Here is a 57,671-nt window from a genome sequence, read left to right as displayed (position 1 = left end):
TTAAAAGGAAAAATTAAAATTAATCCTATAAGATAAATAATCTTCATAAAAAACGAAATTAAAAAGTTAGATTTTCTATAAATAGGAACAAGTCCTAAAAACTTCTCCATGAATTTTACATAAAAAATTCCCACGTTCAAGAAAAAATTAAATAAAATTTTCTTTAAAAATGATTCTGATACTTTTTTAATAATCCCAGCCCTTATTCCTTCCCATATTCTTGGTACAGAAATAATTGCATGAGGATTTAAGGCTGCAAAATCTTTAAGCAAAATAGGCCCTACAGGCTTAGAATAGGCAATTGATAGACCATTAAGAGCAACTATATATTCGCAAGTTCTCTCAAATGAATGCCAAAGAGGAAGTATAGATATCATTATTTGACCTGGTTCAAGTGATGGCAAATAATCATTAATTCTATCTAACTGAAAAATAAAAGATTCATGACGAAGCACAACACCTTTTGGAAAGCCTGTTGTTCCTGAAGTATATATTATAGTAGCAACATCTTTTCCAGAAACTTTCTCAAGTTCAAGATCAAACATTTTAGGATAATCTTTTAAATAATCATGCCCCAAACTTAATAATTGCCTATAAGAAATTATTGTAATATTCCCCAACTTATCCTCATAAAGCTTATCATCATCAATAACCACAACATATTTAACGAATTTAAGATCGTGTTTTTTAGAAATGATTTTTTGTAACTGTTTTGCATTCTCTACAAAGATAAAACTTGATTCAGAATGATTAATAATATAAGTCAATTCATCCTCAGACGAATCATTACCTCTTGGAACATCAATACAACCCAAGCTCATAACAGCTATATCAATGATTATCCATTCTCTTCTTGAATCAGAAATAAGAGCCACTTTATCTCCTTTTCTCATTCCATAATGCAAAAGACCAGATCCAACACTCTTAACTTCTTTCCAAAAATCAGAATATATTTGTCTCTTAAAATCTCGAGAATCATTCTCTTTATAAATAAAAATATCAAGATCTCCATAAAGCCCTATAATTTCATTGAAACGCTTAGGAACAGTATCTAGCATAAAACCTCCTTATAAAAGCTCCTTTGAGTAATTTGACAAAAAAAGTAAAAAACTAACAAAGACATTATAAAAACTATGAACAAAAATTGAATAATATACATTTTTATATCTCAAATACATACCAGCAAAAATTATCCCAAAGATCAAAGACATAAAAAACCCAACAAATCCATAATAAGAATGCCCATAAGCAAAAACAACACTACTAATCAAACTCGAAATGAATAAAGAAATTCCCATTTGTTTAAGTTTAGTAATAAAAAAAGATCTAAAAAACAACTCTTCAACTCCTCCTGTAAAAAGAGAAGTAACAACCATTAAAAGAAGTGATTGAGTACTCTTGATTTCCCAAATAAAACCAGAACTACCCATTTCCATCCAAGGTATCACGGACTCTGATGTAAAAAATAAAAAACACAGACATAAAATAATTAATACAAAAAAAATACAAACAAGCAACTTAACAAAAATTGCAAATGCTTGCCAAACGAAAACAAACTTAAATTTTGGAATACAAAATTCCTCCCTAAAATCATAAGAACTTGTTAACCTGGCAAAATGCACAATAAAAAAAATTTTAAAAAAACTATACAACCAATAAGAATAATGATTTTTATTAAAGTTCCAAAGGTCAACATTAACATTTTGAAAAGGGGAAATACGAGTCACTATAAAATAAGATAATAAGATTTCCAAAAAAGCATACTTTACAGGGTATTTATTCAACAATGTCATGATAAATTATAGATATATAAATACACGATTGTCAAACTTTATAATACTTAATACAAAAATGATCTCACATATTAATGATCTGATATATTTAAAACATACTTTCAAAAAGAGATTTCTAGTGATTTTTTTATTTATAATCAGTGCATTAAGTTTATCAATAAGATATTATCTAAAATTAAATTTAATATACTTAAATATAATTCTAATATTAATCTTTATAATCAAAAAAAATGCTCATCTCTCATTAACATTCATAATCAACACAAGTTTACTTATAATTTTTGAAATTAGTTTAATTTTTAATATACTTGAAAACAATTATTACCAAATAACAAACATCACTATCTATATCTCTAAGTATAAAAATGTCAAAATTGAAGCAATAGATGGATTTGGACAAAATTACAAATTTATATTTAAAAATATTGAAAATGAATACAATATAGGAGATATCGTCAAAATTCAAAATAATAAAATTCAATGCATCAAAAAACCACTACTGGTAAAACTTAGAAAAAAATATAACAAACTCATCAATAAATTTTTAAATTCGATTAGTATCAAATATTCTCATTTTTTAAAAGCAATTCTTACAAATAATAAATCAGAAATAACAACATATGAAAAACATTTATTTCAAAAAGCAGGATTATCACACATACTAGTGATATCTGGTCTACATTTTTATTTGATTTACATTATTTTAAATTACTTACTAAGCATAATTATAAATTACAAACTAAAATATACAATCATAATCATAATATTACTCAATTATTTAATCTTAACAGGCTTATCACCATCTGCATTAAGGGCATTTATAATATTAAAAACTTTTATAATTTATAAATTAATATACGGAAAAATCAACTTATTTAGCACATTATCAATTAGTTTTATAATAAACGCCATCATTTTCCCATACACATTAAGTTCAATAAGTTTTCAGTTATCTTATCTCTCAGTAATTGGGATATGCATTTCTATTGCACTTAATAAAAGATACAACTTAAATAAAATTATATACCCAATGCTTACAACCTTTTTAATTCAAATACTAACAGCTCCTATTCTTTATATAAATGATCTCAATATTCAACCAATATCAATACTATCAAATATAATAGTTACTCCTCTAATTTTAATATTTTTTATAATAACAATATTTAGTCTATTAACTTATGCAACTAGCACAAATCTATTTCTATTTTTTGATCTAATTAATAGTTATATATTCAAAACAATAAAAAACACAATCACTATTTTTAGCAAAGTTGAGGTAATTAACAATTCAAACATAGGCATATTTTTAATATTAAGCACTATGATACTATCTTACCTAATCTACAAGCTAGAACAAGAAAAATACTATAGAGAAAACATAAAAAACTCATGATAGATAATAGCTATATGATATTATTTTATTATCTATGAATATAAATTATAACAGCATAAACAGCATAAAGAATGTGTTAAAAAACAAAAATATAGCACCAAGAAAGATATGGGGACAAAATTATTTGATTAATGAAAATATAAGAGCAAAAATAATAGATGCACTTGACATTAAAAAAAATGAAAAAATTTGGGAAATTGGTCCAGGACTTGGAGCAATGACAGCGACCTTATTAAATAAAGCAAATTTTTTAACGGCATTCGAAATTGACCCTAAATATTCAGAAATCCTAAATGAAAAATTTGGTCAACTGAAAAATTTTAAACTAATTGAAGGTGACTTCTTAAAAACATATAAGCAAGAAAAAAAAAGCATCAATAAAATAGTTTCAAATTTACCTTATAACATTGCATCAAAGGTAATATCAACTCTAATTGAAGATGAAATATTAATACACATGGTATTTACAGTACAAAAAGAACTAGCAGACAGAATGATTGCCAGAGAAGGAAACAAAAATTACTCATCATTTACAATATTAGTACAATCACATTTTAATGTAATTAAAATAATGGATATTGATAAAAAAAATTTTTATCCAATTCCTAAAGTTAAATCAACAACCATAAAATTAATTCCTTGTAAAGAAAACATTAAAAATTTTCAAATATTCAATAAATTAATCAGAACAGTCTTTACAAGTCGTAGAAAAAAACTTAAAAATACAATCATCAACTTTATTAAAAATGAAAACATTCTTAAAAAAGACTTTCTGAAAAACTTTTTAGATAAAAGACCTGAAGAAATCTCCGTTAAGGAATTCATTACAATTGCAAATAAATTAACTACATATCATTAAGGCACTTGTTAATACAATATCATTTACAGAACAACCTCTTGAGAGATCACTAACAGGATTCTTTAGTCCTTGCAAAAAAGGACCGTATGCTCTAGCAAAAGCTAATCTCTCAACAAGTTTATATCCAATATTACCAGACTCTAAATTAGGAAAAATAAGAATATTTGCAATACCGGCAACCAGAGAATCACTACACTTCTTTTCTGCAATACTTTTAACTAAAGCTGCATCAACCTGAAGTTCTCCATCAATCAATAAATCTGAACATTTGCTTCTAACAATATCTAAAGCATCTCTTACTTTTCTAACCTCTAAAGAATCAGCAGATCCTTTTGTAGAAAAGCTTAAAAGAGCCACCTTTGGCTCTTGATCAAAAATATTTCTAAATGAATTTGCACTATGCATTGCAATTTCTGCAAGTTGTATAGAATCAGGATTAATTATTACAGCACAATCAGCAAACATTAAAATCCCTTCATACCCAAAACAAGTTTCAGATTGAGCAAAAACATTCCGAGTATCCACAATCATAAAAGAAGACACAAATTTAGTTTCTCTAAATCTAGGAAGTATCTTAAAAACGCTTTTTAAAACTTTAGCAGAAGAAGCTAAAGCACCACAAACACAAGTCTTAACATCACCAAGCCTAACCATCATCATAGAAAATACAATATCATCTAAAAGCTCTTCCTTAGCTTTACTAACATCTAATTTTTTATCATGGAACAAACTTAAGTATTCATCCAAATACCTATTAAAGTCTTTAAAAGAACTAGGATTTATAATTTTTATCATATCCAAAATATCATCTCCAAACCCCATAAGTTCTCTTAATTTCCCTAAAATAGTATCTCTAACTCCAATAAGTACTACAAATCCTGCAAGACCTTCTCTTAAAATATTAATAGTAGCTTTTAAAATTCTAATATCAGTGCTTTCAGGAAAAACAATACTAGCCTTATCCCCATGATCTATTACATTTTTTCTTGCTCTAGCATAAACATAATCCTTAAAATTAAAAAAACCCATATATTCCACCAACCCCTCAAGCATAATTTATTAACAAAAGCATAAATTAATAAAAAACTAAACGAAATGATATGTTAATATTAAAATTATGGATATTATGAATATAATGTATCAAAAAAGGAAAAAATAAATCAAGTGCAAAAAAAGAACTTAATTACAGCAGCATTACCATATGTCAATAACATACCTCACCTTGGAAATTTAGTCCAAGTCTTATCTGCAGACGCTTTTGCAAGATATTCAAGAATGATGGGAATAGAAACACTTTATGTTTGTGGAACAGATGAATATGGCACAGCCACAGAAACTAAAGCCTTAATTGAAAAAACCACACCTGAAGAATTGTGCAACAAATATCATGCAATACACAAATCAATTTATGAATGGTTCAATATAAAATTTGATATTTTTGGACGCACAACTAATAAATATCATAAAGAAACAGTACAAGATTTATTCTTAAAGTTAGACAAAAATGGATATATTACAGAAAAAGAAAATGAACAATTTTTTTGTCAACAAGATCAAATGTTTTTAGCAGATCGATACGTAACAGGAGAATGTCCAAATTGTGGAAATAACACAAAAGGAGATCAGTGTGAAAATTGCTCTAATTTACTAGTTACAAATGAACTACTAAACCCAAGATGCATAATTTGTAAAAATATTCCTATTATAAAAAAAACTAAGCATTTATACATTGATCTACCAAAGATAAAAAATGAATTGGAACATTGGATACAACAAATTGACCAAAACACAAATTGGAACATCAATGCCATTAAAATAACAAATGCATTTTTAAGAGATGGACTTAAGGAACGAACAATAACAAGAGATTTAAAATGGGGAATACCTGTCCCTAAAAAAGAATATGAAAATAAAGTATTTTATGTATGGTTTGATGCCCCAATTGGATATATATCAATTACAAAAGAAATAATCAAAGATTGGGAATCTTGGTGGAAAAATAATGAAGATACAAATTTAATACAATTTATTGGAAAAGACAATATCTTATTTCATACTATTATGTTTCCTTCTATAGAACTTGGAAGTCAAGAAAATTGGACAATGTTAAATAAACTAGCTTCAAGCGAATATCTAAATTATGAAAACTTAAAATTTTCAAAATCTGCAGGAACTGGAATATTTGGAAACGATGTTATTACCACTGAAATACCTTCTGATGTTTGGAGATTTTATATATATTACAACAGACCTGAAAAAGCCGATTTTCAATTTATGTGGGATGACTTTATGGAAAGAATCAATAGCGAACTCATAGGAAATTTTTCAAATCTTATTAATAGAGTATTAACATTTTATAAAAAATTCTTTGGAGATAAAATTGACAAAATAGAACTAAATGAAAATTTTTGGCAAATAGTAAATATTAAATATGAGAGAACAATAAATTTTTTCAAACAAATAGAATTAAAAGCAGCTTTAAAAGAAATTCTTGATATCTCAAGAATAGGTAACAAAATATTTCAAGACAAAGAACCATGGAAAACAAAAAATAGTACGCCCCAAACAACAAAAGAATTACTCTTAAATCTAATATACTTAATAAGAGATCTCTCCATATTAATCTCACCATTCATGCCACATACAAGCGATAGAATAAGAAGTTTTTTTGGTAAAAGTTATGAAATATCCAATAAATTTTTAGGAACAAATTTAGGATTAACAACAATACAATCTACAGAAGTATTATTTACAAAACTAGAAAAACAACTAATTGATAGTTTAAAATTAAAATATTCGGGGAGAACAAACATGCAAGATGAAAAAAATAAAAATTCAATAAATTTATTTAGCGAACAAATATGCTTAAAAACAGTAAAAATCAAAACAATAGACAGAAATCCAGATGCAGAAAAATTATTCATCTTAAAACTTGACGATGGAACTCCTGAAGGAAAACAAATTGTAAGTAGCATTGCAGATCACTACACAGAAGAAGAACTAATTGGAAAACACATAATAATAGTTGACAATTTAAAACCTGCAAAATTTAGAGGAATCAGATCTGAGGGAATGTTAATTGCAACTAAAGATGAAAATAAAAATTTTAAAATAATAATTGTAGAAGATTTTAAAGATAATCCCATCCCTGGAGAAAGAGTGATACTTGAAAGCGACACTGGAAAAGAATTAAAATCACCAACAAAAATTAGCATAGATAAATTTCTCCAAGCCCAAATTGTGGCAGAAAATGGAGAACTTAAAATAAATGGCATTAACTTAATATTAGAACATTCTAAAGAAAAAGTACTCTCAAAAGAAATTCCCAATGGTAAGATATATTAAAACCCTAACTAAATAAAAACAATGGATACACAAAAAATAGAAATAGAAAACTTAAATGAAAATTATCTTCAAAGCAAGTTATGGGCAGTTGTAAAACAAAATTTCAGCAAACAAAGTGCATGGAAAGCCATAGCATTAAACAATAATCAATTTAACAAAATCCTTGTAATGCAAAGAAGGCTTTTTGGAAATTTTTATTTAAGTTATGTTGCTCATCCAGAATTTTCAAATAAAAGAATTGAAGATATTAATATAGATAAAATTAACAATCAAATAAAAAAATTTAGTGAAAATATAAGACAATACTTACATAAAAACACCATATTCGTACGATATGATTTAATGTTCTATACTTCAAGAAGTAGTAAAGACAAATATATTCCACTAAAAATTAAATTTAAAAATCTCAAAAAATCATTTGATGATATACAACCATCAAATACAACAATACTAAATTTAAACGATTCAATAGATAATATTAAAGCTAAAATGAAAAAGAAAACAAGATACAATATAAATCTTAGCAACAAAAAAAATATTAAAGTGATAATAGATGATGATTTTAAATATTTTGATGAATTTTATGAACTTTATAAAGAAACAGCTCAAAGAGACAAATTTGCCATTCATTCAAAAGATTACATAAAACACCTAATAAAAGCATTTAAAGAAGATAAACATTCAACAATAAAACTTATAATTGCATTACACAACGAAAAATTAATATCCGGCATTATTGTTGGTATATATAAAGACAAAGCCACATACCTCTATGGTGCATCAAGTAATACAAATAGACATTTAATGCCAAATTATGCGGTACAATTCGAAACAATACAAATGCTTAAAAAACTCTCAATAACAGAATATGATTTTTTAGGCATTCCTCCAACTGCTGATACAAAACACCCTTTATTTGGACTATTTCAATTTAAAACCGGATTTGGAGGAACAATTATTCATAGAATTGGATGTTATGATTTTGTATACAAAAAATTTTTATATAATATTTATAATATTGTTGAAATATTAAGATATATTTACTATAAAGTCATAAAAAAAAGAATTTAGGTCATACTATTCACTAAATTTTTAAAACAAATTCCTCGATCAAACTCATTATGAAAAAGTTCAAAAGAGGCACTAGCTGGGGAAAATAAAACTATATCATTTGTCATAGCTACTTCTTTAGCATAACAAACACATTCTTTTAAAGATGAAAAAATAAAATAATTAACATTTCTTGATTTTAAAAATTCAATAATTTTTAAAGTAGCACTTCCCTGTAGCAAAATCCAAGTTTTTACAAAACTTAAAATATCATCAAAAATTTTAAAATTCAATTCTTTATCAGTTCCGCCAGTAATCAAATGAATTGATTCTCCATGGACCTTTAAACTCTTAATAGAAAAAACTGTAGAATCAGGAATTGTTGATGCCGTATCATTATAATACTTAACGCCATTAAATTCTTTTACAAATTCTAACCTATGTTCAATACCATCAAAAATAGACACAATCTCAGAAGAAATATTCAAATTTAAATGCAAATAATTTGCAACAAAAACAGTAATCATTTTAGAAATTAACAACACAATTTTCGATTCATTAAGAACACCTATCTCTCCATCATTCAAATATACTTTTCCATCTTTAAAATAAAAGATATCTTCTTTAAAATCTACGGGCATAATTTCTGAAAATAAAACAATCTTAAGATTATGTTTAAACCTAGAAAAGTAATTATAATAAGCTTGATCTTGCACAATTAAAATTCCAGAATTTTGATTTATAAAGATTTTTGCCTTATCTTCTATATAATCATCAAAATTTGAATAATAATTTTGATGATCACAATAAACATTTGTAATAATGCTAATCATAGGAGATAAACTCTTAATATCATGCAATTGCCAAGAAGATAGTTCCAAAATAATTGGCGATATTCCATCAAGTTCGTCCAAAAAATTTAAAGGAGATATTCCAATATTACCTCCAAGCTTAACATTAGGATAACTAGCAACTAAAACTCTATACAAAAGAGATGCTAGGGTTGATTTTCCCTTAGTTCCAGTAATAGCAATAATTGGATTTCGATTAAACATTAAAAACAAACTAATCTCACTCTCAATTCTTTTTGCAAGCTTTAAATACTGATTATCAAAGCTTACACCAGGATTTTTAATTACAACATCTGCTCTCTTAAAATCATCCTCATTATGATATCCTAAAACGTATCGAATTTTATTTTTAAACTGTTTTAAATAATTAATACTTGGACTTAACTCAATTTCATTTCTTAAATCCGTAATTACTAAATTACCACCATGTTTTAACAAAAACTTTGCAACAGCTAGACCTCCTCCATGAAGCCCTAAACCCATAATTAAAAAATTTTTACCTTTAATCTCATTTAGACACACAATACAAATATTATAACAAAATAATTAACCTGTTCTAATAGACTTAATCCATTTAGTACTATAAAAATAAGGTAAAGAAATGCCAAATTTAATGACATCTTCAAGAGTTGGAATAAATACAACAAGTTCAAAAGGAGTTTGAGTATAATTTGCTAAAAAATATGCAATGGGAATTGTATAAATTAAAGTTACAGCACCCTCCATAACAGCCCCAAAATTTGGAGATGCACCTGCACGGAAAAACCCAAATAAATATTGAAATGCAAGTGATGTAAAAAAAACTGAAATGGAATAATATCTTAACATAACCCCCGTAAGGCTAGCATACTCTAATTTATAAAAAACATAAGGAGCTATAAATGATAAAGTAAACATTATAATAGAAGTTAAGGCGGCCAAAGCAAGACCTATTTTACCCAAATATATTGCAACAGACATTATTTCATCCTTATCATTATTCATTTCATGTCCCATCACAATATTAACAGCAAAACAAAAAGCATGAACTATATTAAATCCAATAAAATAAGTAGAAAAAGTTATGCTATAAGCTGCATATTTAGCAGTATCAATTCTTGAAAAGATCGCACTTAAAACAAAATATCCTATATACCAAATAAAATCATTTAAAAAAATTGGAACAAAAACTTTAATTAACTCAGAAAATATTACAGGATTGATTTTTAAGTTTTCAAACTTAAGATAAAAATGTGAATTTACATTAAAAACAGTATAAAAAAGATAAAAAATAAGCTCAAGTAAACGAACCAATGTAGTTGCAATAGCAGCACCAATTACTCCCATATTCAAAACAAAAATAAACATATAATTAAAAACTATATTTACAATAACTGAAATAATAGAAGTAACAATCTGAATTTTAGTGACCTTAACAACTTTTAGAGAATTAGCAATAATTCCCTTAACAACGGCAAATATAAAAGAATAAACAGCAATATTCAGATAAGATACGCCATAAGATACGGCTATTAAATCATCAGATAACAATCCAAGTAAAAAATATGAATAAAATAATGAAACTAATATAAATAAAAAAGGAAAAAATAAAAGTATTGCAATACTAATAAAAAATGTATTTTTAAAACTATCAATATCACCTTGCGAATATTGCCTTGTAGCCAATATATTATAAGCTCCCATTATAGCAAATGCAATAGTACTAAATAACTCAAACAATTTATTTGCAAGAGAAACACCAACAACAGGATAATCACCAAGGTAAAACACCATAATATTATCTGTAAATGCAACAATATTAAACAAAAAGAATTCAATGACTGTTGGAATTGCAATATTAAAAACATCTCGATAAACACTGCTTTTCTTGGATTTGATTAATGAATGCATAACCTCCTCCTAAATATAAAAAAAGCAAATTTTCAAATTGTTAGGAAAAACAAACAAAACCAACTTAAAAAATATACTATAAAAAAATAACAAAAATACCTTTATTAAATAAGATCAACATGAATTTTAAATTCATATTACTCATATAATATCCTTAATTGCTATTATAATATATTTTTAAAATTAAAGCTGCTTCTTATAATGAATTCCCTTTAGCCAATTATCTTTTAAATACCCTAAAACAACAACTAACAAAAATGTTTCTGGCATTTTAACATATCTTTGTATCATTTACAGTAAATTTAACAATAATTATATTAATTACAATTTTTATACAATAACACCAAATCTTACTTAATTTAGCATTTATAAAAACAAAATTAAAAACTAAAACTAATACGTTATTCATCAATAACAAAAGCTCAACATAATATAACTATATGTTAAACTGGATAATGCAATATAATTATATATTAATGATATCTTTTAATATTTTTTCACTAATTTTTTTAGTTAGTAATTTAATTAATAACCCTTCTTTAGAAGCAAATACAATATCAAAACAAGATTTTCAAACTTTACTTAATATCATAAAAACTCTAGATCAAGTTCATCAAAAACAAATAAAAGAACAACCTATCTCATTTATTCAAGAACTAAAACCATTACTTGAAGCGGAAGAAAACAATTTACTAATACTTGTAAATAAAAAAATCCCTATTCCTAAAGGATATAACCCAACTGACTTGGTTTATTTAAAAAATTTCAAAGAACTTAAAAACATTGGCAAAGAAAACCTCAAATTAAGAAAAATATTAATAAATGACTTAATTGATCTTATAAATGCAGGGAAAAAAAATGGTTTACAAATAAAAATAATATCAGCATATAGAACAAAAGAATACCAAAATTTTTTATTCAAATATAATGTAAAAACATATGGCATAAAGTCAGCACAGATACAATCAGCAATTTCTAATCACTCACAACACCAATTAGGAACAACAATAGATTTTATCAATACAGATGATAACCTATTAAATACAAAAGAAGGAAAATGGCTTTACGAAAACTCATCAAAATATGGATTCTCATTATCATATCCAAAAAAACATGAAAAAGAAACTGGTTATAAAGCAGAACCTTGGCATTACATGTACATTGGAAAACAAGCATGTGCCCTACAAAAAAAATATTTTAATAATTTACAATATAAATTTCTTGAATTTTGGAATAATAACAAAAAAGAACTCTTAAAGTTAATTCAAAAATATAAAATTAATATTAACTACCCTTAGAAACTGAACTTAAATATGATACTAAAAGGCTATCTAGCAACTTAACATCTGATTTATCATAAAAATCTCTATTTGAACAAAATATATCAAGTTCTGCTCTCATTAAACCTATAATTTCTTTATGCTCAACAAAATCAGATATCCTAAGATTGAAATAGCCACTCTGTTCAAGACCAAATAAATTCCCAGGCCCTCTTAATTTAAGATCCTCTTCTGCTATTTTAAATCCATCTGTATTTTCTTTTATAGTTTTAAGTCTAAATTTACCTGCTTCCGTTAAAGGTTCCTTATAAAGCAAAAAGAAAAAAGACTTTAAATTACTCCTACCAACACGTCCTCTAATTTGATGTAATGTAGAGAGTCCAAAACGTTCTGCATGTTCTACCACCATACAAGTTGCATTGGGACAATCAATACCAACTTCAATAACACTCGTTGCAACCAGGATATCAATTTTCTTTAAATAAAAATTATGCATAATTTCTTCCTTCACATAAGATTCAAGCTTAGAATGAATCATAGCAACAGAATATTCAACAAAAATATTTTGAAGATTTAAACACATACTAGTAGCATCCTTTAGATTAAACTTTTCTGAAGATGATATTAAAGGATATACAAAATAAACCTGATGTCCTTTTCCAAGTTCATTTTTTAAAAATTCATATACCTTTTCCTCATTGCCATGTTTTGCCAAATATGTAGTAACAGGTAGTCTACCCTCAGGACCCCTTTTAATTAAAGACACTTCAAGATCTCCAAAAAGGGTTAAAGCTAAGCTTCTAGGAATAGGCGTTGCTGACATTAAAAGAACATCAACTTCTTCACCTTTATTTCTAAGCTCTTCTCTTTGTTCAACTCCAAACTTATGCTGTTCATCAATAATGACATAAGCCAAATTTTTAAATTTTGTCCCTTGAGAAAAAATAGCATGAGTCCCAATTACCAAACTACAAATTCCACTTTGAATCTTTTCTAAAACCTCATCTCTATCTTTTTTTTTTAAACTTCCAGTCAAAAGAACCACAGAAATATCAAAATCTTTTAATATATTTGTCAAACTATTATAATGTTGACGTGCTAATAGATCAGTAGGCACCATAAATGCAACTTGATATCCAGCTTCAATTAAAGGAATACTAGAGAGAAAAGCAACAAGAGTTTTACCACTTCCAACATCACCCTGTAAGAGTCTATTCATTGGTTTGTTATTTTTAAGATCATTAATTATTTCAGTAATTGCAATTTTTTGATCCCTTGTAAGTTCAAATGAAAGTTTTGAAATAATTTGTTTTAACAAATCATTAGATAAATTTTTTTCTGCTCTTAAGAAAACCCTATAACTCTTACCCCTTGAAAAAAATTGAAGTAAAAAAATCTCTCTATAAACTAAAGTTTTTTTTGCTCTCCTAAGCATTTCAAGAGAACTTGGAAAATGAATCTCATTTAAAGCTTCATGCAAAGACAATAATGAATATTTATTTATCAAAAATTTAGGAATATCTGATTGTCCAAATTTTACAAAATACGCAAGAGCACCTTTCACATAAGAAGATATTTTTTTAGAACTAAGTCCCTCACTAAGAGAATAAACAGGCATAATTTTTTTAAATTTTACAGGATTATAACTAAATATCTCACTATCAAAATTAGAACAACTCCACATCTTAGTATAATCGTTATAACTAAACCTAGCATAAATATAAAACTTTTGACCTATCTTAAAAATTCTCTCTAAAAAACTTCTATTAAACAAAAGAATTTCAAATAACTCACTATTTTCACTCCTACCTATAATCTTTAAATTTCTCTTAAAAGTATTTCCAAAATCTCTATGTTCTATAACAGTAAAAATCGTCATAAGTTCACAAATTCTAACTTGTAATGGATCTGGAAATGCTGCCATATTTTTACGATCTTCATATTTTTTTGGATAATATTCTATTAGCTCTTTAACATTTGTAATTCTAATATTATTTAATCTATCAATTCCCCTACTGCCAAGACCATTAATGCCTTGTAAGCCATACTGAAATTCATGCAAAAACACAAAAAATCCCTAAAAAGGCAAATAAAAGCTTAAAATATTAATAGCCATTATAGCTTGCTCAAAAATAATTATAAATGCTAACAATAATGATGCTGCTACAATTAAACTAACGGCATAAGACATATGCTTATCTGTAACTATATTTTTTATCTTAAAAGATAACAGCACTAACAAAGAATCAACATTTTTCATAAAATCAGTACCATTAAATAAATGTAAAAACAGAAATACCACTCTTAAAACAAAGAAAAAAATAAGAGCAAAAAAAATACTTCTAAGTATTCCCCAAGCTTCCATAATAAATAATACTATAAACGTAGAAAGCTTATAATTACCATAAGATAACATTCTCTCGGTTATCGTAATAGTAATTAAAGCCGCAATTGGTGAGAAATCATAAATACCAAATCTAAAAAATCTAATGCTTCTAAAAACAGATAAAAATGGCTCTGTTACATTATATATAAATTTAAAAAATGCATTAGAACTAATTCCTGAGGATACCAACCAACTAAGAAGAATTCTAATTAAAATTAAAATTCTATAAATGTTCAAAAATACAATTAAAGTCTCTGTTATCACAACTAATCCTCCTAATCAAACCAAATATCCTCCACTATTTTATGGTCTTTTAATTCATTAATTTTAAACTCATCAGGTTTAAAATTTAGAATTAAATCCATTTTAAGTTTTAAGTCTCTACCATTATTTTTTAAATAAAGATAAACATATGAAAATCCCGTATCATCCTCAAGATCGAAGATTTTATTTTTTAAAGAAGTCAGAAGATTAGAATCATTTAATCCCTTATTAGTAAATTTAATATGAAGATTATTAATTTTATTAATCGAAATTTCTTTTATAGTTAGAATTTTTTCAACTATTATGGAAAATTTATCTCTACTAAATGTAAGCTTCCCTATAACACCAATTACATCATCTTCAATTAACAAATGTTTATATCGATCATAACTCTCAGGAAAAACCACAATTTCGATTGAACCTTCAAAATTTTCAACAATTCCAAAAGCCATCCTAGCATTATTTTTCTTCAGATGAACAACTCTTATGAAGTTTAAACTACCTGCAAATTTAACAACAGTATTTCTTCTAGATGCAAGATCTTTTACAACATTAAAGTTTGTAAAAAATTCCAATTCTGATTTATAAGGATCAAGAGGATGTCCAGACACATAAAACCCTAAAAGCTCCTTTTCAAACCCTAAAAGCTCAAGATAAGAATATTCCTCAAATAAATTATAATTAAAAGTCTCTTCCAGAATATTTTGAGAAGCAAATAAACTATTTTGTCCCTGTTTTTTTGCATTCTTATTTTCTAATACAAAAGCTATTAATTTATCAAGATTTTCAATAAGTGTTCTTCTATTTTGTCCAAGACTATCAAAAAGACCAGACTTTATTGAAGCCTCAAGAAATTTTTTATTTATAACTTTTTTATCTACCCTTTTAATAAAATCTTCAAAAGATTTATATTCTCCATTCTCTTGCCTTTCATTCAGTATAAGATCAACCATTAGTTCACCAATATTTTTAATTCCATTAAGACCATAAGAAATATCAGAACCAACGACACGAAAATCTTTAAAAGATTGATTTATATCAGGTCTTAAAACATTAATTCCCATCGATTTTGTTTCTTCAATATAGTAAGACAACTTTTCAGTATTATTAATTTCATTTGTCAAGTTAGCAGCCATAAAACTTGCAGGATAATTAGCTTTAAGATATGCTGTTTGATAAGCTATTAAAGAATAAGCAGCTGCATGTGATTTATTAAAACCATAACCAGCAAAAGGCTTCAAAAGTTCAAATATATCACTTGCAAGAGTTTCATCATAACCTTTCTCAAGAGCACCTTTTATAAAGTCAACTTTCATCCTATTCATTTCATCTTCTTTCTTTTTACCCATTGCCCGTCTTAAAATATCTGCTTTTCCAAGAGAAAATCCACCAATAATTTTTGCAACTTCCATAACTTGTTCTTGATAAACAATAACACCATAAGTTGGTTTTAAAACCTCTGTTAAATCTGGATGAGGATATTTAATGCGCTTAGCCCCCGTCTTAGCAGCAACAAATTGTGGTATAAATTGCATAGGGCCTGGACGATAAAGTGCATTTAAAGCAATTAAATCTTCAATATTATCGGGTTTTGAATCTTTCAAAATTTGTTGCATACCTTCAGATTCAAACTGAAAAACAGAAGTACTACGCCCTTCAGAAAGCATTTTAAACGTCTTAGCATCACTATCAGAAATAGTAGCAATACTAAAATCAGGATCAGTAATTTTAATAAGTTTCTCTGCATTTTTTATTAAAGTTAATGTCTTAAGTCCAAGAAAATCCATCTTTACAAGACCACAATCCTCTAATAAATCCATAGTATACTGTGTAGAGACTGTATCTTGCTTATAATCCTTATAAAGAGGAACATAATCTGTTAAAGAAGTTCTAGCAATCACAATACCTGCTGCATGTGTTGATGCATGTCTATTCATGCCTTCAAGAACAAGAGCTGCTTCCATTAACTCATTATAAACAGGCCCCTTATTTAAATATTTTTTCAATACCTTATCTTTCAAAACTTCTCTCAAGGAAACTTTTGGACCATCGGGAATAAGTTTAGTAATCTCATTAGATTGAACAAAAGGAATATCTAAAACCCTACCCACATCCTTAAATACAGCCTTGGGTTTTAGAGTTCCAAAAGTAATTATCTGTGCAACCTTATCTTCTCCATACTTTTTTGTAACATACTTTATAACCTCATCTCTACCTTCAAAGCAAAAATCAATATCAAAATCAGGCATAGAAACACGTTCAGGATTTAAAAATCTCTCAAAGAGTAAATTATATTTTAAAGGATCAACATCAGTAATACGTAAAGCATATGCAACAATAGAACCCGCTCCAGAACCACGACCAGGACCAACAGGAATATCATTATCATGAGCAAACTTAATAAAATCCCACACAATTAAAAAATATGCCTCAAATCCCATATTAATAATTGTGGAAAGCTCATAAAAAGCACGCTCCTTAATATTATCGGTTATGTTTGCATATCTAAATTTTAAACCTTCAAGTGTTAAATGTTCTAAATATTGACCCTGAGTATCAAATTCCTCGGGTATATGATATTCAGGAAAAATAGGACCTGGAAATTTAATTTCAAAATCATTACATTTCTCAGCAATCTTTAGCGTATTTGCCAAAGCTTCTGGTAAATCTTTAAAAAGCTCACACATCTCTTCTGGAGACTTAAGATAAAATTCATCCGTTTCCATTTTAAATCTGCCAGAATCGCTTCTCTTAGCACCAGTACCAATACAAACAATAATATCTTGAGCCGTAGCATCCTCTTTATTGACATAATGAGAATCATTAGACACACTCAACTGAACATCAAGTTCTTTAGAATAAGCTATTAATTTTTCATTAACTATATCTTGTTGTTTAATTCCATGACGTTGCAATTCAAGATAAAAATCATCTCCAAAAGTATTTTTAAACCAAAGAATCTCATTCTTTGCATCATCAAATCTATTTGAAAGAATCAACTGAGGAATAATGCCTCCAATACATGCAGACATACAAATAAGCCCTTCTGAATACTTTGCAAGATCATCTCTATCCATCCTAGGCCTATAATAAAATCCCTCAAGATAAGAAACACTTGTAAGTTTCAATAAATTCTTATATCCTTGCTCATTCTTTGCAAGAAGAATTAAATGATAATACGGTTTTCCAAATTCATCATTCTTCTTTATATATTTTAAAGTATTTGACATATAGGCTTCAATGCCAATTATGGGCTTAATACCTGCTTTTTTTGCCTCTCTATAAAACTTAATAGCACCAAAAAGATTGCCATGATCAGTCAACGCAATATGAGACATATTGTACTCTTTAGCCTTTGACACAATATCTACAATCTTAGCAGCTCCATCTAAGAGTGAAAAATCTGAATGCACATGCAAATGAACAAACTTAGCTTTTAAATTCATACTTATCTTACCAAAATAAAACTCGATCTTTTAATAGCAAATACCTTAAACTAAAGTAAAATAATTAAATGAAAAATCTTTAAACTACTTATAAACTAGAATAACACAAACAATAACTTTAAATTAGCAAAAAACATTAATGTTCTGATTTTCACATTCAACTACCATGTTTTTAACAGATTCAAGTCTACTAATTATTTCATTCGATAAATTTTCAGCCCGCATGAAAAAATCCCTTGCATTCTTCAAATCAGCATTGTTAAAATTACCTTGTGAAAAAATTTTGATTATCTCAACAACAAGTTTATGAATATTTAAATAATCAGAATAAATATTCTCCCAAACTTCTCTAATTTCAAGCTCTTTTGGAGCAAAACCTTGATAAAATAACCCAAAACCATGTTTCATAGGATCACTTTGGATTGCCATACTTTTTTGATTATCAACAATTGCTTTTACAACACTTATCCAAGACATATGTTCTGAAATAATAAATTCCAATTCCTTTAAAAAATCATCATTCGAATATACAAAAGCTTTAGAAACAGATAAAGAATCACAATTTCTTGACAAATAAGAAACACTAGCTTCAATATTTTCAAGCTCATTAATTAAAGTTGAAAATTCACCTTGTTGACCAATACAATATTTAAATGATTCTTCAAGCGAAGTAAGCTCTTCTATCATATTTAAAAAAAGATTATCAATACCTAATTGCAATTTCTTAATATTCTCAGAAATCAAATCTGTAGACACCTGCTCAATTTCCTTAACGGAAATCATGTTCATAACGCCCTTTGCCTGATCTGATAGTCTTTTAATCTCATCAGCAACAACAGAAAATCCTTTTCCATACTCTTTTGCTCTTGCAGCTTCAAGCTTAGCATTAAGAGAAATCATATTAGTTGCACCTAAAAAACTATTAATAGTTTCTAAACTTTTTTGAACATCCATAATAATATCAGTAACTTTTTGCAATTTTTCTTTATTATTTTTTTCAATATCTTCAAAAATAGCATTTACTTTAATTCGACCATCATTTACCTTACTGATAAGTGATATGCAAACCTTCTCAACATTTACAAAACCAGAAAATAAATTTTTATATAAAAATTCAATATTAACTAATACATTACTAATAGAAGACTTAGTGTGATAAAAACTCCTCACAATTTCTTTTAAAGAACTTTCATTCTCACATGTACTAATATCATCAATATTGTCAACATCATTGAAAGAATTGTCTTTAACATCAGATGTAGAAGACTTTTTTTTACAAAAAAATGGAAATTTATACATGGGAAAATTTTACCATAAAAAAGAATTTTCTAACAATATAAAACAAATTTAATCTAACAATTATTTATAATATCATAAATAAAGGATAAATATCTATAAATTATTATTTTACTTACTCCTAATGAAAGAATACTTACCTATTATTTTATTATATTCAAATAATATATCCTCATAAGAAAAAAATTTCACAAAAACATTAATAAAATCTTCAAGTTTCTCTTTTACTAATGGCAAATAAAAATCGTTATCTAATTTAAAAATGTCATCTGCATCTAATATAATTAATTCTTCATTTTGTTTTAAGAGCATCCTTTTAGGTTGCCAAAAAAGAACATTAACCTTATCACCTTGAATCAAAAATCTACTAAGTTCATACTCAAGATCAACATGATCTGCTTTTGCCTCAATAATACCAACAATAACACATTTTTCATAATCCAATCTTTTAATAAGTACCGCATCTGCTAACACACCTTTTCCTAAAATATCAAGAAAAAATTGTTCCTCAATCTCATATTGATCGTAAAACGGAAGGTTTGCTATTTTCCTTAAAAGATTAAGCAATATATATTTTTTACTCATATATTGATTATTATGTCTCAAACAAGGTATTTTCATTCTATACTTAAGTTCATCAAAAAAATATTTAACCAACCTCTTCATAGAGATTGCTCTCTTAACATCACTTTCATTCATCTTATACCTCCTAACCAAATATCATAAAAAATCACCTACAAAACATGTTGAATTTATAAAATAAAATCAAATTTTCAAAATTAAAGACATGCTTTTACTAATCCTACAAAAAGTTTAGACGGACTTTCCAATCTAGTAATAAGCTCAGGATGAAACTGACAAGCCACAAAAAATTTATTTTTAGGTATCTCTATTATTTTTACTATTTGAAAATCTTCAGAAAACCCAGAAACAACAAGACCATACTTGTTAAATAAATCAAGATAATCATTATTAACTTCATATCTATGCCTAAATCTCTCAATAATCATATCATTTCCATAAAGTTTAAAAGCAAGAGTATCTTTTTTAAGTAAAACGGGATATCCTCCAAGTCGCATTGTAGCACCCTTATTCTCAAGTTCTTTTTGTTCAGATAACAAATGAATAACAGGATTTATAGAATTCAACATAGTATTATCTTCAGATAAAACTTCTTCAGTATCAGCATCAAATATCCCACAAACATTACGCGCAAACTCAATAACTGCAAGTTGCATTCCAAGACAAATACCAAGAAAAGGAATATTATTCTCACGAGCATATTTAATTGCACGAATCTTACCTTCATACCCTCGGCTCCCAAATCCGCCAGGCACAACTATGCCATCTACACCTTCCATCATTTTCTCATCAAAATTAATACCGTCAATGACAGTTGTCTTAACTAATATATCCAAATTGGCAGAAACATGAGTTAAAGACTCAAATATTGATGCATAAGAATCACCAAGTTCAGTATATTTACCACAAATAGCAATATTTACAACCTTTTGGGGCGAGAGAAGATTTTTCTTTATTACATTTACTAACTTTTCAAGACCATCCACCTTAGGTGTAACATTAATTTTCAGTTTTGAACCTAAAATTTTATGCAATCCTTGTTTATAAAAAGATATAGGTATTTCATAAATAGTTGCAACATCAATATTATCAACAATGCAAGAGGCATCAACATTACAAAACATTGCTATCTTATCTCTTATTTGCCTTGTTAAGAGTTGAGAACTTCTTGCAATAATTAAATCAGGAAAAATTCCAGCTTTATTTAAGGTCTTAACACTCTGTTGAGTAGGTTTAGATTTTTGTTCATTTATTCCAGCAGGATTTGGAATATAAGTTAAATGAACAAAAGCAATATTATCAATTCCAATGTCATACCTTATCTGTCTCATTGTCTCAATAAACAAGATATTCTCCATATCTCCCACAGTACCACCAATTTCAATAACTAAAAGTTCACTATGCTCTTCTCTAGCAATATTTAAAATTGTCTCTTTAATTTCATTAGTAACATGAGGAATAAGCTGTACAGTTCTACCTAAATACTTTCCACGCCTCTCATTTTCAAGAATACTTTTATATATTTTTCCCATTGTAATATTCCAAGTAGATTTAGAATTTTGGTTTAAAAATCTCTCATAATGACCAAAATCCATATCAACTTCTCCACCATCATCAAGAACAAAAACTTCTCCATGTTCAACAGGATTAATAGTCCCAGGATCAGTATTTAAATAACCATCACATTTAATTGGTGTTATTTTCAAATTATCCTTAAACAATCTTGCAATACTTGCAGAAGTAACCCCTTTACCTATTCCAGAAATTACACCACCTGTTATTACTAAAATCTTTAGATTATCCATTATTAACACCCTCCAAATAAACTCAATACGCAATACAAAGGCCCACAAAGCCTTTAACTACATTTTAAAATGTCATAAATTCTTGAGACAATTCACTACTATAAAAAGACTTATACAAATTAAAAATAATATTTTAATCATCTCTATACAAAATAAATGTTTTATATAATATTTATATACAGACAAAAGATTACCTTTAAGTTAAAACTTTAAACAAAAATATTAATTATAGAAATTAACATTTAATTAATTCAAAAATCAATCATGACCCATTGTTAAGCATGAAGTATATGCGCATAAATTACATAAAGAAGTAAAAATGTTACAAAGCAAAAGACAAATATAACGAAAAAAGACATCAAACCCACTAAAATATTAGAATTAATTTTTTTAGTACTTAAATTGCCCACATTTCTAAGCAGAAAATATGAATAAAAACAACTACATAATGCAAAAGACATACTAATATACTTAATGAAATAATACTCTCCCCACTTATCAAAATTATTTTTAAGTTCAAATAAGTAGTTATTAACAAAAAACATCATAAAATCAAATAAGACAATCAATGCTGCATAACATAAACTTATAATAACAACTGATTTAAAAAAAGAAAATCTCTTAAATACAATTCTAAATAACAATAACATAGAAAATCCAACAAAATAAATAAAATAAGTATTGCCAACAAACATAAAAAACACATTAAAAGATAGACTCTTTGCTTGATTGCCCAAAAAAAGCTTTTTATCTAATAACACAGTTATATTTACACCCATATAACAACAAATGACTACAAACAAAGGAAATAGAAATAAAAATTTAGACAAAACAAACAAATATTTCTCTAAAGTAGAAACAGGTAAAGACAAATAAAATACATTTTTAAGTGGATCATGAATCGACTTAAAATCACTAAACATATTATATATTGAAACGCAATACATCATACAAAATAAAATCAAAAAAAATACTGTATTGGATAACGAATCATCAACAACCAAAAGTTCAACTAAATTCAAATCCAAATAACTTTTGAATAAAACATGAATTAAAGGAAAAATCAAAAAAATTGACATAAAAAAGTAAAAATAAAATTGCTTATGATAAACAAAATCTATATTAAATAATAAAAAAAATCTCTTTAAACTAAACATTCGAAAAATCCTTTAAACCATCATTAACAACATATAAAAAGAAAAATTCAATATCAAAATTATTATTATCAAAAGTACCACTTTCATAATAAAGTGATTTAAATCTATCTTTTACTTTTTCATAATAAAGTTCTTCTCCATCTAATTTATCTACAATCTTAACTTTATAATTATTTTTAATATGAGACACTGAATCTGAAAAGAGAACATTATTATTACCAATAATGATCAAATGCTCTACAATATCTGATAAATCTCTAACATTATGTCCTGTAATAAAAACCATCGTATTTCTTAAATTACTCAAAATATATCTAAAAACATTTTTTGACGCAATATCAAGCCCATTTGTAGGCTCATCAAATATCAAAACAGGAACGCCTGTAGCAATAGAGAAAGCAATAATACTTTTTTTCTTCTGTCCATATGACGCAGATGATAACTTAAGATTAATATCTAATTCAAATCTTAATAAATATTCCTTAAAATCTTCTTCCTTAAAATTTGGATAAAATTTACACAAAGATTTATAATAATCATTTAAAGAAATATCAGGCAAAGAAAACTCTTCCGGAACAAAAAATAAATTTACTAAATTTAAAGGATTTCTTGGAAAAGTCTTTAAAGAATTAAATAATATCTCTCCTTCAGATGGATTTAAAAGTCCACTAATAAGCCTAAGCAAAGTGGTTTTTCCTACTCCATTTTTACCAAGAACCAAATAATTTTGAGGCTTTTCAACAGATAAATTTACATTAAAATAAACATTAGTTTTATAATACGAAAATGCAATATCTCGAAATTCTATTTTCAACCAAAATTCTCCTTCAGCCCCATTATAAAATAGTATAAAAATAAATACAAGAATTAAAATACTAATTTTTCAAGAAAGCCTTATACATAAATATGGAAAAATTAACATACAATACAGAACTCAGATTCCAAATTTTTAACATCATTTTTGGCAAAGTTTGTAACTCACTAAATCTGGAATTTTTAAGACTTCCATAATAATTTTGAAATTCTTTTGAATTTTTAACTTCATTAAGAACAAAAATGAGTTTTGCTTTATGAGCTTTATATACAAGTTTATCCTTAATATGCCAATTTATAACATAAACTTGCTTAAAAGAAATATAATAATAAAGTTGCAAATAAAATTTTTTATAATATTCAAAATATTTTTCAAACAACCCTTCTTCTTTTAAAAGATTTTCTACAACTTTAAGAGACATATTTACCTTACTAATAACACTAATTGATGAACTCGCACTTCCCATCCTTTGAAAATTAGTATAAAAATAATTATTTACAAAAGAAACTTTCTTTGCTTTTAAAAAAGCATGTAGCATAAAAACTATATCCTCTAGTATTACATCATTAAATTTAACATTATTACTTACAATCAAATCTCTTCTAATCAATTTATCCCACACTGTACCTACAACAAAATTTTTTTTATAAAAACTAGAAAAAACAGTCAATAATAAATTCTTAAAAGCCTCTTCACCGGTTATTGGATAATTAGGAAAAGGAAGAACTGACTTTCTTTTAATCTTTCTTGCAAGAAAATAAATATAAAACTGAGAACAAACAATATCTGAATTATCAGCTTTTGCCCTATTATATAGTACCTCAAGCATAGTATTCTCAATAAAATCATCACTATCCCAATAAACTATATATTCTCCCTCAGATTTCTCAAAACCATTATTCCTAGCAACGGATATTCCCATATTTTTCTGATTAATAACTTTAATAAAATCATATTTCTCCGCAAATTTTTGAGCTATCTTTAAGCTTTGATCATAAGAACCATCATTTACCAATATAATTTCTTTATCTCGCAATGTCTGATTAACAGCGTTCTTCAACATCGTTTCAAGGGTACTCTCAGCATTAAAAAAACAAATAATCACAGAAACCTTGTACTTATACATAAAATCCTCCTAACTAAATACCTACCTAAGCAAAACCTGTAAACAATTTAATATAATAAATATTCTTAACTATAAGATATAAGGAAACATTGCACAATATAGTATAGTTAATAAGGTAATATGATTTTAAATCATATTTTCCAACAACCTGAATATAAATATACTATATAATACAAATTTAAATAAAAAAATAACCGACTCAAATAAGGAGTTTAGATGATAAAGATAATTAGTCTTGGGGGAGGGATAATCAATCCTAATCACATTAATACAACATACATTAAAAATTTAAAAAATCTTATTTTTCAATGGATAAAAAAAGAACATAACAGAAAAGTTATTTTAATTACAGGAGGCGGAAAAACAGCAAGAGAATATCAAGATGCTTATAAGCAAATTAATCCTAAATTTAAAAATCATGAACTCGATGAAATTGGAATAATGGCAACTAAACTAAATGCAACTCTTATAAGCAAAGCAATGCAACCATTTTGCATTAACGATATTGTAAGCAATCCAACTGAAGATTTTCAATTTAAAGGACAAATATTAGTTGCATCAGGATGGAAATCAGGATTTTCAACAGATTATATTACCGTAAAATTTGCCGAAAAGTTCAATTCAAACGAAATAATTAATTTAACCAATATTGATCAAATATATGATAAAGATCCAAAAAAATATAATGATGCAAAAGGATTTAAAAACATCACTTGGAATAAATTACAAAATATCGTAGGAAAAGATTGGGAACCTGGTTCACATTTACCATTTGATCCAATAGCAACAGAACTAGCATTAAAACTTGGAATTAAAGCTTATATACTTAATGGCACTGATCTTACAAATTTACAAAAAGTTTTTGATAAAAATGATGATTTTTTAGGAACTATTGTAGTAAAATAAAATCTATTGCCGGTATGGCGGAATTGGTAGACGCGTCAGACTCAAAATCTGATGAGAGCAATCTCGTGTCGGTTCGACTCCGACTACCGGTACTATTTTTAAGTATTAAGTTTTTCAACAGCATTCTTATAAATCAAAATAAGATCCATAAGTTCATTTTCATTAATATACTCATTAACCTGATGGGCTGTATTATCTGAACCTTTAAATAATGGTCCAAAAGCAACACAATTTTTCAAAGCTCTTGAATAAGTTGCACCACCAATAGAAATAGGATTAACATCACTCTCTCCTGTAAAATTCTGATAAACTTCCATTAAAGATGAAATAAATTTTAAATTAGAATCAACATAAAGAGGATCAAGAAAAGAAACTTCACTATAATTTAGAGAATATAAATCTAAAGTTTTCTTTATTAAACTTACCAAATCTTCCCTTTTATAACTTATAGGATACCTCATATCAAAAGACAAGATTTGATTAGATGTTTTAGACAATTTAATTTTTGTTAAACAAAGAGTAAGTTTTCCAGATTGCAAATCTTCCAAAACCTTCCCAAACAATTTCTCTCCATTGATAGTAAAACCAATCCTGTCTTCAAAAAAAGCAATAAAATTACTTCTTATTCCTAAAGATTTAATAATATCTAATGCATAAGGAGCAACATTAACACCAAGTTCAGGTAAAGAGGCATGAGCAGAAATGCCATGAATTAAAACATTGTTTTCAAAAAACTTATATCTAATTTTACCATCAAAATTATCAAGTAAGATTCTAAAATCATCTTTATTAGCATCACCAAGCTCAAAAGAACATTCATCAGGAATAACATTATACCCTATGCCAAGCTCAAGATTCATAAAAAATTTTTCATCACTAATAACATCAAATTGCAATAACCCCTTCTCAGCATTAACAATAGGAAAATCACCATCAGGAGTAAAAGAAAAATCAGGAATCTCTTCTTTAATCTTATACTGCTCAATACAACGCCATTTAGTCTCTTCATCTGTGCCAAAAATCACTCTAAATCTCTTCTTAAAACAAATTTTCTCTAATAGCAACATTTTAAAAGCATAAAGAACAGCCATTAAAGGTCCCTTATCATCTAAAATACCCCTAGCATAAACTCTTCCATCTCGAAAACCAAGTTCAAAAGGATTTGAATGCCATTTGGATATGCTGCCAGCATCAACAACATCAATATGAGTTAAAATACCTATAAGTTCATCGCCCTGACCCATTTCAGCAAAACCATAATATCCATCTGGATCTTTATAAACTTTAAAACCAATATCTCGAGCAATTTCTAATACTTTATCTCGACATAAATCAATTTGTTCTCCAAAAGGCTTACTTTTTAATGCAGGAGCATTAACACTATTAAATTTAATTAATTCTCCTAAATGAAAATAAAACTGTTTATCTAGCTTAAAACTCATAAGACTAAACCTTACGATAATCTAAAAATAAAAATATAAAAATTAAAATATTTTTGATATTGTTTGCATAAGAGTATTGGGATTGAAAGGTTTAACAAGCCAACCAGTAGCGCCAGCTTTACGACCTTCATCAACTTTCGATTGTTCAGATTCAGTAGTTAAAACAAGTATTGGAACAAAACTTCCAAGCTCTCTTATCTCCTTTATCACTCCTATTCCATCTAAATTAGGCATATTGATATCTGTAATTACTAGATCAAAATCTTTATCACTCTGTCCCACAGCTTCCTTAAATTTAGATACACCCTCAAGACCATCTTGAGCCTCAGCAACCGCAAAACCATTCTGCTCCAAAATATAAGCAACACTTTGCCTAATAGCTCTATTGTCATCTATAACCAAAATCCTTTTTTGCATGAAACGCTCCTAAACCCATATAAAAGTATACAAAAGTTAGAATAAAATTACACTACCCTCATCAAATGAATGAACATCCTTTTCATCTTCAATAAGCGATAATAAATACTTCTTGTGAACAAACAAAGTAAATCTATTAGCAATTCTGCGAATAAACTCTTTATCCTCCACCTCAATACACTTAAGATCGTGTTTTAATAACTCTGAATTAAGATTACTATTAATATCATTTTCTATGTCAATTAAAATCTTTTCAATATTTATAAGATCCTCTCGTAAAGCTTTTATACTATGAATATCTAATTTTACCTCTTCAAATATTTCCAAAAAATTAACGGGAAACATTTCATAAGATAATACATGATCAATAGCTAGCCTTTTTATTTCAAAAATATTACTCTTTATCTCTATAAACAATTTCTTAAACTTATTAAAATAATTTTTTTCAATATAAAAGCGATTGTCACAATCTTTTACAACTTTTTCAAAAAAAAATATTATTTGAGATAAAAATTCCCGTCCTTTAGTAATATTTAAATCAATATTATTAATAATTTTGGACATTTCAGAAATATTGCCTTCCATATCTTCAAGTTCAATTCTCTTTACAACCTCTATTTTAGATGCTATATTGATATTTTGAAATCTAGAAGAAATAGCTGAAATATTTGAAAACATTAATTCTAAAGATTTAACAAGCTTAATTTGTTCATAATAAAGATTTAAAAAATTAGAATTATTTTTCTCAACATCATCTATTCTCCTAAGTAAATTTAATAAGATAATAGAACAAGCTTCAACAGACTTTGAAATATCAACATATGAAGAATTATCTGATTTTAAATCATTAATAACTTGAATAGAAGAAATAGATGTATCAATAAATTCTTCAAAAGCCATACAATTCTCATCTAATTTAGAAATAACATCCCTAATTATCATTTTAGACGAATCTGTAAAAACAGATAAAACTTTTAATTTTTGAATTTCACTTATATCCCTAAATTTAAAAACATCAATGCTAGAATACATAACATTTAAATGATGTAAAGACTGAGTAAGTCTATCTTGAAATTGTAGATAAGATACAGCATTTACAAATTTAAATTTAAATTCATTAAGTATTTTTAATACATTATCATAAAATGCAATAACTTCTCCAATACTTCCTGCAAATTCATCGATATTTTTTATCAAATCCTCTTTAAATTCTTCAAGAATTTTATTCTCAGCCGTATTATTTTCAAGTACCTGTTCCTTAGCCCGATCAAGTCCAACCTTAATATCTCTACCCTTACTAGTTAGCTGATCTGCTTGTTTAATCATAGATTGAGTTAAAGTTTTAATCTCATTTGTAATATAAGAAAAAGCACCTCCAGCTCTCCCAGCTCTCATGGCAACAGTTAGTGTATTAATCGACATTATCTCCATATCGATAGAACTTTTTTTCATTTTTTCAATTACATCTTCAAGAATTTCTATATCCTTAACCTTATCCCGTATTATACTAAATTGAGATTCAAGAATCTCAGTTGAAGAATTAAAATAAGATACAAAATCATTAAGTACTCTTATTACTTTAGATATAAAGTTATTTAAAGAATAGTCATTATCAACATCAAGATTAGAAATAAACCCAATATTAAAAGACAAATCTTTAATATCTTTAGAAAGCTTTTCTATTAACCTAGGAATCGATTTACTTAAGCTTGCATAAACTTGCCTTGAACGATTATCAAAAGTCTCAAGTTCTGTTAATACATTACCAATGTACGAATCAATATCCAAAAATTTATCATTATTTTCCATTAAGATCTCCTTAAAATACACTCAGATATTTTATTTAAAGGAAGGACCTTATCCACAGCACCTATCTTGATTGCCTCCATAGGCATACCAAATACTACAGAAGTCAATTGATCTTGTGCAATGTTATATGCACCATTATTTTTCATTTCAAGCATACAACTAGCACCATCATCCCCCATTCCCGTAAGCATAACTCCAATGGCATTCTCTCCTGCATACATAGCAGCAGAACGAAATAATACATTAACAGAAGGTTTATGTCTGCTAACTGGAGGACCATCAATTAGATGAGTAAAATAATTTCCATTAGCATATTTCACAATTAAATGATAATGACCATTTGCAATTATTACAAGACCAGGTCTTAAAATATCTCCATCTTCAGCTTCTTTTATATCAACTTCAAATTCATTATTTAAACTTTTTGCAAAAGATGTTGTAAAACCCCCAGGCATATGTTGAACAATTACAATTGGAGGAGAATCTTTTTTGAATAATTTTAAAAAAACTCTTAAAGCCTCAGTACCACCAGTTGAAGCCCCAACAAAAATAACTTTTCCTGTCTTATTTTTATTAATTACACCTTGATACTTCAGAATAACATCTGGACCATTTTTAGGAGAAACATTAATAACATCTGCAACTTTATAACTTTTGGTTATGTTAGTAATATCTCTTTCAGACTCTTTACTTTCAATCTTTTCAAAAAAATCAGGAGATTTTATTCTCTTACTTTCAAAAGAAGCTACAAACTTATGATCCACTAATTTCTTAATCTCTGATTTAATTAAATCTAAATAATCACTTCTAAATAAATTAACTGTAAGTTTAAAATTAAGTTTATTGATTATTAATTTAATTTTATCTTTTTTAGAATCAAGAAAACCAAATTTTGGATAAACTTCATTCTCTGCTATAAAAACAACAGGAAGTAAAATATTATTAAGAACATTATTAAGTGAATTTCCAAAATGTGACTTAGCCGTATTTTCATCAATAATAACTACATCAGGAAATTTTTGCAAAAAAACATTAATAAGATTTAAAGAATTAGAACCCGGATTTAATATCTCAACATCTACATCCTTAGAAAAGGCTCTAACAAAAACCTGTCTTATAAGACCTTGAATATCAATTACCAATATTTTCATTATTATTATTTAATATAAACCTACCTTTACAAAAACCAAGATATCTTACTCTAAGAATATACTACCTTATAATTTTAGTTATATTATCAACATCAATGACTAATGCCAAGCTGCCATCTCCTAGTATTGTAGCTCCCGAGACCCCTTCTACTTTAGAATAAACCTTACCTAAAGTTTTTATAACGGTTTGATGTTGTCCTAAAACCTCATCTACCACAATTCCTATTTTACCACTATTTGTGTTAACAACAACAACATGTTCACTATTACTTTTTTCATTAGATATTTCAAAAAATTCCCTCAATCTTATGAAGCTAATCATACTTCCCCTATAATCCATGACATTACCACCACTTTCAAGTCCGTATACTCTAGAATCCAATTTATCAGCCTCAAGACAAGATTCAACACTAGACAAAGGAACAATAAAATACTGATCGTAAACCCTAACAAACCATCCTTCAATAATTGCCAAAGTCAAAGGAAAAATTAATTTTATTCGGGTATATTTACCAAACTCGCTCTCAATAACTACATTCCCTCTAAGAGATTCTACCTGTTTTTTTACAACATCCATTCCAACACCACGACCCGATATATTTGTAACAACATCAGCTGTTGAAAATCCAGGCTCAAAAATTAAATTATAAATATCAACATCAGATAAAGTGCTAGATATAGCCTCAGATATTATGTTTTTCTCTATAGCTCGCTTAATTATCTTATGTTTATCAAGTCCCCTACCATCATCTTCAATAACAACAATTACAGAATCACCTGATTGTTGTGCAGAAAGTTTAATTATTCCATGGGCCTTCTTTCCGGCTTTTATTCTCTCCTCATCAGGTTCAATTCCATGATCGATTGAATTTCTAATTAAGTGTACCAAAGGCTCATTTAACCTCTCAATAATACTCTTATCAAGAACGGTATCACCACCTTGAGAATAATAATGAATTGACTTACCAAGTTGAACAGACAAATCTTTAACTATTCTTTGAAACTTTACAAATAAAATCTCAATAGGAACTGTTCTAAGTCCTGTAGTATAATCTCTAAGTTCATTAATAAGCAAAGAAAATTCAGCTGAAATTGAATTTAAAACATTATTATTACTAATCTCAGCCTCTTTAGCAAGCTTAGAGTGAATTGTCACAAGTTCACCAACAAGATTTACCAAATGATCTAACTTTTTTGAATCAACTTTAATACTAGCAATATTGACTTTACTCTTGACAGTATCATCATTAACATTATGTTCACCACTCTTAAAGGACATTTTATTATTATATAGTTCTTTTGAATGTAATAAATTTTGCTCTTTCTCAGGAAACATCTCATTAACATTTTGAGTTACATTATTTAACAAAAAAGAATCATCTGTTATCTCATACGATGCATCAACTTCCTCAATAACAAATTTCGACTGTCCATCCACAAATGTAAAAACATCCTCAATAGTACTTTTACTCTCTTCTGTCTCCAGTTTTAATTCCCACTCAACATAAACATTATCAGGAGATATCAATTCCAAATCAGGAATATTTTTCACTCTAGCCTTAACTTGTCCATTTCCCAAATTCAACAACTTTTTTAAAAAATTAATTGGTTTGTGCCCATGAAATAAAATTCCCCTTGAAGGAATAAAAAGGACCCTATAAACTTTAGTCTCAACCTTCAAAGCCTCATCTTCATATTTATTTTGATTTAAAGACAAATTTAATTCTGCTTCTTGAGAATCCAAATTAATTGACGAATTTTGAACTTTACTATTAGTAGCCAAAACTATATCTTTAACAACACCAATATCAATACCAAGTTCCTTCTTAATTGCATCTATTAAACTTTTTTCACGAGTCTTATATACAATCTCATCAATAGCTTCATCTCCTTCAATGAGTTCACGAACAAAATCAACCGCCATCAAAGTAGCATCAACAGTACTTTGATTAAATTCTTCAACACCCATCTTGATAGGATCAAGAATCGTCTCTATTTCATGCACAAGAGAAGCTGTAAAATTAAAACCAAACATCCCTGCACTACCCTTTATTGTATGAAAATTCCTAAAAATAGAATTGATAACTTCTTTTCCTGATTCAAATTCAATATTAAGAAGTGCATGTTCAATATCTGAAATATTCTCTATAGACTCTTCTTTAAAAGAATCCTTAAATTTATCAATCATATCACTACTATTCATAAATTGCCCTTAAACACATAAAATTAAAATTCAATTAAACTAAGGCCCAAATCCAAGTTATCAATATCCTCAATATCTATTAAAAATCCACCATATATTAATAAACTTAAAACCTCATCAGAAGGATATTCTATCTTTATAAATAAATTCCTATCTTTGGCATACTTATTAGAAGCATATAAAATTTGTATAAAAGTAATATCTATTTTTTCCACATTTGCAAGATTAATCACCAATGTCTCTTTTTCTTTCATATTTTTCAGAATATTTAACAGATCTTCTTTAACTTTAAAAATATTATTTACTATAAGTTCCCCTTCTGGTTTATAAATCATAAAACTCAAAGCTCCTACTCGTCATCAGGATCATTTATTGTAGTATTTTTAAATCTAGCTAGTTCTTTAATATTAAACAAATTTTTTACATCAAGAATAACAACAAATTTATCATTACATTTACCAATACCAGATATAAATTTTGAATTGAAACCCGCACCAATCCTTGGAGCATCATCAATATCAGATGAACTCAACTCAAGAACCTCTTTAACATGATCCACTAAAATTCCAAGATTCAACTCATCGCCTTCATATATTAAAGTCAATATAATAATATTTGAAGTATTAATTTCTTTTTTCTTAACTTCATCATCGCTAACCTTACGCTCTTCCATGCCAAATTGTTTTCTAATATCAATTATTGGCACTATCTTTCCTCTATTGTTGATTATCCCTGCCATATAATCAGGAGTTCTTGGTATCTTTGAGATTTTAGTATATTCCAATACTTCAACAACATATTTAATCTCAATTGCATAAAGTTCATCTAAACTAAATAGAAGATACTGATTTAATGTATCTTGCATATCTACCTCTAATTCCATAAGTGCCTCTTAATAATATAACTAACTAAAATAAATTCCATAGGTTTTATTTAAATTTATGTACCTAAAAACACCAGTCATGTATCAATTATAAATCAAAAACCTCAATACTAAACAAATATCAAACGTTCAAATATTACACATAACAAAAATACAACCTAATATAATTATCCTACAAAATATAAACAAAAATATAAATGCCAATCAATAATTAAAAAAATAACAACACGTAATAATTTACACTGAATGTAATAAATATATTTTCTTTATTACAATAAATTGAATTATATCAATACAGAATTAAATTTCTATATTAAATCTTTATTAAAGGAGAACCCATGAAACAAAAAAATATATTTATCTTAATACTGTTATTATTGTCAACATCTGCTTTTGCTAATTCAACAGCAAGAAGTAATTTTGGAATAGGAATTTTATTACCATTTCCAATTGCATTAGAATTAAACATTGAAAACTTTGACATAGACTTAGGAATTTATAATGGAGCAAACAATCTTTTTCAAAATTGGCAAACTTTATTTCTTGCAATAGACTACATATTTTATATGCACACTTTTAAAGAATTAAATCAAATGCTTAACTTTTCGATTGGTGGTGGCGGATATGGAACAATATGGTTCGCCAGATGGAATCATACACACACAAATAGTGGTCCAATAAGCATAGGAGCCAGATTGCCACTAATATTAAATCTTGCAATATTTATAAAAAAATTTGACGTATTTTTAAAAGTAGCACCTGGTCTTGGAATTAATATTTGGAATGGAGGAGCTGGATTTAGATGGGAAATATTTGCTGCTCTTGGTATTAGGTATTGGTTTACATAAAATTTATAAAGAGAAGTATCAATTACTTCTCTTTATAAATAAAACAATCAATACAATACAATGATAATACAATTTACACTAAATAAGTAAACTGCTACAATACAATCTTATTTAAAATTTGACAATATAAATTTTATACAAAATAATAACTAATATTGATTACGTTATTTTCAAAAATTAAACATACACTTAAAATGAGAGGATTCATTATCAAATGAAAAAAACAATTTTTATTTTTATATTAATAAATTATTTTAATAGCACAGCAAAAGATGAATATACAAAAAACAAAGGTTATTTTGGAATTGGAATACTAGGACCATTTCCAAATGCAATACAACTTAATTTAGCAAAAAACATTGAAATAGAATTTGGAATTTACAATGGACTCAAAAATCTATTCCAAAACTTTAATACATTATTTGCATCTATAGAATTCAATATATTCTCATCAAATTCATTTAATAAACCTAAACCCATAAATACATCACTTGGAATAGGAATTTATGGATTATGGTGGATATCTAAATGGCAAAAAACACATGAAATATATAATTCAACAAATATAGGCATTAAAATTTCGCTATCCTTAATTTTACCAATTCTTAAAAGACATTTTGATTTGTTTTTAAAAGTAGGACCAGGAATAAAAATATGGGGAATAGGACATGATTATCCAAAACACAAATGGGAAGTATTTGCTGGACTTGGTATAAAACTTTGGGTTGCATAAAAAATACAAAATATCATTAACATTAATCATCAAAAAATTCAACTAAGAAGATTTGTATATAAAATTTATTAATCATTAAAAATAAAATATAATGAGATAAAAACATGAATTGTTGGGGACATCATGCAAAAAATAATGATAATAATACTAACATCAAGTATGTGGATCAATTCATTTGGTAAAAGTTCATATTTAGATAGAAAAATAGGATTTGGTGGAAGTATTGGAAATCCAATATTTAATTATATTATGTCATTTCCATTTATTGATATTGAAATAGGCTATGGAGGAACTAATGGGATTAAATTACCACAAAGTATACTCAAATCTAAAAAATATGATTTTAATGTATTTGTACTCTCAGCCATTGATTTAATATTTACAATATCATTAATAGAAAAACTATCTATCGGAACAGGAATTGGAGGAAATATACACATCTCATCCAACAAATCAAATTTTAAAAGCATGGAAGCGGGTTTTGGATTTAGAATTCCAATAGCTATTTTTTACGATATAACAGAAAATATAGAAATTGGATTTAAAATGGCACCTTCAATAGAATTTGTATCAAATCCACAATCTATCGCATACCATTATCTTTACTCAGGATTTAAAATAAATATCATAGGAGGAATGTTCATTAAATATTATATTTAAATACATAACCTAAATTATTCCCAACTACTATGAAAAAATTCACCCCTATTTGAATCTATTCTCTCAAAGCTGTGTGCACCAAAAAAATCTCTCTGGGCCTGAATTAAATTTGCTGGCAAATAATTAGTAGAATAAGAGTCTAGAAAAGAAAGACTTGCATAAAATGCTGGCAATGGTATCCCAATTTCACTGGCCTTTGAAACTATACGCCTTAAAGATTTATGATGATTCTTTATTATATCTAAAAAATAATCATCAAAAAGCAAATTAATAAGATGTGGATTTTTATCGTAAGCTAACTTAATTTTATCTAAAAAAACACTCTTAATAATACAACCTTCTCTCCAAATTAAAGAAATTTTTCCTAAATTCAAATCCCAAAGATAATTAGCTGATGCATTCTTAAGAATCATAAATCCTTGAGAATAAGCTAATATTTTAGCAACTAAAAGAGAATAATAGAGATCTAAAATCCAATCACTCAGATCAAATTCAACAAAGTCCACATCCATTTTAAGGATATCACTAGCAATTACTCGTTCATGTTTTAATATTGACAAAAACCTTGCAAACATAGATTCAAAAATCAAATTTGCTGGTACATTTAAATGCAAAGCTTCAATTGATACCCACTTTCCAGTACCTTTTTGATTTGCAACATCTAAAATTTTATCAATTAAATATTCATTATTCTCTTTATATTTTAAAATTTTAGATGTTATTTCTATCAAATAACTAGATAGTTCACCTTCTGACCACTTATCAAATACTTCAGCAATTCTCAAATTATCTAAATTAAAAGCCCTCTTCATAAAAAAATATGCTTCACCAATAAGTTGCATATCGGCATATTCAATTCCATTATGAACCATCTTTACATAATGCCCAACTCCATCTTTACCCAAATAAGCAGAACAAACATCCCCCTCATTAGTCTTAGCAGCTATTTTATTTAAAATAGGTTCTATTAATTCATAAGCTTTTTTATTACCTCCATACATAAACGAAGCTCCAAATCTTGCGCCTCTCTCACCACCTGAAATTCCAAGCCCAACAAAATAAATATCCCTAGAAGATAATTCTTGCTCTCTTCTTATAGTATCTTTATAATAAGAATTACCACCATCAATAATAATATCGAATTTTTCAACAAAAGGTAAAATTTGCTCAATAACTTCATCAACAGCCGAATTTGATACCATCAAAATAATCTTTCTGGGTTTTTTTAAACTTCTAATAAAAGTCTCAATATCGCTTACACCACTAATTTTTTTATGAGAATTATTTGCAAGAAAAACTTCTGTTTTTTCATTATCCCTATTATAAACATAAACATTAAAACCATTATCAGCAATGTTTAATGCCAAATTACTACCCATAACTCCTAATCCATAAATACCAATATCCATTGCATTATCCCCTATCGTATTTTTTTCATAGAAAAATTATTTATTCATTATTTTTAGATTATGTTATATTATAAAAAAAGTAAAGATTAAACGAATACAAGATAGGAGAATTCTATGAAAAAACAATTTGATACAGAAGTCAATGATTTACTTTATTTAATCATACATTCTCTTTACTCACATAAAGAAATATTTTTAAGAGAATTAATATCAAATGCTTCTGATGCCATTGATAAACTTAAATTTTTAAACATCACAGATGAAAAATTTAAAGACATAAAATTAGATCCTCGAATAGATATAAATTTTGATGAAAAATCCATCACAATAAAAGATAATGGAATTGGAATGAATAGAGAGGATTTAATTAGTCACCTCGGAACAATTGCAAAATCAGGCACTAAAGAATTTATGAACAACTTAAAAAAAGATGAAAAAAAAGCTTCAAGCCTAATTGGACAATTTGGTGTTGGTTTTTACAGTGCTTTTATTGTAGCAAACAAAGTTGAAGTTATAACAAAAAAAGCTCTAGATAATATTGCATATATTTGGTCTAGTGATGGAAAAACAGGATATGAAATCAATGAAACAAATAAAGATGAGAATGGAACTGAAATAATACTTCACCTTAATAAAGAGGGAACCGAATATGCTAACAAATGGAAAATTCAAGAAATTATAAAAAAATACTCAAATCATATAAGCTATCCTATTTTTATTAAATATAGAGAACCTATAATGAAGGATGGCAAACAAGAAGGATTTGAAGAGAAAGAAGATAAATTAAATGATACAACAGCTATTTGGACAAAAAATAAAAATGAAATCTCTAATGAAGAATATAATGAATTTTATAAAAATTTAGCTTTTGATTATGAAAATCCATTAATTCATATTCATACAAAAGCCGAGGGAAGTATTGAATACACAAATCTTTTCTACGTTCCAAGTAAAGCTTCCTATGACCTATATTATCCAAATACTAAACCTGGGGTAAAATTATTTATAAATAGAATTTTTATTTCAGATTCTGCTGACAGCTTACTTCCAAATTACCTAAGATTTATAAAAGGAATAATAGATTGCCAAGACTTACCCCTAAATGTAAGTAGAGAAATTTTACAACAAAATAAAACATTAGCCAAAATAAAGGCATCTTCTGTAAAAAAAATACTTAGCGAACTTGAAAAATTAAGTGAAAACGACCCCACTAAATTCAATGAATTTTCTAAAGAATTTGGAAGATGCTTAAAAGAAGGAGTTTATTCCGATTTTGATAATAGAAATAAGCTAATATCTCTAATTAGATTCAAATCTTCTAATGTAAATGGATTTGTATCACTAAAAGAATATAAAGATAGAATGCCTGCAGAACAAAAAAGCATATATTACATCACTGGAGGCAAAGAAAATATTCTTAAAATCAACCCTATTGTAAATGCTTATAAAGATAGAGGATATGAAACTCTCATTATGGATGATGAGATTGACGAAGCTATTTTAAATTTTATAACAGAATATGAGGGCATTAAATTAAAAGCAATAAATAAAAATGAAACAAGTGATGAATTAAAAGATCAAAATTTCAAAAAAATAGAAGAAGAATTTCAAGACATACTGTCTAAAATAAAAGAAATATTAAAAGATCATGTTAAAGATGTTTCATTATCAGCAACCCTCGTACAAGAACCATCAGCAATAATAATTGACAGCACTGATCCTACTTATCAAATGCAAAAAATCATGCTATCAATGGGACAAGAAGTTAAAGAAACAAAACCCATTCTTGAACTTAATCCAAACAACAAAATTATTCAAAATTTAAAAAATTTAGATGATACAACCTTAGAAAAAATAAGCATCATTCTTCTTGAAGAAGCAATAATAACTTCAGGACTGCCAAGCAAAAACCCAAATCAATTTATAAACATAATAAATGAAATATTAGAAAAAAATATATAAATAAAAGTAAGTTCGCATACTCATGAGTATGCGAACTTACTTTTTAACTCTAAGAACTATATCTTTACCCGCTTCAACAGGACTAGCTTGTAATATTTTAGTCTCAATATCTTCAGTTAAAGTAGTAGTAGAAGACACAACATATTCAGAATCATCATCAAGCTTGCCAAACACATACTCAATGCTTGAAACTTCATCAGAATTTGCAATAACAACAGGAGTAACTATTGACTCTGCATGGGCTTTTAAATACTCAAGATCAAGTCTAATAATAACATCACCCTGCTTAACACTCATACCTTCCTCAGCAACTCTTGTAAATCCCTTACCATTTAAATTAAGAGTATTAATACCAAAATGCACAAAAATTTCAATTCCCTCTTTGGTTTCAAGACTAAATGCATGATTAGTCTTAAAAATCTTACCAATATTCCCATCACAAGGCGCAACAAGTTCATTTCCAGTAGGCATAATTGCAATTCCATCACCAACTATTTTCTCAGCAAAAGCTTCATCTGGCACCTTATCAATTGAAACAACCTTGCCACTAACAGGTGCTATCAAATCTAAAGTAGCCACCTTTTTAAAAAACCCTAAAAATCCCATAAGTTAATCTCCTATATATTTATCTAAAAATTTTAAAGTCTCTGATTCTGATTTGCTATTTAAAACTTTAATTGCCAACTCATTCAAATCAGACATAGTATATTTTCTAAGCAAATACTTAATCCTAAGCGAAGCACTAGGAACCATACTCAGAGATTTAAATCCAAGTCCAATGAGAATTAAAGCTCCAGCTTCATCTCCTCCAAGTTCACCACAAACAGAAACATCAATACCAGCACTATGACCAGCATCAAAAACATTCTTAATCAATTTTAAAACAGCAGGATTATATTTATCATATAAATTTGATATTTTCTGATTACCCCTATCCACAGCCAAAGTATACTGAGTTAAATCATTAGTACCAATACTAAAGAAATCCAACTTATCAGCAAGTTCAGATGCTAATAAAGCAGCAGAAGGAACTTCTATCATACATCCAACTTCCAAATTTTCATCAAAAGGCAAGTTCCTAGATTTTAAATTTTCCTTGGCTTTATCTACAAAATAATTAATTATCTCAAGTTCTTCATACCTAGCAAGCATAGGAACCATAATCCTTATTTTGCCATAATGGCTAGCTCTAAAAATTGCATTAAATTGACTTTGAATCAAACTTTCATAATCCATATACATTCTAAGAGCACGATATCCTAGAAAAGGATTCTCTTCTTTTGGAAAATTAAAATATGGAATTTCTTTATCTCCTCCAATATCAAGAGTACGAATAGTAACAACACCCTTTTTTTCAATATTCTCAACAACTTTTTTATAAGCTTCAAACTGTTCATCTTCTGTAGGAGGCTTTAAAGACTCCATATACAAAAATTCTGTCCTAAAAAGCCCTATGCCATCAAGTCCATATTTATTAACATAAAAAATATCTGTTGGAGTTCCAATATTAGCCTTTAGAAATATTTTAATACCATCTTTTGTTACTGCATCTTGATTTTTTAATTCAAAAAGCTCTTTCTCATGCTCATTATATTTTAGTATCTTATGAGAATATTTATCAAGTTCACTAGATGAAGGACTACTAATAATTATTGAAGAGAGTCCATCAATTATCAACTGCTCACCTTCTTTAATTTTATCAATATCTAAAGGTGACATCACAAGAGCCGGAAGTCCCATTGTTCTTGCTAAAATAGCAGCATGAGAAGTTTCACCACCAACCGTGGTGATAAAACCCTTAACATAACTTAAATCAACCTGCATTGTATCAGAAGGTGTTAATTCTTCAGTAATTAACACCACATCTCTCTTAACCTCAGCAAGATCAACTACCTTATCTAAAATATTTGCAATAAGTCTATTTCTAATGTCTTTAAAATCAGAAGCTCTCTCTTTTAAATAAACATCTGCATATTCTTCTACACTTGCTATCAATTCTTTAAAAGACAGATAAACAGCATAAGCAGCGCCACAATTTTCATTCTTAATAAAATTTATAACAGACTCAGAAAGCTCATCATCTTCAATAATTAACATCTGTCCTTCAAAAATGCCTTCCTTATCAGCTCCAAGTTGAGATACAACCTTTCTTGTAAGGTCTCTTAAAACAGATATAGCCTTTAACTTAGCATCATTAAATTTTTTTATCTCACCATCAACTTGTGAAGAAGTAATTTTTGATTTATCAATTAATTTATCAAAATCTTTCTTAATAAAAAGTGCTTCTCCAATACCGATCCCTTTAGATATTCTTTTCCCCGATAAAGTCATATTAACCTTCCACACTTATTCTTTAAAAGATTCAATAAGTTCAACAAGTTCATTAACAGCTCTCTCCTCATCATCACCCTCAGCACAAACCATAAGCTTCTTACCATAAGATAACTCTAAAGTTTGCAATCTAAACAAACTTTTGCCGCTAACAGATTTTCTATCAGCTTCAATAGTTATATCACTAGCATATTCCTTAGCCTTTTTGACAAATGTTGATGCTGGTCTCACATGTAAACCATTAACAGCCTTAATTGTAGCCTCTTTTTTAACCATAAGCTTAAGCCCCTTATTTGAATAATTATTTTTTGATTAAATTACTAACAAATAAATATTATAATGCATAAAAACAAATTGATAAATTAAATTCTATTGCCTTTCTATTAAAACTAACTCCAAAAACCAACAATTTTTAATAATGATAATTTTTTAAGACTAAAAATTAAACAATATATCAAAATAAAAATTTTTTATAAGTTTCAAACTTCTTTCTTCCAAACTAAAATTTTTAACATCACGAATACTTTTATCTAACATTCTAAGAGAATCTTCAATCTCAACTAAAGATAAAGGTAAAGTTTTGTTTAAAAGTAAAACTTGAAAATCCCTTAAAGTAATAACCTTGTCATTATAAAATATTTTCATCAAAAAATCACTTATAATATTCCTTTTAACATTCAACAAAACACAAATAAAAATAATATTCATCTCGTCTAAAAAATTAAATGAAAAAGTATAATCAAATATCCTACTACAAAAACTCTTATTCCACAAATTTGTAATTGGAAATTTTAATTTGCTTAAAAATAAAACATGACGGTTTTGTATATAATCATCCCTATTAATGCTATAAGCATTATAAGTATAGTTTTTTTTAGTCAAAATATTCTTAAATTCAATTTGAGCATCAAGACTTAACAATAAAGGATATAAATCAAAAATTGTGTTTTTATAATAAAACCCATTAGCAATATTAATGCTATTTAGATATATTCTATCGTTTAACATTGAAATAAATTCATAAAATAAACGTGGAATATTTTTCTCTCCAAATTGCAAAATAGCATCATAAGTAACACATGGACCTATTTCCAAAAAATTACTTCTAAGAAAAATCTTATTAAACTTTTCAAAATTATTTATTATAAAAAAGCTATCAGAGTCATTTTTCATAAAAATTTCAGAATTTTTATGAAAATCAATTTCATTATAAATTATATAATTTTTTGAACTTTCCTGAAATAAACTAACAAGTGCATTAAAATTTTCAGGGTAATACACCTTCACACTACTCATTTTTTCTCTAATTCTTCCAACCGTAAATAAAGGTCTAAAAAGGTATTAACATCAAGACAATGACACTTTAATGTACTATAATATCCTAAAATATCAGTCCTAATTATAACCTTACATTTTAAAAGATAATAAAATAATAATACATTGGATGAAAAACAACTGTCACAAAATCCAAAATCACTCTCCAACAAAACTTTAGTTAATGTATTATAAAAAGTTGTGTTCTCCAACCCCTCAACAGTAATAATACTACGCCCATTTAACATAAAAGCCGGTACTAAAAATGAATACACCGGTCTTAAATCCAAAAGAACTAATGAAAATCTTTTATTCATTCTTTCAATCAGATTTCTCTCCCCTGAATAAAAAACACTAATTAAAAGCTCTTTAGTACTCAAAGAAAGTCCAATACTCTTTGAAAGATTTTCTCCATTCAAATTAAAGCTAATTAGTATCAATTCTCACACTCCAATCATCTAAAATACTTTTAAGATCAATAGGTGTTTTACATATATCAAAATCAAAAGCTTGAATTAATGATGATCTTATTGCAGAAACAGATGCAATAAATAATACCCTAAAAGAAAAAATAAATTCACCATCTTCAATAAATTCCAGTCCTACAGAATCAATAACATCATAAGTAATATTCCCAAAAACGTAATCAACTGCCAAACCGAAAATTGAAAATACACGTTTGCTATTTACCCTAAGCTTATCAAATTTACCATTTTCAATAAAAAAATTAACATTACTAAATATAATATGAAAAGAATGTATTATTACATCAACCTCAAGAGAACAAGCAACATAAAACTTTGCATCTATATCTACAACAAAATTTCTACTAACTATAATTGGATATTCTTTTCTCCCCTCATCATCAATTACAACAGAAAGCTCTTCTTTCATAGTTAAAACTGCGCTCTCAATAAAATAAGACTCCTTTAATAAGGAACAAGAAAATTCAATATCATCTTTGAAAGAATCAGCAACAAGAAAATTGACACAATTATAAGACAAATTAAAAGCTTTAGCTAAAACATTCTTCAAATAATTCACCAGATTAATATCTATAATTTTATAAGGAATAAATACATCCAATTTATCTTTATACAAATTCATAGAAATAGTTAAATTACCAATATCTAATAAAGCAAAATCTATATTAGAATCTAAATTTAAAAAGGCAAATCCTACGCCTTTTCTCTTAACATCTAAGACATTATATTCATTATTTAAACTTATAGAAGACGATTTGCGCATAATAGAATTTTTTAAATCCATCTCCTTAAAAAGCTTAAAAAAAATATTATATTCACTCTTCACATAACCAAGCAAATAATTGAGGGGTTCAAGTGATAAACTAACCGCAAGATTATAAAAATTCGAATAAATAAAACTATAAGCAGAAATTCCAAATAAAAAATAATTATCACAAAAAAAAATAGAATTACTATTAATAGATATAAGATTAATATGTACTAATACATCAAAAAATAAATTACTAAAAATCTTATTAAGATAATTAAAATAAAATTTATATAAAAAGTTCAAGGGTCTATTAATTTTAAGCTCCAACATAATCTTATTAAGCCTATTTTCAATTGACAAATAATTTACAACAGAAAATTTTAAATTTAAAGACTCTGCTATTAAAAAATGCCTTTTATAGTAAATAACATTAACCTTAAGACCAAGTTTTTTAGAAATCACTATACCTTGCACAACAGCATTAAAGACAATGGGAAATAAAATATTAATACAATTATTATTAATAGAATTAATAATAATCTTATCTTTAGAAATACAAAAGTTATCACTAATAATCTGCTTAACTAATGCAATATTATCAAGATCAGCATCAATTATTAAATTATCATCACTAAAGAATACCTTAACTAAAATAAAGTCACTACAATAATTTAAATGATCAGAAAATTCATAATGCGAAGTATAAATTTTAAATTCATCTGATTCTTGAAGGTTCAAACTACAACAAATATCATTTTGTTCAATAGGTCTTAATTCAAAAATAACATTCGATTCTGCTTCTAATAAAGTATCTAGGTTATCAGAATATAAAACTAAAGGTACTTGCCCTTCAAAATCTATGTGATTATCAAAAAGTTTTAAATTAAATTCATGAGAATCAATGATATCAATAAATTTTAAGATAATATTATCTTTATAACTTATATTAAACACTTGATTTTTGTATTCATCTGACACCTTAAAATCTTCAATAATTGAATTTTTAATATTACAACAAACTGGCAAAGCCCAAACTTCATCCATATTTTCTAATTTCATAAAAAATTAAGTAAAACAAGAAGTTAAAATTCATAATTTCTCTTCTATTGGTATCATTATGGCACAATACCAATAAAATTACTATTGTAAATCAAAATATGACTTGATAATTAAATTATGTTATTCAACATATAAATCAATATGTACTAAATTGTAATTTAAACTACAATAATCACAATAATAATTCATAATTATTACATAAATAATCTTGTTTTCTTTTGATCAATTTTAAAAACTATGATAATATCAAAATTAAAATGAATATCAAATAATATTCATGAGGTTTGATGTTTATGGGTAAATATAAAAAAATAGTTTCCATGATCCATAAAATTTTTATGTTGATCTCGTGTACATTACTTTTTGGAGAACAAAAACAATACATAACCAAAGATTACATGTTCAACTATTCAACAATTTATATTCCTAAAGAAGATCTAAATGAAGATTTTAACAATCAAAATAATGAAGAAAAAACCATTTATTTCAAACAAAATAAAGTTTCAAAAGAAAATGATATACACACATTTAAAAAACAACTTAATAAACTGAGTTTCAAAGATTCATCACAAATCCAAATAGCAAATAACAGACAAATAAGAAATAACATCTTTACAAAAGATTCCGATTTCGAACAAAATAATATGGATGATGATTGGTTCATACAAAATATAGACAACTTAAAATTTAGAATTAAAAACTATGAAAAAAAAATAACAAACATAGAAAATCTTTTAAATGATACAAATATAGAATCAATCAAAAGAAAGAATGAAGAATATGCAATGCTAATTAAAAGTTTAAAAGAAAAAATTGAAAGAATAAAATATTTAATTAATACAAAAGAAAATTTACTAAATGATCCTTATCAAGACTCTTATCAAGCAAAAAACAATGATTATAATGATTACAATGAACAAAGATATGAAGACAATCAAAAAGAATATATACCAAATGAAAGTTACAATTACCCACCCACAGAAAATACATACGATACATATATTCAAGAAAAAGAATATTCCAACTCAGAAAATACTATACTAAATAAACTTGATAGTAAAATTAATAACAATAAAGATTCCCTTAATAATCACACTCAAATATTAGGTAACCTTGATAATAAAATTAATAATAACAAAGATTCTCTTAATAATCACACTCAAATATTAGGTAACCTTGATAGTAAAATTAATAACAACAAAGATTCTCTTAATAATCATACTCAAATATTAGGTAACCTTGATAGTAAAATTAATAATAACAAAGATTCTCTTAATAATCACACTCAAATATTAGGTAACCTTGATAGTAAAATTAATAACAACAAAGATTCTCTTAATAATCATACTCAAATATTAGGTAACCTTGATAGTAAAATTAATAATAATAAAGATTCCCTTAATAATCACATTCAACTATTAGGTGACCTTGATAGTAAAATTAATAACAACAAAGATTCCCTTAATAATCACACTCAAATATTAGGTGACCTTGATAGTAAAATTAATAATAATAAAGATTCCCTTAATAATCACACTCAAATATTAGGTGACCTTGATAGTAAAATTAATAATAATAAAGATTCCCTTAATAATCATACTCAACTATTAGGTGACCTTGATAGTAAAATTAATAACAACAAAGATTCCCTTAATAATCCCACTCAAATATTAGGTGACCTTGATAGTAAAATTAATAACAATAAAGATTCCCTTAATAATCACACTCAAATATTAGGTGACCTTGATAATAAAATTAATAACAATAAAGATTCCCTTAATAATCACACTCAAATATTAGGTGACCTTGATAGTAAAATTAATAACAATAAAGATTCCATTAACAACAATATTCATAAACTAGGCGAACTTGATAGTAAAATTAATAATAATGGAGAAATCCTATTAGCATTCCACCAAGAATTAACAAAATTCAAAAATGACCATGACAATAGCTTCAAAAATATTGAAAATAACTTACTTTCAATAGAAAAAATAATAAATTCACTAAAAAATAAGATTGAAAAAAACGAAGAATTATACAAAGAAAATAAAAATATAATTCAACAAAAACAAGATCAAATCAATATATTAGATAAAAGATTGACAAATAATGAAAATGACATTCTAAAACTTAAAGAAGGTTTAACAAAATATGTAAAAAAAGATTCAACAAAACACAAAAACAGAAAATCACAACAAATAACACAAGGCTCCTATCCACAAGATATACAAACAACAAATAAAAATGCCATAATAAAAAACGCTGAATTTAAGATATATCCAGATACACATTTAAATAATTATAATTTTAAAGTCCAAAGTAATGAATTTGATTTTAAAAAATCCAATGGATATTATATTGAAATAGAACCAACAAAAAATCTACATAGGGCAAAAGAAATTTACAAATTAATCCCAAAATATAATGTCAAAACTCACTTTATTAATCCATCACTAAAACATAAAGAAAAATTTTTTCGTAATTTAATAAAAGTAGAATACACAAATGATATAAATACTCTATACAAAAACTTAGCATCGGAATTTAGAAACGTAAGAATAATAAAATAAGTTTAATCATCTAAATTGACTAAATTTTTAATATCAAAAAGACTAAGAATTTTAATGCCCAAATTATTAGCTTTTTTTAATTTTAATCCAGGACTTTTCCCAACAAGTAAAAAATCTAAATATCTACTAACTGCACTGTGAAAAATAGCACCTTTTTTAGTAATTTTATCAATAAGAACATGTCTGGAATACTCATCAAAAGATCCTGTTATACAAAATTTTTTACCAAATAAAAAAGAAGAATCTATAACACAATTCATACTATCTTCTTGCATCTTAAATCCTAATTTCTTAAAAAAGTTAAATTTATCAAGGATAATCTTATCATTAAAGGCTCTAATAATATTGAAAGCTATTCTTTCTCCTATCCCTTTAATATCTAAAAGTTTAACAAGTGCATTTTTATTATCTTGACAAAGCAAACTAATTGCATCAAATGAATTTAAATTATTGTTGATTAACAATAATATTGTATTAATGCCCAGATCCTTAATACCCATAGCAAGAAGTAATTTTTTAAACGGTCTATTTTTACTCTCTTCAATAGAACGCTTTAACTTATTTACCCTTTTAAAATTAAATCCCTTAAGACCAATAAGCCTATCAAAATCAAATGTATAGAGATCTATTTCTGAAGATATAAAATTCATATTAAAAAGAAATTCAATTGTTTTTTCTGAAAGTCCCACAATATTCATACATTTTTTACTACAAAAATACTTTATATGTCCCATAATCTTCAAAGGACAATGTATATTAACACAAAAAAGATGTGCACCCTCTTTTATTAAAGACTTTTTACATGAAGGACAATAATTTGGAATTTTAAAATTACCAACAGAAAGTTTTTCTACAACCAATTCAACGGCAGGAATTACATCTCCACGCCTTGAAATTGCAACAACATCTTTAACATTTAAACCAATAGAATCTATGTAATCCTGATTATGTAAACTTGCACTGGTAATAAAAGCTCCTGCAATAAGTACTTTCTCTATATTTGCAACAGGAGTAATTTTACCACTACGTCCAACCTGAACAACTATATCAATTACCTTACTAACAGCTCTCAAAGACTCAAACTTATAAGCAATTGACCATTTAGGATGATGAGAAGTATATCCCAAAACATCTCGTAAACGAAAATCATTAACCTTTAAAACAACACCATCAATCTCATATTCAAAACGCTCTCTCTGTTCTTCTATTTCCTTTACATAATTAATAATATTTTCTCCCAAGTTTTTACCACAAAAAAACTTACAAAAAGGATTAAGTTTAAAACCAAAATGTTTAAGCTTATCAAAAGCATCATGATTAGTATTTAATTTCAAACTGGAATATAAAATATCATAAACAAAAATATCTAAGGGAAAGTTAACAACTTCTCTACTATTTATTCTTCTCAATATACCTGAAGTCAAATTTCTAGCATTAATATAAGAATCATCTAATGTATGATTTATTTTCAAAAAATCTTTTTTGGTAATATAAATTTCACCTCTCAATACCAATTCAACCCGTTCTCCAATGCATAGAGGAACATTCTTAATTGTTCTCACATTTTCAATCACATTATTACCAAATCTACCATCGCCCCTGGTTAAAGCTTTCTCAAGTATTCCATCTTTATAATAAAGAACAATTGAACATCCATCTATTTTAGGTTCAGCTGAAATTCCCATATCAAATCCCAAATTAGAACCTTCTAAACTCATTTTCTCAACCCATAATAATAATTCTTTAACATCATAGGCCTTATCTAAACTCAATATAGGATAAGAATGTTCAATCTCTTTAAAATCATTTAAAAGATCACTTCCAAATTTAAGCGTAGGAGAATCTAAAGTTTTATATTCAGGATACCTATTCTCCAAATATTGAAGTCTCAAAAGAGCTTTATCATAGGTAACATCGCCCACAGTAGGTGACGAATCAACATAATATTCCCTATCCCATTTTTTAATGGCATCCCTTAAAGATAAAATTTCATCTTTTATATCTTTACCCATAATTCAACATCAATCCCATTACAAAAACCACAATATAATTTTACAAAAAAATATAAAATATCCATACGGATTACTGAGTAATAAATCTATTTATCCTAAAATTTAGAGTAAATATAAAATGGATTATATCTTTTTTTATTAAATGATTTTTAATACCCGATTATGTTAAAATTAGATGAAGGAGTATGGAAATTGGAAGAAAATAAAAAAGCTTTAATAGTTGATGATTCTATTTTTATGCGCAAAAATTTAATTAAAATACTAAAAAATTTAGGATTCAATGAGTTTTTAGAAGCAGAAGATGGTATTCAGGCTATTCAGGAATTTAAAAAACAAGAAACACTTCATCTAATAACTCTTGATATAACTATGATGGGAATGGATGGAATTACAGCACTTGAAAAAATAAATGCACTTAACAAAAATCTTGAACGCAAACTAAACATATTAATGGTCACAGCACTTGGAAAACAAGAACTTATTGCAAAAGCCCTACAACTTGGAGCAAAAGGATATATTACAAAACCTTTCAGAGAAGAACAGATAGCAGAACAAATAAAAACATTAAATTAGGAGAAAATCCTTGCTAAGAAAAGAAGATATTTACAAAAAAACACAAGTCAACACATCAAGTTCAATATCAATATTAGTAATGCTATATGAAAAAGCAATACAAGATTTAGAAGTTGCTAAAGAATTTTATAAAAATAAAGACCCAAACAGCACAACAAAAGCTGATGAAAAAGTTTATCATGCACAAGATATTATTATAGAATTAATGTCTACACTAAATTTTGAAGATGGTGGGGATATTTCAAATAACCTATTCTCAATATACTCCTTTTTAAATAAAACATTAGAAAGTGTCACATTAGAAAAAAATATAGATAATATCCAAGAAGTCTTAAAGCACCTCAAAAATCTTCACACAGCTTGGAAAGCATTACTTAAAAAAGACAATAATATTATCATTAAAAAGAAATTAGGAATAAATATTGTCGGTTAATACAAATGTAATCTTAAAAAAATATTTACAAGATCTAATACTTGAACTAAAAAAATTAAAAGCTATCTTAGAATTTGAAAATACAAAAATCACTCAAGGAATAATAGATATATTAGAAATCACAAATCCTAAAAAAGATCTAATTGTAAATTCAATCAACAACTATTATACAACCATAAATTCATGGTTAAAAACACAAGAACAAATACAAGAAGAAATTAACAAATTAATTAAATATGCTTTATCATTAAAAAAAATGATATACACTCAATATGAAAATACATATAAAATGTTAAAAAAAATATTTGCTCAAAAAAAAGCAATACCAAAAATACAATTTTTCAAAAGTTCATTTAACCATAAAGAACCAATTTTATTAGATGTTATAATATGAAAGAAATTTACTTAATAGATGCATTAAACATAATTTTTAGAAACTATCACGTTATGAAAAACAATCCTTTAACAAATAGTAAAGGAGAAAATGTCAGCGCATTTATTGGTTTTTTTAAAACTCTTTTCTTTATCATAAAGGAAAAAAAACCAGAAAATCTAATTGTCACTTTTGATTCAGAAACACAAACATTTAGACAAAAACAATACCCAAGTTACAAAGCAACAAGAGATGCTCCTCCAGACAACCTAATTCCACAAATTCATTGGATAAAAGAAGGATTAATAAAAGCAAATATCCCAATGTTTGAACTACAAGGATATGAAGCTGATGATCTTATAGCCAGTTTTACAAAAAAGGCAGAACAAAACAATTACTTGACTTATATTATCTCTCCAGATAAAGACTTATTACAATTAATATCAAATCAAACCAAAATATTTAAAATTGAAAATAGTAGCTTTTTAGAAATGAACAATGATTATGTTATAAAAAAATTTGGAATAAATAAATCTCAAATCAAAGACTATTTATCCATTGTTGGAGACCCCTCAGACAACATCCCAGGAATTAAAGGAATTGGACAAAAAGGTGCTGCTAAATTATTAAATGAATTTCACACATTAAATGGAATATATGAAAACTTATCTTTAATAAATAATAAATACAGAGAAATCTTACTAAGAGAAAAAGAAAATGCTTTTTTAAGTTATAAACTTATAAGTCTTGTAGAAGATCTAGAATTACCATCACTTGAAACATTTAGACTAGAAAATTTAAAAGAAGATATTATTTTACTATTTGAAGAATATTCTGCAACAACCCTCATTAAATCTTACAAATCTCTATTAAAGAAAAAAAATATTATAAATACAATGCAAAAATCAATCTTTGATATCAATAAAACAAAAGCAAATAAAGAAAATACAAAAGATTTACAATCAACAACATTATATGCAAATACTCTTAAGACAATACAAGAAGAAAATGTCAAATATAAAACAATATTAAAAAAAGAAGAACTGGATTTACTAATAGAACAACTAAAAAAAGCAAGCTATATAGCAATAGACACAGAAACAACTTCTATTAATGTTTATGAATCAAATATAATTGGAATTTCAGTTTCATTTAAAGAATTTGAAAGTTACTATATTCCCATAGAAACCAAAGAAAAAAATTCTATTGGAAAAGATTACATAATACAAAAATTTAATGAATTGTTTAACTCACAACCAAAATTAATTGGTCAAAATTATAAATTTGATTACAAAGTACTAAAAAGACATGGATTTAATGTCATCTCTGCATATTTCGATACAATGATAGCAGCATATGTTATTGATCCAAACACAAAAGTATCTCTTGACTTTTTAGCAGCAAAATATCTAATGCATAAAAACATTAAATACGAAGAAATAGTACCACAACATAGTACTCTTAAAGATATACCACTTGAAATAGCATCCAACTATGCTGCTGAAGATGCTGACATTACCTTCAGATTATTTAATATCTTGAGAAAAAAGCTCAAAGAAGACAATCTTGAAAGCCTAATGAAAAACATAGAAATGCCATTTAGCAATGTCATTATAGAAATAGAAGAAAATGGCATTTACCTTGACAGCAATTACTTAACACAATATGGCCATGAACTTGAACAAGAATTAAAAACAATTGAGAATGAAGTAATACAAAGTATAGGCATTGAATTTAATCTAAATTCAAGCAAACAATTACATACGATTTTATTTGAAAAATTAAATATTATAGTATCAAAAAATGTTAAGCAAGATTCAACAGATATCAAGGTGCTAGAGACAATAAAAGATCAGCATGAATCTATAGAAAAACTCATAAACTACAGACAACTTGCAAAACTAAAAAATACATATACCGATAATTTAATAGAATTTATAAACGAAAAAACAAACAAAATACATACGAACTTTATGCAAACAAAAACAGCAACGGGACGAATTTCAAGTACTGCACCCAATCTACAAAACATACCAATCAAAAATGAAAGAGGAAGAAAAATAAGAGCAGCATTCAAACCTACTAAAGGCAATATTTTCATATCTGCAGATTATTCACAAATAGAACTTGTAATATTAGCACATCTCTCAGAAGACGAATCACTAATTGAAGCTTTTACACATAAAAAAGATATTCACATACAAACAGCATCAAAACTCTTTAAGGTAGATGAAGCCAACATAACACCTTCAATGAGAAGAATAGCAAAATCAATTAATTTTGGAATAATTTATAGAATGTCAGCTTTTAGACTTTCACAAGAGTTATCCATTAAAAGAGATGAAGCACAAAATTTTATCGATTCATATTTTAATCTTTATTCTAAAATAAAAACTTTTATACAAAATCAAATAGATTTTGTAAAGCAAAATGGATACAGTGAAACCCTTTTAAAGAGAAGAAGATACATAAGAGAAATTAATAGTCAAAATTATTTAGAAAGAACAGGTGCTGAACGAATGGCAATAAATAGTATAATTCAAGGAAGTGCATCTGATATAATGAAAATTGCAATGATTAAAGTATATAATGAATTTAAAAATAACAATCTAAAATCAAAAATACTCTTACAAGTACACGATGAAATGTTAATTGAATCACCAGAAGAAGAATGTGAAAAGGCACAAATAATAATAAAAGAAATGATGGAAAATGCTTATCCTTTAAAGATTCCTTTAAAAACAAATATTGAAACTGGAAAATCATGGGGAGACATTCATCAATAATTGGAATAACTGGTAGAATATCAACCGGAAAAGACACTGTGTCAAAAATCATTAGTAACGAATATGATTTTTATGAAATTAATGCAGATAAAATAGGTCATATCATTTTAGAAGAAAAAAAAAATACAATAATTAAAACTTTTGGCAATAAAATATTAAATAATATAAATGAAATAGACAGAATAAAACTTCGCAATATAGTCTTTTATGATAAAGAAAAGCTACAAATATTAGAAAAAATAACACATCCCATCATACATCAAAAAATAGAACAAATAATATTAACAAATAAGTCTAACAAAATTATAATCAATGCCGCACTACTTTTTAAACTAGACCTTGCAAAATTTTGTAAACACATATTTATAATAAAAGCAAATGATGAGATAATAAAAAATAGGCTAAAATTAAATCGCAATATTGATGACAAATTAATTATAAACATACTTAAATGGCAAAAAGATATTTTTTTCAATAAAAATATTATAAATTCAAAAATAATAAATATAATTAACAATAAGAGTTATGAATATTTAAAAAGAAAAATTAGGGCTAAGATGAGAGAGGTAACATAATGAGAGATTTTAATAACAATAATAACAAAGGATTCTTAGTAGCATTAACTTCAATTGTAACTGTTTGTGCAATTATATTTCTTGGAATAATTATTTTTTTCCCAAATAAAAATTTGGCCTCTGACATTGCAGGCAAAAATATTATTTTGCAAGAAACAAAAAATGAAAAATCTACAGAAAATGAAAATAATCAAGATACTCTATCAATAACTGACAAACCAAATGAAATCATAATTGACCTTACAAAAACCAATAAAGAAGACACAAATTTCAATAATAATATGGATAAAAATAATAAAGAAATTATTCACAAAAAAGAAGCACAAATTGTAAAACCAAATATACCAAAAAAAACACAAACACAAGCAAAAACACTCAAACCAAAAAAAATTAATGCAAAGGCAAGTCAAGAAATCAAAAAAAAACAAAATTATAATAAACTTGAAAGCAAATATGATCCTCAAAAGGAATATTATATACAATTTGCATCGCTCTCAGATCCAATTACTGCTGACAATAATATCCAAGAACTAATGAAATATAAAATAAATGCAAAAATATATTCAGCAACAATAAATGACAAAGACACATATAGGGTCAGATCTGGACCATATAAAACTATATCAGAAGCAAAGATTGATCTTCAAAAAATATCAAATTCAAATGAATTTAAGGATGCTTACATATTAACTATTAACAAATAGATTAAAATTAGAAACATAATTATGATATTTTTCCAAATAAATATCATGCATATTGGCATTAAAGGACACAATACGCTTTATTTTAACAAGTTTTTTAAATGCATCCTCTAAATTATCAAATTCTTTCAAACAACAAAATGCCAAAATTGCATTACCAGCAATCTCAGAATGTTTAAATTCAAAAATTTTTAAATCTTTCCCAATAATATTAGCTTTAAGCTTATTTAAAAATAAATTATCTGAATTAGTCCCACTTACAAAAATATCTAAGATATCTCTTTTACAAGACTTAAGATTAAGCATCCTATTATAAAATGAAAAATAAGAAGACTCAAGAATTGCAATTCCTATCTGTAAAGGATCATCTAACTTTCCCACAATGCCTTCATTTAAATTATTCTTTATTTGTGGATCTATTAAAATATAATCACAAAAAAGTTCTTTTTTATTTAAATAAAAATAAATATTACTTGGCGTATATATTGCAGAAATTTTTTCAAGAAATTCTCCAAATGATTTTTCCTTCTGAAACAATCTATCTTTAAGTAATTGCAATAAATATCCAGAAGGAACTATTCTTCCAATAATAAACAAATTATCTAAGAAATAAGGATATATCAAAGAAAAATCTAATAAATACGTATCTGAGACAAAATTAAAACCTTCGCTAGTACCCATTCTATTTGATACTATTCCAGAAAAAAAAGCTCCACTTCCAATAAGAACACTTAAATAATCAATTCCAGCATTAATTACATTAATGCCACTATTAATACCAAATTCAATACTAGCACGCTTAGTAACCTGCCCAACAATTTCTCCCATTCTTAAAAAAGGAGGGAATTTACTTGTATCAAGATTATATTCTTTAAGTTCAATATTATTCCAAATAAAAGGAATATAAGACAAACTAGGATAGCTTGTAACCAAATTACCTGTAAGTAAATAAATTAAATATTCAAAACACGAAACGAAATATCTAACTTTATCATAAATTCCTCTTTCAAATGTACTAAGAACAAAGGGCAAAAAAGTTGATTTTCCTTTATAATTTTTAACTACTTTAGAAGAATTCCAATGTAACACTTCTAAAGGAATTAAATTTGAATCAAGAGCTATTAAACATGGAGAGATACCACTAATAGAAATACAATCAATTTTTCTATACATAAAATGAGACATTATTTTCTTTAAAGCAAAGATCCATATTTTATAATCAAAATTTTCAAAATTTACATTAAAATAATCAAAATAATTTATATCAAGACACCCTAAAATCCCATAATGAGAATTTATTAAAGCAGATTTTAAAGTACTAGTACCAACATCAATACTGAGTACATTCATAAAATTAACTCTTAGAAATCAAATTTTGAATGTCATGGCTTCTATCAAGAATTCTTTGCAAACTAACTCTATTATGAATTGCAAAAATTGCACCTGCAAAAAGATGTGCAACATTAGCTTCATAGTACCAAGGTTTACTAAGAAGTTTATCATCATGATAAACAGCATTTGTTCCAATTATCTTATAAAAATAACCTTCCTCATAGGCTTTATCAAAATACCTAATGGCATCTCCATTAAAAAATGGTAAACTTACTGCACATATAATCTTTTTAGCTCCCATACTTTTTAACAATTTCACTGCTTTAATAAAAGTACCACCAGTAGCCAAAATATCATCACTCATAAAAACATTTTTACCCTCAACATCTCCCAACAATTTAGTAACAGAAATGTTTGAATCAGTAACATTATGCGTTACCTTTGAGTAATCTCTCTCTTTATAAAGCAAAGCCAAGGGTCTCTTAAGATTAGATGCAAAAAACTTATTTCGATTAACAGCTCCTGTGTCAGGAGATACAACTACTAAGTTAGAATCTCTAATATCTATAAGTTCGGCTAAAGCATCAAAAATTTCATAAGATGCATTCAA

General features: G+C 26.6%; 48 protein-coding genes and 1 tRNA gene (2 of these 49 cut by a window edge). 18 read left to right on the top strand and 31 right to left on the bottom strand.

Going from position 1 to position 57,671, the window contains the following annotated elements; genetic code table 11:
- Both BRE_RS03005 and BRE_RS03000 read right to left on the bottom strand, forming a co-directional pair.
- Positions 1–1,058, bottom strand: partial view of an AMP-binding protein gene (locus BRE_RS03005; RefSeq protein WP_012539019.1) — the 5' portion only. Its footprint begins 874 nt before the window's first position; the window shows 1,058 of its 1,932 coding nt (coding positions 1–1,058); the start codon lies at positions 1,056–1,058; its stop codon lies beyond the left edge, outside the window.
- 9 nt (positions 1,059–1,067) lie between these two features.
- Positions 1,068–1,727, bottom strand: a complete 660-nt coding sequence (locus tag BRE_RS03000) for a CPBP family intramembrane glutamic endopeptidase (RefSeq protein WP_232212698.1) — start codon at positions 1,725–1,727, stop codon at positions 1,068–1,070.
- 184 nt (positions 1,728–1,911) lie between these two features.
- Here BRE_RS03000 and BRE_RS02995 point away from each other — a divergent pair, with 184 nt between their 5' ends.
- Both BRE_RS02995 and rsmA read left to right on the top strand, forming a co-directional pair.
- The gene (locus BRE_RS02995) at positions 1,912–3,189 is read left to right on the top strand and encodes a ComEC/Rec2 family competence protein (RefSeq protein WP_041178140.1); all 1,278 of its coding nucleotides are present in this window, start codon (positions 1,912–1,914) and stop codon (positions 3,187–3,189) included.
- A gap of 34 nt (positions 3,190–3,223) precedes the next feature.
- A complete protein-coding gene (gene rsmA / locus BRE_RS02990) occupies positions 3,224–4,048 on the top strand; it encodes a 16S rRNA (adenine(1518)-N(6)/adenine(1519)-N(6))-dimethyltransferase RsmA (protein WP_012539016.1) in 825 nt (274 codons plus the stop codon).
- Here rsmA and pta read toward each other — a convergent pair.
- A complete protein-coding gene (gene pta / locus BRE_RS02985) occupies positions 4,031–5,077 on the bottom strand; it encodes a phosphate acetyltransferase (RefSeq protein WP_041178139.1) in 1,047 nt (348 codons plus the stop codon). The genes rsmA and pta overlap by 18 nt on opposite strands.
- A 126-nt stretch (positions 5,078–5,203) precedes the next feature.
- Here pta and metG point away from each other — a divergent pair, with 126 nt between their 5' ends.
- Both metG and BRE_RS02975 read left to right on the top strand, forming a co-directional pair.
- A complete protein-coding gene (gene metG, locus BRE_RS02980) occupies positions 5,204–7,393 on the top strand; it encodes a methionine--tRNA ligase (protein WP_156768691.1) in 2,190 nt (729 codons plus the stop codon).
- A gap of 21 nt (positions 7,394–7,414) precedes the next feature.
- Positions 7,415–8,464 carry a lipid II:glycine glycyltransferase FemX gene (locus BRE_RS02975; protein ID WP_012539013.1) on the top strand — a complete coding sequence of 350 codons (1,050 nt, stop codon included), beginning with the start codon at positions 7,415–7,417 and terminating at the stop codon, positions 8,462–8,464.
- Here the strand turns inward: BRE_RS02975 and murD are convergent.
- Positions 8,461–9,816 carry a UDP-N-acetylmuramoyl-L-alanine--D-glutamate ligase gene (murD, locus tag BRE_RS02970; RefSeq protein ID WP_012539012.1) on the bottom strand — a complete coding sequence of 452 codons (1,356 nt, stop codon included), beginning with the start codon at positions 9,814–9,816 and terminating at the stop codon, positions 8,461–8,463. The genes BRE_RS02975 and murD overlap by 4 nt on opposite strands.
- Positions 9,817–9,840: 24 nt before the next feature.
- Positions 9,841–11,184 (bottom strand): MATE family efflux transporter, encoded by a 1,344-nt coding sequence (locus BRE_RS02965; RefSeq protein ID WP_012539011.1) that lies wholly within the window; start codon positions 11,182–11,184, stop codon positions 9,841–9,843.
- Positions 11,185–11,660: 476 nt separating this feature from the next.
- Here BRE_RS02965 and BRE_RS02960 point away from each other — a divergent pair, with 476 nt between their 5' ends.
- Positions 11,661–12,482 carry a M15 family metallopeptidase gene (locus tag BRE_RS02960; RefSeq protein ID WP_041178138.1) on the top strand — a complete coding sequence of 274 codons (822 nt, stop codon included), beginning with the start codon at positions 11,661–11,663 and terminating at the stop codon, positions 12,480–12,482.
- Here BRE_RS02960 and recG read toward each other — a convergent pair.
- The 9 genes from recG to BRE_RS02915 all read right to left on the bottom strand — a co-directional run bounded on the left by recG (position 12,469) and on the right by BRE_RS02915 (position 25,340).
- Positions 12,469–14,532, bottom strand: coding sequence for an ATP-dependent DNA helicase RecG (gene recG, locus BRE_RS02955; protein WP_012538330.1), 2,064 nt, complete (start codon positions 14,530–14,532; stop codon positions 12,469–12,471). The genes BRE_RS02960 and recG overlap by 14 nt on opposite strands.
- Positions 14,533–14,541: 9 nt before the next feature.
- Positions 14,542–15,114 carry a YggT family protein gene (locus tag BRE_RS02950; RefSeq protein WP_012539009.1) on the bottom strand — a complete coding sequence of 191 codons (573 nt, stop codon included), beginning with the start codon at positions 15,112–15,114 and terminating at the stop codon, positions 14,542–14,544.
- 11 nt (positions 15,115–15,125) lie between these two features.
- Positions 15,126–18,560, bottom strand: a complete 3,435-nt coding sequence (dnaE, locus tag BRE_RS02945) for a DNA polymerase III subunit alpha (RefSeq protein WP_012539008.1) — start codon at positions 18,558–18,560, stop codon at positions 15,126–15,128.
- A 123-nt stretch (positions 18,561–18,683) separates the two neighbouring features.
- Positions 18,684–19,859 (bottom strand): methyl-accepting chemotaxis protein, encoded by a 1,176-nt coding sequence (locus tag BRE_RS02940; RefSeq protein ID WP_012539007.1) that lies wholly within the window; start codon positions 19,857–19,859, stop codon positions 18,684–18,686.
- A gap of 108 nt (positions 19,860–19,967) precedes the next feature.
- Positions 19,968–20,555: a hypothetical protein gene (locus BRE_RS02935; RefSeq protein WP_041178137.1), complete on the bottom strand. Its 588-nt coding sequence runs from the start codon at positions 20,553–20,555 to the stop codon at positions 19,968–19,970.
- An 80-nt stretch (positions 20,556–20,635) separates the two neighbouring features.
- Positions 20,636–22,246: a glutamine hydrolyzing CTP synthase gene (pyrG, locus tag BRE_RS02930; RefSeq protein ID WP_156768694.1), complete on the bottom strand. Its 1,611-nt coding sequence runs from the start codon at positions 22,244–22,246 to the stop codon at positions 20,636–20,638.
- A 272-nt stretch (positions 22,247–22,518) separates the two neighbouring features.
- Complete coding sequence (locus tag BRE_RS02925) at positions 22,519–23,322, bottom strand: ABC transporter permease (protein WP_232212697.1); 804 nt, start codon at positions 23,320–23,322, stop codon at positions 22,519–22,521.
- A 70-nt stretch (positions 23,323–23,392) separates the two neighbouring features.
- The gene (locus BRE_RS02920) at positions 23,393–24,214 is read right to left on the bottom strand and encodes an ATP-binding cassette domain-containing protein (protein ID WP_012539003.1); all 822 of its coding nucleotides are present in this window, start codon (positions 24,212–24,214) and stop codon (positions 23,393–23,395) included.
- 61 nt (positions 24,215–24,275) lie between these two features.
- Entirely contained in the window at positions 24,276–25,340 is a 1,065-nt protein-coding gene (locus BRE_RS02915) for a glycosyltransferase family 2 protein (RefSeq protein ID WP_012539002.1), read from the bottom strand.
- Positions 25,341–25,556: 216 nt separating this feature from the next.
- Between BRE_RS02915 and pyrH the strand changes: the two genes are divergently transcribed.
- Both pyrH and BRE_RS02905 read left to right on the top strand, forming a co-directional pair.
- A complete protein-coding gene (gene pyrH, locus BRE_RS02910; protein WP_012538321.1) occupies positions 25,557–26,246 on the top strand; it encodes a UMP kinase in 690 nt (229 codons plus the stop codon).
- 8 nt (positions 26,247–26,254) lie between these two features.
- Positions 26,255–26,338, top strand: a tRNA-Leu gene (locus tag BRE_RS02905).
- A gap of 6 nt (positions 26,339–26,344) precedes the next feature.
- On the opposite strand, the gene BRE_RS02900 is transcribed toward BRE_RS02905, so the two are convergent.
- The 7 genes from BRE_RS02900 to BRE_RS02870 all read right to left on the bottom strand — a co-directional run bounded on the left by BRE_RS02900 (position 26,345) and on the right by BRE_RS02870 (position 34,151).
- Entirely contained in the window at positions 26,345–27,688 is a 1,344-nt protein-coding gene (locus BRE_RS02900) for a Sapep family Mn(2+)-dependent dipeptidase (RefSeq protein ID WP_012539001.1), read from the bottom strand.
- Positions 27,689–27,730: 42 nt separating this feature from the next.
- A complete protein-coding gene (locus tag BRE_RS02895) occupies positions 27,731–28,105 on the bottom strand; it encodes a response regulator (RefSeq protein WP_012539000.1) in 375 nt (124 codons plus the stop codon).
- Between the two features lie 36 nt (positions 28,106–28,141).
- Positions 28,142–29,914, bottom strand: a complete 1,773-nt coding sequence (locus BRE_RS02890) for a BB0569 family chemotaxis protein (protein ID WP_041178135.1) — start codon at positions 29,912–29,914, stop codon at positions 28,142–28,144.
- Positions 29,914–31,065: a chemotaxis protein CheB gene (locus BRE_RS02885; RefSeq protein ID WP_012538998.1), complete on the bottom strand. Its 1,152-nt coding sequence runs from the start codon at positions 31,063–31,065 to the stop codon at positions 29,914–29,916. Before BRE_RS02885 ends, BRE_RS02890 begins: the two co-directional genes overlap by 1 nt.
- 61 nt (positions 31,066–31,126) lie before the next feature.
- Complete coding sequence (locus tag BRE_RS02880) at positions 31,127–33,268, bottom strand: chemotaxis protein CheA (protein ID WP_012538997.1); 2,142 nt, start codon at positions 33,266–33,268, stop codon at positions 31,127–31,129.
- A 23-nt stretch (positions 33,269–33,291) separates the two neighbouring features.
- Entirely contained in the window at positions 33,292–33,603 is a 312-nt protein-coding gene (locus BRE_RS02875; RefSeq protein WP_041178134.1) for an STAS domain-containing protein, read from the bottom strand.
- 14 nt (positions 33,604–33,617) lie between these two features.
- Positions 33,618–34,151 (bottom strand): chemotaxis protein CheW, encoded by a 534-nt coding sequence (locus BRE_RS02870; protein WP_012538995.1) that lies wholly within the window; start codon positions 34,149–34,151, stop codon positions 33,618–33,620.
- 338 nt (positions 34,152–34,489) lie between these two features.
- Here BRE_RS02870 and BRE_RS02865 point away from each other — a divergent pair, with 338 nt between their 5' ends.
- The 3 genes from BRE_RS02865 to BRE_RS02855 all read left to right on the top strand — a co-directional run bounded on the left by BRE_RS02865 (position 34,490) and on the right by BRE_RS02855 (position 36,392).
- Complete coding sequence (locus tag BRE_RS02865; protein ID WP_012538994.1) at positions 34,490–34,999, top strand: BAPKO_0422 family outer member beta-barrel protein; 510 nt, start codon at positions 34,490–34,492, stop codon at positions 34,997–34,999.
- A 214-nt stretch (positions 35,000–35,213) separates the two neighbouring features.
- Complete coding sequence (locus BRE_RS02860; RefSeq protein ID WP_012538993.1) at positions 35,214–35,732, top strand: BAPKO_0422 family outer member beta-barrel protein; 519 nt, start codon at positions 35,214–35,216, stop codon at positions 35,730–35,732.
- A gap of 123 nt (positions 35,733–35,855) precedes the next feature.
- Positions 35,856–36,392 (top strand): BAPKO_0422 family outer member beta-barrel protein, encoded by a 537-nt coding sequence (locus BRE_RS02855; RefSeq protein WP_012538992.1) that lies wholly within the window; start codon positions 35,856–35,858, stop codon positions 36,390–36,392.
- Between the two features lie 14 nt (positions 36,393–36,406).
- On the opposite strand, the gene gnd is transcribed toward BRE_RS02855, so the two are convergent.
- Positions 36,407–37,801, bottom strand: a complete 1,395-nt coding sequence (gene gnd, locus BRE_RS02850; RefSeq protein ID WP_012538991.1) for a decarboxylating NADP(+)-dependent phosphogluconate dehydrogenase — start codon at positions 37,799–37,801, stop codon at positions 36,407–36,409.
- 114 nt (positions 37,802–37,915) lie between these two features.
- On the opposite strand from gnd, the gene htpG reads away from it, so the two are divergent.
- Complete coding sequence (gene htpG, locus BRE_RS02845) at positions 37,916–39,763, top strand: molecular chaperone HtpG (protein WP_012538990.1); 1,848 nt, start codon at positions 37,916–37,918, stop codon at positions 39,761–39,763.
- A gap of 36 nt (positions 39,764–39,799) precedes the next feature.
- Here the strand turns inward: htpG and crr are convergent, their stop codons facing one another.
- The 6 genes from crr to BRE_RS02815 form a co-directional block, all read right to left on the bottom strand.
- Complete coding sequence (gene crr, locus BRE_RS02840) at positions 39,800–40,369, bottom strand: PTS glucose transporter subunit IIA (RefSeq protein ID WP_012538308.1); 570 nt, start codon at positions 40,367–40,369, stop codon at positions 39,800–39,802.
- 3 nt (positions 40,370–40,372) lie between these two features.
- Positions 40,373–42,094, bottom strand: coding sequence for a phosphoenolpyruvate--protein phosphotransferase (ptsP, locus tag BRE_RS02835; RefSeq protein WP_038366417.1), 1,722 nt, complete (start codon positions 42,092–42,094; stop codon positions 40,373–40,375).
- A 15-nt stretch (positions 42,095–42,109) separates the two neighbouring features.
- Positions 42,110–42,370, bottom strand: a complete 261-nt coding sequence (locus BRE_RS02830) for an HPr family phosphocarrier protein (RefSeq protein ID WP_012538988.1) — start codon at positions 42,368–42,370, stop codon at positions 42,110–42,112.
- A 159-nt stretch (positions 42,371–42,529) separates the two neighbouring features.
- On the bottom strand, positions 42,530–43,390 hold the full coding sequence (locus BRE_RS02825; RefSeq protein WP_012538987.1) for an FAD binding domain-containing protein: 861 nt from the start codon (positions 43,388–43,390) through the stop codon (positions 42,530–42,532).
- Positions 43,387–43,848 (bottom strand): hypothetical protein, encoded by a 462-nt coding sequence (locus BRE_RS02820; RefSeq protein ID WP_012538986.1) that lies wholly within the window; start codon positions 43,846–43,848, stop codon positions 43,387–43,389. The genes BRE_RS02825 and BRE_RS02820 overlap by 4 nt, the downstream gene beginning before the upstream one ends.
- Complete coding sequence (locus tag BRE_RS02815; RefSeq protein ID WP_012538985.1) at positions 43,835–45,703, bottom strand: hypothetical protein; 1,869 nt, start codon at positions 45,701–45,703, stop codon at positions 43,835–43,837. The genes BRE_RS02820 and BRE_RS02815 overlap by 14 nt, the downstream gene beginning before the upstream one ends.
- Positions 45,704–46,101: 398 nt before the next feature.
- On the opposite strand from BRE_RS02815, the gene BRE_RS02810 reads away from it, so the two are divergent.
- Complete coding sequence (locus BRE_RS02810) at positions 46,102–48,276, top strand: coiled-coil domain-containing protein (protein WP_232212696.1); 2,175 nt, start codon at positions 46,102–46,104, stop codon at positions 48,274–48,276.
- Positions 48,277–48,278: 2 nt separating this feature from the next.
- Here BRE_RS02810 and ligA read toward each other — a convergent pair whose 3' ends face one another.
- The gene (gene ligA, locus BRE_RS02805; RefSeq protein ID WP_012538983.1) at positions 48,279–50,288 is read right to left on the bottom strand and encodes an NAD-dependent DNA ligase LigA; all 2,010 of its coding nucleotides are present in this window, start codon (positions 50,286–50,288) and stop codon (positions 48,279–48,281) included.
- 192 nt (positions 50,289–50,480) lie between these two features.
- On the opposite strand from ligA, the gene BRE_RS02800 reads away from it, so the two are divergent.
- The 6 genes from BRE_RS02800 to BRE_RS02775 are packed head-to-tail and all read left to right on the top strand — an operon-like array spanning position 50,481 to position 55,732.
- Positions 50,481–50,861, top strand: a complete 381-nt coding sequence (locus BRE_RS02800) for a response regulator (RefSeq protein WP_038366406.1) — start codon at positions 50,481–50,483, stop codon at positions 50,859–50,861.
- A gap of 10 nt (positions 50,862–50,871) precedes the next feature.
- Positions 50,872–51,294: a flagellar export chaperone FliS gene (gene fliS, locus BRE_RS02795; protein ID WP_012538299.1), complete on the top strand. Its 423-nt coding sequence runs from the start codon at positions 50,872–50,874 to the stop codon at positions 51,292–51,294.
- Positions 51,284–51,688, top strand: coding sequence for a hypothetical protein (locus BRE_RS02790; RefSeq protein ID WP_012538981.1), 405 nt, complete (start codon positions 51,284–51,286; stop codon positions 51,686–51,688). Before fliS ends, BRE_RS02790 begins: the two co-directional genes overlap by 11 nt.
- Positions 51,685–54,453 (top strand): DNA polymerase I, encoded by a 2,769-nt coding sequence (gene polA / locus BRE_RS02785; RefSeq protein WP_012538980.1) that lies wholly within the window; start codon positions 51,685–51,687, stop codon positions 54,451–54,453. The genes BRE_RS02790 and polA overlap by 4 nt, the downstream gene beginning before the upstream one ends.
- Complete coding sequence (coaE, locus tag BRE_RS02780) at positions 54,432–55,028, top strand: dephospho-CoA kinase (RefSeq protein ID WP_012538296.1); 597 nt, start codon at positions 54,432–54,434, stop codon at positions 55,026–55,028. The genes polA and coaE overlap by 22 nt, the downstream gene beginning before the upstream one ends.
- Positions 55,028–55,732 carry an SPOR domain-containing protein gene (locus BRE_RS02775; RefSeq protein ID WP_012538979.1) on the top strand — a complete coding sequence of 235 codons (705 nt, stop codon included), beginning with the start codon at positions 55,028–55,030 and terminating at the stop codon, positions 55,730–55,732. The genes coaE and BRE_RS02775 overlap by 1 nt, the downstream gene beginning before the upstream one ends.
- Here BRE_RS02775 and BRE_RS02770 read toward each other — a convergent pair.
- Positions 55,715–57,079, bottom strand: a complete 1,365-nt coding sequence (locus tag BRE_RS02770; protein WP_012538978.1) for an FGGY-family carbohydrate kinase — start codon at positions 57,077–57,079, stop codon at positions 55,715–55,717. The genes BRE_RS02775 and BRE_RS02770 overlap by 18 nt on opposite strands.
- Before the next feature lie 4 nt (positions 57,080–57,083).
- Positions 57,084–57,671, bottom strand: the 3' portion of a protein-coding gene (locus BRE_RS02765) for a ribose-phosphate pyrophosphokinase (RefSeq protein ID WP_012538977.1). 633 nt of this gene lie beyond the right edge of the window; the window shows 588 of its 1,221 coding nt (coding positions 634–1,221); its start codon lies beyond the right edge, outside the window — the gene reads right to left on this strand; the stop codon is at positions 57,084–57,086.

The sequence above is a fragment of the Borrelia recurrentis A1 genome (genome assembly GCF_000019705.1).
Classification (GTDB): Bacteria; Spirochaetota; Spirochaetia; order Borreliales; family Borreliaceae; genus Borrelia; species Borrelia duttonii.
This window is presented reverse-complemented; position numbering and strand designations above follow the sequence as displayed.

Excerpts from the sequence above, each read along its gene's own strand:
- rsmA (WP_012539016.1), top strand. The coding sequence starts at position 3,224 with ATGAATATAAATTATAACAGCATAAACAGCATAAAGAATGTGTTAAAA.
- pta (WP_041178139.1), bottom strand. The coding sequence starts at position 5,077 with ATGGGTTTTTTTAATTTTAAGGATTATGTTTATGCTAGAGCAAGAAAA.
- BRE_RS02975 (WP_012539013.1), top strand. The coding sequence starts at position 7,415 with ATGGATACACAAAAAATAGAAATAGAAAACTTAAATGAAAATTATCTT.
- BRE_RS02965 (WP_012539011.1), bottom strand. The coding sequence starts at position 11,184 with ATGCATTCATTAATCAAATCCAAGAAAAGCAGTGTTTATCGAGATGTT.
- BRE_RS02960 (WP_041178138.1), top strand. The coding sequence starts at position 11,661 with ATGATATCTTTTAATATTTTTTCACTAATTTTTTTAGTTAGTAATTTA.
- dnaE (WP_012539008.1), bottom strand. The coding sequence starts at position 18,560 with ATGAATTTAAAAGCTAAGTTTGTTCATTTGCATGTGCATTCAGATTTT.
- BRE_RS02940 (WP_012539007.1), bottom strand. The coding sequence starts at position 19,859 with ATGTATAAATTTCCATTTTTTTGTAAAAAAAAGTCTTCTACATCTGAT.
- BRE_RS02935 (WP_041178137.1), bottom strand. The coding sequence starts at position 20,555 with ATGAATGAAAGTGATGTTAAGAGAGCAATCTCTATGAAGAGGTTGGTT.
- BRE_RS02925 (WP_232212697.1), bottom strand. The coding sequence starts at position 23,322 with ATGTCAATTTTTTTGATTTTTCCTTTAATTCATGTTTTATTCAAAAGT.
- BRE_RS02915 (WP_012539002.1), bottom strand. The coding sequence starts at position 25,340 with ATGTATAAGTACAAGGTTTCTGTGATTATTTGTTTTTTTAATGCTGAG.
- pyrH (WP_012538321.1), top strand. The coding sequence starts at position 25,557 with ATGATAAAGATAATTAGTCTTGGGGGAGGGATAATCAATCCTAATCAC.
- BRE_RS02900 (WP_012539001.1), bottom strand. The coding sequence starts at position 27,688 with ATGAGTTTTAAGCTAGATAAACAGTTTTATTTTCATTTAGGAGAATTA.
- BRE_RS02895 (WP_012539000.1), bottom strand. The coding sequence starts at position 28,105 with ATGCAAAAAAGGATTTTGGTTATAGATGACAATAGAGCTATTAGGCAA.
- BRE_RS02890 (WP_041178135.1), bottom strand. The coding sequence starts at position 29,914 with ATGGAAAATAATGATAAATTTTTGGATATTGATTCGTACATTGGTAAT.
- BRE_RS02885 (WP_012538998.1), bottom strand. The coding sequence starts at position 31,065 with ATGAAAATATTGGTAATTGATATTCAAGGTCTTATAAGACAGGTTTTT.
- BRE_RS02880 (WP_012538997.1), bottom strand. The coding sequence starts at position 33,268 with ATGAATAGTAGTGATATGATTGATAAATTTAAGGATTCTTTTAAAGAA.
- BRE_RS02875 (WP_041178134.1), bottom strand. The coding sequence starts at position 33,603 with ATGATTTATAAACCAGAAGGGGAACTTATAGTAAATAATATTTTTAAA.
- BRE_RS02870 (WP_012538995.1), bottom strand. The coding sequence starts at position 34,151 with ATGGAATTAGAGGTAGATATGCAAGATACATTAAATCAGTATCTTCTA.
- BRE_RS02865 (WP_012538994.1), top strand. The coding sequence starts at position 34,490 with ATGAAACAAAAAAATATATTTATCTTAATACTGTTATTATTGTCAACA.
- BRE_RS02860 (WP_012538993.1), top strand. The coding sequence starts at position 35,214 with ATGAAAAAAACAATTTTTATTTTTATATTAATAAATTATTTTAATAGC.
- BRE_RS02855 (WP_012538992.1), top strand. The coding sequence starts at position 35,856 with ATGCAAAAAATAATGATAATAATACTAACATCAAGTATGTGGATCAAT.
- gnd (WP_012538991.1), bottom strand. The coding sequence starts at position 37,801 with ATGGATATTGGTATTTATGGATTAGGAGTTATGGGTAGTAATTTGGCA.
- htpG (WP_012538990.1), top strand. The coding sequence starts at position 37,916 with ATGAAAAAACAATTTGATACAGAAGTCAATGATTTACTTTATTTAATC.
- crr (WP_012538308.1), bottom strand. The coding sequence starts at position 40,369 with ATGGGATTTTTAGGGTTTTTTAAAAAGGTGGCTACTTTAGATTTGATA.
- ptsP (WP_038366417.1), bottom strand. The coding sequence starts at position 42,094 with ATGACTTTATCGGGGAAAAGAATATCTAAAGGGATCGGTATTGGAGAA.
- BRE_RS02830 (WP_012538988.1), bottom strand. The coding sequence starts at position 42,370 with ATGGTTAAAAAAGAGGCTACAATTAAGGCTGTTAATGGTTTACATGTG.
- BRE_RS02825 (WP_012538987.1), bottom strand. The coding sequence starts at position 43,390 with ATGAGTAGTGTGAAGGTGTATTACCCTGAAAATTTTAATGCACTTGTT.
- BRE_RS02815 (WP_012538985.1), bottom strand. The coding sequence starts at position 45,703 with ATGAAATTAGAAAATATGGATGAAGTTTGGGCTTTGCCAGTTTGTTGT.
- BRE_RS02810 (WP_232212696.1), top strand. The coding sequence starts at position 46,102 with ATGTTCAACTATTCAACAATTTATATTCCTAAAGAAGATCTAAATGAA.
- ligA (WP_012538983.1), bottom strand. The coding sequence starts at position 50,288 with ATGGGTAAAGATATAAAAGATGAAATTTTATCTTTAAGGGATGCCATT.
- polA (WP_012538980.1), top strand. The coding sequence starts at position 51,685 with ATGAAAGAAATTTACTTAATAGATGCATTAAACATAATTTTTAGAAAC.
- coaE (WP_012538296.1), top strand. The coding sequence starts at position 54,432 with ATGGGGAGACATTCATCAATAATTGGAATAACTGGTAGAATATCAACC.
- BRE_RS02775 (WP_012538979.1), top strand. The coding sequence starts at position 55,028 with ATGAGAGATTTTAATAACAATAATAACAAAGGATTCTTAGTAGCATTA.
- BRE_RS02770 (WP_012538978.1), bottom strand. The coding sequence starts at position 57,079 with ATGAATGTACTCAGTATTGATGTTGGTACTAGTACTTTAAAATCTGCT.